Source organism: Commensalibacter communis (genome assembly GCF_947179015.1).
Lineage (GTDB): Bacteria > Pseudomonadota > Alphaproteobacteria > Acetobacterales > Acetobacteraceae > Commensalibacter > Commensalibacter communis.
Genome location: NZ_CAMXCM010000002.1, coordinates 115344 through 173014 on the forward strand (window position 1 = coordinate 115344; position 57671 = coordinate 173014).

Consider the following 57671-nt stretch of genomic DNA (forward strand, 5'->3'; position numbering starts at 1 on the left):
CAACTGATGCGCCCATCTGTTGGCAGTCGCCCTGAAAGCCGTGTGTTGGAAATCTCTCAAATTACCCAAGGATTGAAAGCCTTGGCCAAAGAATTTGAGATCCCTGTTATTGCTTTATCCCAGCTTTCTCGACAAGTGGAAAATAGAGAAGATAAACGCCCTCAACTGTCTGATCTTCGTGAATCTGGATCTATTGAGCAAGATGCGGATGCCGTGATGTTTGTGTATCGTGATGAATATTATTTACAGCAGCGTATGCCTAAGCCAATTGCCTTTGAAAGCGAAGACAAATACCAAATCGCTTTGGAAAAATGGCAGGCCGATATGAATAAAGTCCATAACAAAGCAGAATTAATCTTGGAAAAACAACGTCACGGTCCCACAGGTAAAGTTGATCTGTTCTTCGAAGGGGAATTCACACGCTTTAGCGATCTTGACGACGTGCATGATTTTTAGAAGGAATGTAAGGAAGTAAACTATGAATAAAGAAGAACTCGATTTATATATCTTACAATTTCAAGAGCTAAACCACTTATTAAAAAATGAATGGTTGGATATAAAAAAATTATTAGAAGAAAATAAGATCAATTTATCCACGACATCTTTTATTTCATTTGACGAAGATGAAGATGGAAAACAATATGGAATTCTTCTTACTAAAGAAAAAGAAATCGTCACTTTTGAAATAGATAAAGATAATCATATTTTAATTCAATTTATCACAGATCAACAAGAATTAGAGCAGCTACAATATAATGATCCTAGCGTTACAGCTGCTCTTATTCACTTTCAATAAATTACAATTATATTAATTGCTCTTATTTTAATAATGCCAATACTTCTTTACCTTTTTCTGATAGCTCCAATCTTTTCAAAGTATAGGAATTATACGAAAATATTTTTGGATTTTTTAAATAAGCCTCTAATAGCGCTTCAGAGATAGGTGTGGATATGTTTTTGCAGTCACCTTCATCACTTTACTCTTTCTTTGTGAACGATCCCTTCTAACAATTCCTGAAATGAATTCGCAATAAATGGTAGATCAACATTCTGAGATAAGTAAGTATTTGGTTGCTTCATATCCAAATACAAATCGTGCACTTCATGATCCCAGTAGTGAATCTTACCATTAGTATGCAGGCATAGCCAATCACTCTCATTCACTAACGCAATCGCCATAACATCTTCTGGAATTCGATCTTGATAGTCATAATTGACAGAATATATATCTTCTTGCTCGTCCTTACAGAACCCTAAAATGATATCAATCGATATGTCATCCTCACCAGCAATCAGATTTTCTTTTACAGGAAATGCAAATTCTTGATGACATTCGACGACATTATATTTCTTAAGAAAATTTTTGTAGGAGTTTTCAAGAAACATCCCAAAATCTTTTTCTAATTTTTGAATTTTCTTATCAACGATACGACAGACTTTATATTTAGACTGAAACATCTTTTAACTCTTTTATGATCTAGCCGTTATTTTGACAAAAATATACACTACTAATCAACCAATTTATACATTTAGAGAGAGATTAACTCATGAAAATTATGCATATCGATACAAGCGCAAAAATTGCTGAAAAATCTAATTCCCGCATGTTAGGTCAATTCTTTATTGAACAACTAAAAATACAAAATGTTGATCTTGATATAGACTATTTAGACCTTACTAAAGATGTGCAGCCTCATCTAACATCAGAATTTGTTGTGGCAACTTATAAACCCGAAAATGAACGCACGCCAGAGATGAAACAAGTTCTGGCTGAATCTGATGCAATGTGTCAACGTGTTCTCGATGCTGATGCTTTGGTCTGTGCCATGCCTATGTATAATTGGACTATTCCTGCTACTTTTAAAACATTTATTGATACAATTATCAGAACAGGCGTTACTTATGATCTCTTTCCTGATGGCACGACAAAGGGAAAATTAATTGACAAAAAAGTCTTATTTATTACCACCCGTGGGGCTGATTTACGTGCGGGTGCCTTTCAACATATGGATGCGATGACCCCTGTATTAAAAGCCTCTTTTGGATTTTTAGGTGTCGACCACCCACAATTTGTAGATGCTCAGCCCTTGCAATTTTCTGATCAGGAATCTCGTTTGCAAGCATTAGCAAGAGCAAAAGAAGAGTTGACAAGCGTTGCTAAACAGTGGGCATCAGAGTTGTGAATCAAAGATTATTAAAAAAGCGAATATATCTTATTTTACAGTTCTGAAATTAAATTCTATACTATAAAGATATCAAAACTCAATTTTATAGCAGATAAGAAGGAGTGATTATGGTCATAGAGAATTGTTCTGAGCCTCCTCGAAAAAAAAGTCGCGTAAAAAGTAAGAGTTTTGATTACTCGTTGGATTTTAAAAAAATTGATTTCAGAGAACGCCCTGAACTCTATCGAATAGGTAAAGGGGAACAGGGTGTTTTATCTGTCGAACCCTATAAATCAGAAATCCTGCCCTATTGGCGCTTTGCTACTGTTGAAAAAGCAACGGAAAGCAGCAATAAAATTTACGATTTGTTTGTAGAATACATTAATAATCAAGATTTTATTGGCGCTGATATGGCCAGAAAATTCCTGCAAATGGGTTATACACGCGCCCGACGTTATGCAAACCATAAAGGAGGAAAAAAATATGATGGTCCTGTACCAATTGATAAAAAAGGTCTAAGTGGTTCTCATGGTCGTCAAGAACTTCCAAGAGCTGCCGAAGACGAAGTTAAAGCAGAGGCTGCACGTATTTTCAAACAAAAATGGGATGATGCGCGGGCAAATTCAGACTATCTCGCTTTAAAAGAGATTTTTTTAAACCGTTTTACTGAACGTAATAATGAATAATATTTGCAGTATCAAAAAAATAACCAAAATATTATAATAATTATTTAGAAAATTAATGCTCTTCTACATCACCCTGCACTAATTGAACTGAATTCACTTTTCCAGCAGTTATATTAACAATGCGATAGAATATCCCATTACCCTGACCAGCGATATTCGTTAAATCAGAAGAATGGTCATAAGAAGAATAATCTTCTTTATTCTTTACCACAGGGATATTCATGACGAAAATCCACTTTCCCTCTGGTAAATTTGTCAGTTTAAAATCCCCACTTGCATCACAAGACACCGTAAAAGCGTATTCATTCATGCGAGGATCAAAATTTTTAACCTTTTTGATATCTCGCATTTTCACTTGCAACGCCTCTACAATATAGGGGTCATAAGGATAGTAGGTGATTTGTTGTCCCGCACAAGTTTTCATTGTCCCATCTGCTTCACGATATATTCCCATACCAGCAACCTTGGCAGTACCGACATTTTTAGCCCATTGAACCGTTGAGGGCTTGAACTGGCTTTTAAATTGATACTCTTTAGCAAAAGCTGAATGGCCAATACATACAGAAGCTAACAAAGCAATGAAAAAAGTGCGTTTCATAATCGTTTAATCCAAATTTTAATGACGGAAATGACGCATAGAGGTGAAAACCATCGCAATCCCAGCTTCATCTGCTGCGGCAATGACTTCATCATCACGCATAGACCCACCAGGTTGTATCACTGCCGTAGCGCCTGCTGCAATTGCAGCTTGTAATCCATCTGCAAATGGAAAGAATGCATCCGAAGCAACCACACTGCCTTTACTTAAAGGCTCAGATAATCCCGCTGCTTCGGCTGCTTCAGAACTTTTATGGGCAGCAATACGTGCAGAATCAACACGGCTCATTTGTCCAGCACCTACACCAACGGTTGCTTTGTCTTTGACATACACAATGGCGTTCGATTTTACATGTTTACCTACACGGAATGCAAAAATCATATCTTCCATTTCTTGGGCAGTCGGCTGTCTTTTCGTAACCACTTTAAAATCAGCAGGGCGTCCATTATCACGATTTTGCAGTAAAAAACCGCCTGCTAATGTTTTCACCATCACGCCTTGTGCCATTGAATCAGGCATTGATCCTGTTTCCAAAACACGAACATTTTTCTTTTTAGATAAAATCTCTAATGCGTCTGCATTGACCTTAGGTGCAATCACCACTTCACTAAAAATTGTCACAATTTTTGCTGCTAGCTCTGCATCCAAAGGTCGATTCATCGCAATGATTCCACCAAACGCAGAAACTGGGTCGCAACGTAACGCTAAGTCCCATGCTTCGGACAGTGTTTTAGCACTCGCAACCCCACAAGGGTTTGCATGTTTGACAATAACAATAGAAGGCTCGTCAAATTCTGCCACTGCTTCAAATGCAGCATCTGTGTCGTTTAAATTATTATAAGAAAGCTCTTTACCTTGTAATTGCTTGGCTGTTGCAACACCTGGGCGATTTTCATCACTGGTATAAAAAGCAGCTTGTTGATGAGGGTTTTCACCATAACGTAAAATTTCTTTACGTTGACCGCTAAAGACAACCCGTTCTGGGAATTGATCTTTAGCTTCTTTAGCAAACCAAGCAGAAATCGCTGCATCATAAGCACCTGTTCTGGCATAAGCAGCTTGCGCCCATGCTCTGCGTTGTGCAAATGTTGATCCGCCTGTTTGACGCAAAGTCTCAATAAAAGATCCATATTGAGCAGCATCGGTTAAAACTGCCACATGACTATGATTTTTGGAAGCTGCACGGATAAGGGCTGGGCCACCAATATCAATATTTTCAATCACATCTTCTTCACCCGCACCCGAGGCAACCGTTGCTTCAAACGGATATAAATTAACGCATAATAGATCAATTGGAAGAATTCCGTGTGCTTTCATTTGGTCTTGATGATCTTGTAAATCCCTGCGTCCCAATAAACCACCGTGAATTTGAGGCACTAATGTTTTGACACGTCCATCCAGAATTTCAGGAAAACCTGTAAAGTCAGAAACTTCTATCACTCTAATACCAGCATCACGAATGGCCTTGGCTGTGCCACCTGTTGATAGGATTTCTACTTTTTGCTCGGCCAGTGCCTTAGCCAACTCAAGTAAACCTGTTTTGTCAGAAACAGAAATTAACGCACGACGAACAGGAATAACTTTTTGATCCATTACTCAATTCCTAGAATATTTTATTAATTGTAAAAAACTTATATTGCTTGCTCTTGTGGACGAGCAACCCACCGCCAAGTTTGAATTCCTTGACGTGCTAACTCACGATGCATCACTAAAACAGGTAAGCCCTCTTGATTCTTTTTAGGATAAGCAAGGCGTTCTGCCAAATCCTCGACAATCGTTACAGAACGATGCCGCCCACCCGAACAACCCACAGCAATCGTGGCATATTTTTTTCCTTCTAAAACAAAACGAGGGAAAATTAAATTTAACATTTCATCAATCTGATTTACATATTTTTGATAATCAGGGTCTTTTTCTACATATTCCTGGACATCTTTATCTAAACCAGTTTTTTTGGATAACTCTGGAATATAATATGGATTATGCAAAAACCGAGCATCAAACACCATATCTGCTTCACGAGGCACACCACTAGGGAATGCAAAAGACATCAAGGTTAATGTTAAAAGTCCCTGATTTTTATCTTTGCCTAAACTATAACGAGTTTCAACCAATAACCTTAACTCAAATGGCGGCAAATCTGATGTATCGATTACTAAATCAGCAACTTTCCTTAAAGGTTCCATCAATATAATTTCGGCTTCAATTCCCTCTTTGACCGTTCCACCCGCTGCCATTGGATGTCGTCTGCGCGTGGCGGTATAACGGCGTAATAAAACATCTGTTTCAGAGGTGGCATAAATTAATTGAATATGCAAAGAGGGGTTTAATCGTAATCTGGTCAATAACTCTATAACGGTAGAAGCCTCAAACCCATTGGTTCTGGAGTCAAGACCTATAACAATAGGTCCTTCTACCTTACCCACAATATCACTAATAACCTGCACAGGGGCATTATCAACTAGCTCATACCCTAAATCTTCCAGCGCACGCAGGATGGTCGATTTTCCAGCACCAGATAAACCCGTCACAAAAACAACAGGTTGTTTTATAGTCTCTTTATTTAACAAATCATCTTGCATCACAGAAAGATCAATCTTTGTAATATACCTAACAAGCCTTAATATTAAGCAACATCACGCCTTGATACAATAGGGATAATGATTAAATTCATTATAATTATCAAGAAAATATTAGGTTGTTAATTATATCTACAAATAACTCTATCTTCGAAGAAGGAAAAAAACTTAACGTAATATAATAAGCTTTGTACCATATTAAAAGAGAAACGCTTATATAGTTATAATCGATACGATAATGAAACACTAATCCATTCATTTAAATTACTTCTGATTCAGTCATCAACTCATAAGATAAATATGATATTAAATTATCAATAAACAAATCTTACTTTGACAAAGAAATTCCTTCCCATTTCTGGGTAACCAATAGCCAATTGATAATTTTGATCCAATAAGTTTTTAGCACCAGCACTAATTTCAAGCTGCTCAGTCAATTTATACATCACACTGGTTGACAAATTAACATAATGTCCAGTTTTATAATATTGTAAACCATAACTATCGGTTGTCCAACGATTAGACGCAATATCTAAACTAGGCATAATTTGCAATTTTGGAATGGGTTTCCATAAAGCATAAATAAATGCTTTGTGTTTTGGCACGTCTGTTGGGCGGAAATTAGCATTATTAGGATCAGAGAGATCACGATGAATATAAGTATAGTTCCCTCCAATTAAGAGGTTCGATAAAACATCAATTTCTGTAGATAGCTCAAACCCTACATAATTTCCATGACTTACATTCCGATTTTGATTGACTGACACACCTTCATAAATCATAGGAACAGAAATAATTGCATCCTCTATATGCGAATAAAACACTGCCCCTGCAACTTTGACGTAATCCCAATTATGAGAAGCACCAATTTCATAGTTTTGTGCTCGTTCTGGCTTTAACCCTGGGTTTGAAACTGCCCCGCCAAAACGTGTGCTAAATCGTTCAAATAAAGAAGGAAAACGTGCACGATTTGAAACACTGACATAAGCATTGGTCTTAGGATTAATTGTCCATGCTAAGCGAGCTTGTTGATTAAATGCACCTTTATTTTTGGTTGGGTAAGAAATAATTTGATTTGTATCTGATGAAAATCCCTGTGCCTGATCTAGGACACGCCAATCATAACTTCCACCTACGGTTAATTGTAAATTGGAAAGAATATCAAAATTATTATCAACAGCAATACTATAGCTTTCTTCTATAGATTTTTGGTTGGGCTGATTATATCCACTTGGAAAATTTTGAGTATGTTCATTATGTTGATCTAAACGTCCATAAAAGGCAAAATTCATTGTATCTCTTTGACTGACATTCCATGCCAAACGAACATCACCACCATAAGCCTCATCATAATAATAACTATTAAAAGACTTTTTCATAGATTGAGTAGTTTGTGATATATTGTCAAAACTGCGCAATAAATTATCAAATGTATTGCGATAAATCCGAAATTTTAAAACAAGATCGTTCGTCAATTGTGTATTTGACATAAAGGACAAAGAATCAATATTCCATGTGGGCCAACTCCATACTCTTTGTATAGCTGGAACATCAACTGTACTTAATGGTGCGTTTTTCTCACCTTCTTGGCGTGTGTAACTTAGAACATATTCATCAGTATCATTAGGCGTAATTCCAATTTTTGTATTGATTCGCCAATCCAATGAATCTGATAGCAGCCGTTTCCCCTTATTTTGAGAAGGCGTTGGTTTAAATTTAGACGATAAATCTATATGGTCTATATTATTTTCATCAAAGCTAAATTGAGCATACCATTTTTCTTGTTTTGTTCCTATAAACCCAAAAACATTATATCCACCATAACCACCATCATGATCCAAATTTACATTACTTCGAACCTCAGCATCAATTGCTTTTTTAGGCTTGCGAGTTACCAAATTAATCATACCTCCCATTCCATCAGGACCATCAATAACCGAAGCATATCCTTTACTAATTTGAATCTCTGCAATATCTGGTGTTACAAAACGACCAAAATCTAATCTATTATCATATGGTAAGTAAACTCTGATCCCATCAAGAAGCAAAGGAACCTGTAATCGACTGAAACCACGCACATACAACATCCGCTCATTACGAGAATTCCCTGTGGTAGCAACATTCACGCCTGGCAAAATACTTGCTGCCTCGTCTAATGTATTTAAATTTAAATCATTTATAACTTTTGAAGAGACAACTGAACTTCCAACCAACATTTTGTTATGTTGCCCATAAACTGTAATTTCTTCAGAAGATAGAACCCTATTCGTAATCTCACTAGGCATTTTTTCTGATGCTGTTTGTTTGACGACGCTCTTGGTGGTTTCCAAAGGTGTGCCCTCATTAGAAGCATCAATCTCCTTTCCGTAAGCATTAGAAAAAGATTCCAATGCTAAGAAGCTTATACAAACCAAGGATAGATAAGTAATTTTTTGCATAATTTAAAACTAATAGGATATGAAAAATTTTTGGGTAAAATGAAATTAAATCAATATCTAAATGTGTCAATTAACTAAATGGACTAGTCATAAAGAACTATTTTCTATTTAGAAAAAACGAATATTATAACTGTTAAACAATAAAGGTTTTTGTTATGTATTCTTTTAATTCAAAATTACTCACTTTATGCTTTGTCATGGGATTAACAATTGTTCCTGTTCAATCCTACGCACATGAATCACATACAACGCACACGGATCCAACACATTGTGAAGCACCTCCTAAAGAAATGAGTTCTTGGAAAGAGCCTTCCAGCATTTCTGCTGCTAAAACAAGTGAAGAATTATCTCATTCTACCGTTACGATTAACCAAGCAGTACAAGCCTCTCTTTTCCCAACCCGCACTGTTAAATTTGTTGTTAATCCAGAAGAGCGCGGTGGCAGTGTCAGTTTTGCAGGTATGGTGCAATTCAATGTTCCAACTCAAGCAACCTATCGTATTATTACCGATAGCCGTCCATGGGTCGAAATGGTAAAAGATGGAAAAACCATTGAATCGTCTAAACACCAACATGGTTCAAAATGTTTAGGGATGGAAAAAGTTTTAGATTTCCCGCTATCTCCTGGTCAACACACCATAGAATTCACAGCAAATGGTAAAGATACCATCAAATTTATTATTGTTCCTGTTTCTAAATAGCGATTTATAGCAATGAAAATAACGGCAGTAATTTTAACTTTAGCAATTAGTATTCTCTCTGTATGTGTTTACACCGCAAACGCAGAAACAGATAAAATCGATCATTCTGTTATTGCTAATCAAGTAAAGTTAGGTCGTTATCTTTTTTATGATGCGGATTTATCCAAAGATGGCAGCATGTCTTGTGCGACTTGCCACAGGCAAAAACAGGCTTTTACAGACGGAAATCCAACGCATCCTGGCGTTAATAATGACCAAGGAATTTATAACGTTCCCACACTTGGCAATGTTGGACAACTAAAAACATTCACTTGGACAGATCAACATGTTTTCGCACTGGATAAACAAGCATTAATGCCTATTACAGGAACCACTCCCGTAGAAATGGGAATGCATCATGGGGAAAAGGAAATTGAAAAGCGTATTGCGTCCAATGCTTGCTATGTTCGCCTATTTAACTCTGCTTTTCCGGACGTCAAGGGAAATAAGATTACAATAGACACTATAACACAAGCCATCGCAAGCTTTCAACGCACCTTAATTACAGATCATAGTATATGGGACACGAAACAAGGCTATACCAAAGAAATGCAACAAGGTGAACAAATATTCTTTGGCAAGGGGCAATGCGCAACTTGTCACACACCCCCTTTATTTACTGATCAAAAATTTTATCAAATAAATAAAGGAACAACCAAAGCAATGCGTACGCCTACTTTACGAAACATAGAATTGACAGCTTCCTATTTCCATGATGGATCGATTGAGACACTTAAAGAGGCTATTTTAGCACATCATTCTGATACGATAAAATTACCTCATTTATCAGAGAAAGATATGTATGATTTGATACAATTTTTAAACTCATTAACTGATAAGCAATTTATTAATAATCCAAAATTCTCTTTACCAGCTGAGCCTTGTGAATAATAAGTGACTAAAAATTAAACTCTCCACTTTTTCCACCCTTTTTTTGAATTAAATGAATATTACTAATGACCATATTTTTTTCTATTGCTTTTAACATATCATAGACAGTTAATAAGCCTGCAGACACACCACTCAAAGCTTCCATTTCAACCCCTGTTTTACCAACAGTTTCGGTTGTCACAATAATTGAAAGGCAATGATTTTCTTCATCTTTAACAAAATCAACATGCACATGCGTCAACGCCAAAGGATGACATAAAGGAATTAAATTCGCTGTTATTTTTGTACCTTGGATGGCAGCAATTCTTGCAATTCCCAACACATCCCCTTTGCGACTGGCATTAAATTCCAACAACTGAAATGCCTCTGCGGACATAGTAATAGATCCAGTAGCAATTGCGGTACGTTTTGTTTCATCCTTATTGGCAATATCAACCATATGAGCTTGCCCTGAAGCATCAAAATGAGATAATTTGGTCATGTGTTTTTCCTATTATAAATTACTTTAACCATCATAAACATATGGAACAAAGGAAACCATGATTAAAATTCGTTATTTTGGATTTTTAAAAGAAATTCTTAACTTAGAAGAAGAAGAAATTAAATGGTCAAAAGGTAACTCTCAAGAGTTACTAACCTTTTTACGTACTCGCAGTTCATTTTGGGCAGAGAGTTTGTCAGAAGAAAACATTTTTAGGCTGGTCATTAATAAAAAAGTTATTTATGAAACAACCCCAATTTCTTCAGGGGATGAAATCGCTATTCTTCCACCTGTTACAGGAGGATAAAATGTTTTGGGTAAAAATTCAAGAAGCACCATTTGATGCAGAATTACCGAATTTAGATCAAAAGATTCAAGAAAATAATTGTGGTGCTTTGGTCAGTTTCAAGGGTATTGTTCGTGGATATGATGAAAAAGATCCATTAGATTACCTTTATCTTGAGCATTTCCCAGAGGTTACAGAACAAGAAATTGAACGTATCTTACAACGCGCACAAGGACATTGGGGTATCCGCAGCGCCATTGTTATTCATCGTGTTGGACGATTAAATATAGGGGAAAATATTGTTCTTGTAATGGTTTCTGCCTCACATCGTAAGGCAGCTTTTGAAGCCTCTCAATTCATTATGGATTATTTAAAAACAGAGGCTCCTTTCTGGAAAAAAGAATTTTTTCAAAATGGTAATTCTCGTTGGGTTGAAGCCAAACAATCAGATATAGAACAAAAAAAACGTTGGGCTCTCTCATGATAAAACAAAAACCCATCATAACTGGAGTGATTTTAGCTGGTGGAGAGGGGCGACGTATGGGAAGAAAAAATAAAGGACTTATTCCTTTAAATGACCGCCCTCTAATTCAACATGTTATTGAACGATTACATCCTCAATTAGATCATATTCTTATCAGTGCCAACGAAGATATTGCAACCTATCAAGAGTTGGGTTTTCCTGTTATTTCAGATCACGCAGATTTTAAAAATAAAGGACCTCTTGCTGGTATTCTTAGCACAACTGCTTTTATTCCAAAAAGCACGGATGCTGTTCTTATTGTTCCTTGTGATACCCCTTTCCTACCCATTCATCTAGTGTCATTGTTAGTAAATAACTTATATGCTCAAACAGAATATGAGATTGCTTATGCTGCAACAGCGTCCCAAATCCATCCTAGTATTTTCCTATATAAGCCAATAATTAACAATCAATTAGCAGCGCATCTCAATCAACAACAATATAGTTTAAAATCTTGGATTTTTAAACATAATGCCGTTAAAACTATTTTCGAAGATGAACATGCATTTACAAACATGAATGATATGGAAACACTTCATCAAAACCAATAGGAACCTATCATGCTCGATTATTATCAGGCACTCCATAATTTATTAACACAAAACACTCCTTCTTTAACAAAACAAACTATTCCTTTAACCGAAGCAGACCGTCTTATATTAGCTGCAAATTTAACAGTCCAATATGACACTCCTTTTTTTAGCAATAGCGCAATGGATGGTTATGCTCTTGGCGGTGATATTGACGTATGTCAAGAATGGAAAATCATCCATCGTATTGCCGCAGGCGATACCGCACAATCAATGACTTTAAAAACAGGAGAAGCAGCCCGAATATTTACTGGTGCGCCAATCCCCGAAGGGACAAGTGCAGTTATTCAGCAGGAAAATACTGAAGTTAATGACAATATTTTAACCGTTACATCAACACTTAAAAAAGGGCAAAATATTCGTTATCAAGCCGAAGAATTAAAAAAAGGGGATATATTTCTACCTACAGGTCAATATATTACACCTGCTGTCACCGCTTTATTAGCCAGCCAAGGATATGCTGAAGTCCCTGTCTTTAAACCATTAACAATTTATGTATTTTCAACAGGAAACGAGCTTATTAATCCAGGAGAAACATTAAAATCTGGTCAAATCTATGATGCTAATCGTTATTTACTTCTTTCATGGTTAAAACAAACCCCTCATCTTATTGTCGATGCAGGAACACTACCTGATAATAAAGAAGCAACTGAACAAGCGTTAAAAAATGCCAGTCAAAAAGCAGATATTATTATCACTTCTGGTGGGGTTTCTGTTGGTGAGGAAGATCATGTTCATGCAGCCATAACCGAATTAGGAAAACTAACCTTATGGAAACTTGCCATTAAACCTGGAAAACCGTTTGCATGGGGAGAGATTGATAAAGCAACAGTTTTTATGCTGCCTGGCAATCCAGTCAGCACCTTTGTAACGTTCCAACAGCTTGTTGTTCCTGCTCTTAAAAGATTATCAGGAATTGCATTAGAACATTGTATGCCAAAAGCAATCATGGCTAAAGCAACATTTTCCACTAAGAAAACACAAAACCGCAAAGAGTTCCTTAGAGTCCAGCTCCAACCCAGTGCTACTGGACTTTATGTCCAACTGCTTTCACATCAAGGCTCTGCAATGCTCTCTGCGTTTACACAAGCCGATGCCTTGGCAGAAATACCAGAAAATACTCTGATTCATGAAAATGATTATATCAAAGTCTATCCTCTTTCTTACAATTTCAACGCTTAAAAATATCTGAGAATCTATTATGAAAAAAATTAAAATTGGGCTTATTTCTATTAGTGACAGAGCCAGCAAAGGAATCTATGAAGATAAAGGTCTCCCTGCGCTGAAAGGTTGGTTGAACCTTGCTGTCTTAAATGACAAAGAATATATCGAACATTTAATTCCAGATGAGCAAGATCTGATTGAGAAAACACTCATTGAGTTAGTGGACAAAGAAAAATGCCCTCTAGTTTTAACAACAGGAGGCACAGGTCCTTATATTCGTGATGTTACGCCCGATGCTACCTTGGCTGTTGCAGATAAAGTTATGCCAGGATTTGGCGAGCAAATGCGTCAAGTAAGTTTATATTATGTACCAACAGCAATTTTATCCAGACAAGTCGGTGTTATTCGTAAAAAAAGCCTCATCTTAAACCTTCCAGGTCGTCCAAATGCAATCAAAGAAACCTTGGAAGGTGTTAAAGACGAAAATGGTAATGTCAAAATCCATGGTGTTTTTGCTTCTGTTCCAATGTGTATCGAAGTGATTGGTGGACCAAGAATTGAAACAAACGAAAAAATTGTTAAAGCATTCCTACCTAAAATATAATTAACCACCCGTCATTGACATAATACGATTAACTTTTTTTGGCTGCTCTAAGAAATCATGTGCTTTTGGTTTTAACTTAATTGCTTGCATAATAGCATTTTGTAACGCCTCATCGCTACATAGATTTCTTAGCAAAGGTTTCAATTCAAAACTATTATCTTGCCCTAAACACATCAATAAAGTGCCATCAACAGTTAACCGAACACGATTACAAGTCTCGCAAAAATGCTGAGATAATGGAGTAATCAAACCAAGATTAACAAACCCACTTTTAGTTTCCCAATATCTGGCTGGTCCATTTCCAATTTTCTTAGTTGTTGGTTGTAATTTGAAATTTTTTTCAAGCCTTTTTACTGTTTCTTGTAAATATACAGAAGCCGTACCCCGCCCACTTTCGCCCATAGGCATGACTTCTATCAAACATAAAATATATTGATGTTGAATACAGAACCTTAACATTTCTTCAATTTCATCAACGTTACGATCTGGCATAACAACCATATTAATGCGAACTTTTTGAAAACCAGCTCTCTTAGCCGCAGATAATCCCGCTAAAATATTTTCAAGGCAATTGCTTCCTGTTATTGCCTCCATATGTTTAGAATTTAAGGAATCAAGACTGATATTCAACCGATCTAAACCTGCTTCAAATAAAGCTTCAGCCTTGTCTTCTAATAAAGTTGCATTCGTTGTTATGGACAAATCCGTGACTTGATCTATTGCTTTCATATCACGAACCAATTCAACGATATTTTTTCTTAATAAAGGCTCACCACCTGTCAGGCGAAAATGATGTGTTCCTAATACTGAAAAATTATAAACAACTCTTAAAATCTCTTCAGTGGATATCCAATGATCAGAATCTTTAAAACCTTTAAAGCCTTTTGGAATACAATAATTACACCTTAAATTACAGCGGTCTGTAACAGATATTCTTAAGTAATCTATTGTTCTACCGAAATCATCTATAAGCATTCTACAGACCGTTCTTGAAATAATAATTATTTTGAAAATTATACTATCATTAAGATATATTATTGGAGCAAATATATACAAATTTTATATCTTTTTACTGTAACCTATATATTATTTTTTTAATTTTCCATTCTCTAAAATCAAAACATCTTCAGCAAAGAAATCAACATCTTCTTGGTCATGTGAAATTATTAATAACAAGCAATTTATTTGTTGTTGAATAGCTTTTACCTCGCTACGTAAACGTTTCCGCAGCTGATAATCCAACATTGAAAATGGCTCATCTAATAATAGGAGCTTAGGTTTTGTTATTAAGGCTCTTGCTAATGCGACTCTTTGTTGCTGTCCACCAGATAATTCATGAGGATATTGATGGGCAAGGTTCACCAATTCAAAACGCTCTAATAACAGAGATATTTCTAAATTATTATATTTTTTAGTTGGATTAAAGATCCCTTTTTTCAACGGAAATGATATATTTTGCTGTACGGTTAAATGAGGAAACAAACTATAAGATTGAAAAAAATAAGCTAGGTTTCTTTGCTGTGGTTTTAAATTAATTTTTTGTTTTTTATCAAAAAAAACACAACTACCAATCTTAATCAATCCAATATCAGGTTGCAATAATCCTGCAATCATCTTAATTAACGTTGTTTTTCCAGCCCCTGATGGACCAAATATTGCAACAGATTTGCATGATGAAGCATATTCAAGATGTAATTGAAAAGAACGTTGACCTGCCAATAATGTTTTTTGAACATTCCAAATAAAATTCATCTTTTGCCACTAATGAAAAATTTTATAACCAGTTAATTTTTTTGCAACAACTAAAACAGCAATACAAACAATCGATAAAATAATTACTGCTATACTTGCGGTATCATTATCACCCTCTTGAACCGCTTGATAAATAGCAATGGACAAGGTTTCTGTTTTACCAGGAATGCTGCCTGCAACCATTAACGTTGCACCAAACTCCCCCAATGCTCTGGCAAATGATAATAACAAACCAGCAAAAATACCACGCCAAGCTAGTGGTAAAATAATACGAAAAAATATAGAAAAATTAGAAATTCCTAAAACACTAGCAGCTTGTTCATAACAGACATTTACACTCTCAAAAGCTGTTCTGGTAGGTTTAAAAACCAAAGGAAACGTAACAATTGTTGCAGCAACTACTGCCGCTTGCCATGTAAAAATTAGATTAATATTAAAATACTTCTCTAAACATTGTCCAATCCAACCATGTCGCCCCAACAGAACCAACAAATAATATCCCAAAACAGTAGGAGGCAGTACCATGGGTAGCGTTAAAATCGTATCTAAAAATTCTTTGCCAATAAATTTTTTACGTGCGAATAGAAAACCAATTGGTACCGTAATTACAAGATTAATAATAACTGAGCACCCTGCAACTTTTAATGATAAAAACAGTGCATCCCACGAAAAATTCATCATATTGTTTTATTAAGGAGAAAGATTGGCAAAACCATATTTTTCTAAAATATTTTGCCCTGTAGAGGATAAAACGAAGTCAATAAATCTTTGAGCATTTTGATTTGGTTTTCTTTGCTTAACTAAAGCAATAGGATAACAAATTGAACGATTTAACGAAAATTCCAAGAGGATTTTTACCTTATCTTGTGCAATGGCTGCATCACTATGATATACAAATCCAACATTCACTTCATCACGCCCTACATAATCCAAAACTTGTCTTACATTTTGCCCAATAATCAATTTATTCTGAACTTTATCCCATACATGATTTTGTTCTAATAATTGCTGAGTATATCTACCTGCTGGAACTATTTGAGGTTGTCCCATTGCAATTTTTTGAATGGCTGGTTGTAATAAATCATCTACATTCTGCACATGCAAAACACTATGGATTGGGGCAATTAATACAAGGTTATTATAGGTAAAATCTTTTCTACTTTTCTTTATAATCAACCCTTTCTCGCTGGCTTGATCCATCGTTTTTTCATCTGCAGAAGCAAAAACATCAACTGGTGCCCCTTGGTTAAGTTGTTGAAGCAAACTACCAGAAGCACCAAAATTAAATAATATTTTATCCGTAGGATGTTCAGCTTCATAAGTTTTAGCAATCTCTTTAAAAGCATTGCTTAGACTTATTGCCGCTGAAACAACAATGTCATTCGCTTTAGCATAATATAATCCACCAAAAAGAAAAATCATTGCAATTACAATATTTTGAATTACCTTACGAACAAAATAATATTTTTTCATTACCACTCTTTTCTTTTATGAACGAGGTCTTACCAATTGCCATTTACGTGTAATATATGTCACCATTCCAAATCCACTGAAAATATGCACTAAACGCGTAAACGGGAAAATAGCAAATAAAGTCATCCCCATAAATAAATGAATTTTAAAAATAATAGAAGCATTCATTATGTAACTTGCAGCATCACCACGAACAGTCACTACATGTTGTGCCCATGTCATTAAGTTAACCATTTCGTGCCCATCTAAATGTTGCGCTGAGACAAAAATTGTTGATAAACCAAGACATAATGTCACCAATAACCATGAAAGCAAAAGTTTATCACGCCAGGTGCTATTTTGTGTTAAACGATCTACAGTAAAGCGTCTGTGGATTAAAATAACTAATCCAACGAAACACATACTGCCCATAATACCACCCGCAGTCATAGCCACCAATTGTTTTAAGGAATGGCTGACCCCAAGTGTATCCCACACAATCACTGGGGTTAATAACCCACCCAAATGACCAAAGAATAAACCCAAAATTCCAAGATGAAACAGAATGCTACCAACGCGCAACTGCCCACGATATAGTAATTGACTGGAATCACTTTTCCACGAATATTGTTCACGTTCAAATCGAACAAGGCAACCAACAATAAAAATTGTTAATACAATATACGGATAAATTCCAAAAATAAATTTATCTAGGTAATCCATGACTTCCCCCTTTATTTTGATCATAGGTCGGGCAAATTTTACAAGTGTTTGGTTGCAGCAAGGGTTCAATTCCCTCTATATTAGGTTCAAATTTTTCTAATGCCTCATCCATATCGCGAATAGGTGGCGTTACCAAAGGAACTGGCTTTGCCGTTGAATATTGTTCCAATAAAGAAAAAATACCCACATAAGCAGAATTTGTATCTTGTAATTTTTTACCAATATGACCAATCACATCAATCGCAGCAGTTAAAAGTTGAATTGCGTGCTTTTCTTCACAAACAGATAAATACTCAAGGAATAATGGTAAATAATCCGGAAGCTCATCAACTACAGAAAGCTCAAACCCATTATTTTGATACTCATTCATCAAATCAACCAAAGCCTGCCCACGAATGCGGTCTTCGCCATGAATATGTTCAAACATATGTAAAGAGTGATTCCGCCCTCGATCAAAAAGATTTACATATTCTTCTTGCAAAGTAAGCAACTCTTTCTCACTCAACTCTGTCAGCAAGGGAGATAGAAAAGTAGAGTCTATTTTTAACTTATTCAAACAATCTTTTAATTCAGGAACAGCATCTACCAACTCTTGTTCCGGATAACAAAGAAGCACTGAAAGGATTTTAAAAATTTGCATTAACTATTACTTTCCTTTTCTTTATTACGGTTTCGATCATTAATCATATCTGTAAAAACAATAGGTGACTGTTTTTTACCGAATAAGCTTTCTTTACTAGCACCATCAGAACAGCCATTGCCGAATGAAAAACCGCAAGATGCTTTATCTTGGAAAGCATCTTCAACCATTTCTTTATGAGATGAAGGAATAACGAAACGATCTTCATAATTAGCAATTGCCATTATTTGATACATTTCATTAATCTGTTCCTCAGAAACATGAAGATTTTCTATAGTTGATAAATCTGGTTGAGCATCGACGGATTTGCTGCGCATGTAACGACGCATTGCAATCATTGTTTCTAATGCTTCAACAATAGGCTCCTCTTTTCCTGCCGTTAATAAATTAGCAAGATAACGAACTGGAATACGTAATTCCTTGATTCCAGGAATAATACCTTTATCCCCAATCACGCCTTGTTCTACTGCAGATTGAATAGGGGACAGGGGAGGAATATACCAAACCATTGGTAATGTACGATATTCTGGATGTAATGGGAATGCAACTTTCCAATCCACTGCCATTTTATATACAGGTGATTTCTTAGCAGCATCCAACCAACTTTGTGGGATTCCTTGTTTTAATGCCTCAGCAATAACTTCTGGATCATTGGGATCCAAAAACAAATCTAATTGAGACTGATATAAATCTTTTGGATCTTCAGCAGAAGCAGCATCTTCAATTTTATCAGCATCATATAACAAAACACCGAGATACCGAATACGTCCAACACAAGTTTCAGAACAAACCGTTGGTTGCCCACCTTCAATTCGTGGATAACAAAAAATACATTTTTCAGATTTTCCAGACACCCAGTTATAATAAATCTTTTTATAAGGGCACCCAGAAACACACATCCGCCAACCACGACATTTATCTTGGTCAATCAAAACAATGCCATCATCTTCACGTTTATAAATAGATCCAGAAGGACAACTGGCAACACAAGCTGGATTTAAACAATGTTCACATAACCTTGGTAAATACATCATAAATGTATTCTCAAATGTAGACATCATTTCTTTTTGAATACCTTCAAATAAGGCATCTTTTGATCTTTTAGAGAACTCCCCCCCAAGATCATCTTCCCAATTAGGACCCCATTTAATTTTATCCATTTTTTTGCCAGTTAAGACAGAAACGGGACGCGCTGTCGGTGGTGTTTTCATATCAGGAGCATTTTGTAGATGTTCATAATCATACGTAAATGGCTCATAATAATCATCAATTTGAGGCAAGTCTGGATTGGCAAAAATATTTGCCATAATTTTTAACTTACCCCCTTGGCGAGGTTTTAACTTATTATTTTTTAAAACCCATCCACCATTATATTTGTCTTGATTTTCCCACTCTTTTGGATAACCAACACCAGGCTTTGTTTCAACATTGTTAAACCATGCATATTCAACACCATCACGGCTGGTCCAAACATTTTTACAAGTGACTGAACAAGTATGACACCCAATACATTTGTCCAGATTTAACACCATGCCAATTTGTGCTCTAATTTTCATAATCTTGACCTCTTATTACGCTTTGATATTTTGCTGAGCTAAATTGTCGGTTTCTTGTAACCAATCAACATTTTTCATTTTACGAATAACCACGAATTCATCACGATTAGAACCAACCGTTCCATAATAATTAAACCCATAAGAAAGCTGAGCATAACCACCGATCATATGCGTTGGTTTTAAAACAGTTCTTGTTACAGAGTTGTGAATACCACCGCGTTTTTTAGAAACTTCAGCACCTGGAACATTAATAATCCTTTCCTGAGCGTGATACATTAACGTCATGCCTTCTGGCACACGTTGGCTGACCACTGCTCTGGCTGTTAAAGTTCCATTCAGATTGAATGCCTCGATCCAATCATTATCAACAATGCCTGCCTTTTGGGCATCGATTTCGGAAATCCAAACATGGGGACCACCACGAGATAAAGTCAACATCCTAATATTGTCAGAATAAGTACTATGAATACCCCATTTTTGATGTGGTGTAATGAAATTAAGAACAATCTCAGTATTCCCATTATCATGTTTACCAAGCACTTGTTTTGTTGTTTTTAAATCTATTGCAGGCTTGTAAACGCACAAACTCTCACCAAAAGCACGCATCCATTGATGATCTTGATAAAATTGTTGGCGACCTGTAATTGTTCTCCAAGGAATCAGCTCATGGACATTGGTATAACCAGCATTATAACTGACGGTTTCACTTTCCAAACCAGACCAAGTAGGTGAGGAAATAATCTTACGAGGTTGCGCTTGAATATCTCTAAAACGAATTGTATCGTGCTCTCTGGGTAATGCTAAAGGTGTATGATCTAAACCCGTTATTTGAGATAGTGCATCCCATGCTTTAACCGCAATATGACCATTGGTTTCTGGTGCTAATGTCAAAATCATTTCCGCAGCATCAATTGCTGTTTCTAACTTAGGTTGACCTTTGGCAACACCATCTTGAACAACTTTATTCAATCCACGAAGTACATCCACTTCATGTTTAGTATCCCAGCTAATCCCTTTGCCACCATTCCCAATTTTTTCAAGTAATGGTCCAATCGACGTATATTGCTGATAAATTGCCCCATAATCTCTTTCGACCACAGTCATGGCAGGCATTGTTTTCCCTGGAACGGGATCACATTCTCCTTTTTTCCAATCTTTCACGTCAAAAGGTTGACCCAGTTCTTGAGGCGTATCATGCATCAATGGGGTTAAAACTAAATCTTTTTGTACACCCAAATAATCTTCTGCTAATTCAGAAAACTTTTTAGAAATACCCTTAAAGATCTCCCAATCACTTTTACTTTGCCACAAAGGTTGTACAGCCTCACTTAATGGATGAATAAAAGGATGCATGTCTGATGTATTTAAATCATCTTTTTCATACCATGTTGCTGTTGGTAAAATAACATCAGCATATAAACAAGTCGTTGACATACGGAAATCTAAAACAACCATCAAATCCAATTTCCCCTCAGCAGCAGGTCTTACCGTAATTTCTTGGGGTTTGATGCAGTCTTCTTCCTCACTTAACACAGCATTTTGTGTGCCCAGCAAATATTTTAGGAAATATTCATGCCCTTTGCCAGATGAACCCAAAATATTTGAACGCCATACAAACATATTTCTTGGGAAATTCTTTGGATTATCTGGATCATTACAAGACATATCCAATGAACCATCTTTTAACCCATCAACAGCATAAGCAACAGGATCTTTTGATGCAGCAATTGCTTGTTGTGTGACTTGCAAAGGATTAGTCGTTAATTGCGGTGCAGAAGGCAACCATCCCAAACGTTCAGCTTTGGCATTACAATCAATGAGTGATAAATTTTCAAACTGATTTAACGCTGTTGATGATGTAATTTCATGCAGATTTAATTTTTCATGGCGCCACTGACTGGTATGATTATAGAAAAATGAAGTTCCATTCATTTGACGTACTGGACGATACCAATCCAAACCAAAAGCAAGTGGTGTCCAACCTGTTTGTGGTCTTAACTTTTCTTGCCCTACATAATGGCACCAACCACCACCGCTTTGTCCAATACAACCACACATCATCAGTATATTAATAATACCACGATAAGTCATATCCATATGATACCAATGGTTCAAAGCAGCACCCACGATGACCATACTCTTACCTTGGGTTTGGTCTGCATTTTGTGCAAATTCACGAGCCACTTGAATCACAAGCTCTGGCTTTACCCCAGTATGTTTTTGTTGCCATGCAGGCGTATAAGGAACATTGTCAAAATAATCCTTTGCTCCGTCGCCTAATCCACGATCAATACTGTAATTTGCAGCCATTAAATCAAAGACGGTTGTTACCAGTGCTTCTGATCCATCAGCTAACTTAATTTTTTTAACTGGCACTTTGCGTGTAAACTGCTCATTTTCACCTTCACCAGCAAAATAGTCAAAAGCAACCTCAACAACTTGATCCTGTGTATTTAAAAGAGAAAGCTGTGCTTCGATAGATTGTCCTTGACTATCTTGCTCTTGTAAATTCCATTTGCCATTATCACCCCATCTAAATCCAATAGACCCTTTAGGCGCAACAATATTCCCGGTTTTACCATCAATAACGAGGGTCTTCCATTCTGGGTTTATTTGTTCATTAAGATTACCATCTAAATGACTGGCTCTTAGGAAATAATTTGGTAGATAATGTTCACCCTTATTATCCAACATAACCAACATCGGCATATCGGTATATTGACGGCAATAACGTGTGAAATAATCAGAAGGATTATCTAGATGAAATTCTTTAAAAATTACATGCCCCATTGCCATGGCAAGCGCAGCATCTGTTCCTTGTTTTGGTGCCAACCAAATATCACCAAATTTAACCATTTCACCATAATCAGAAGAAACAGCAACAGTCTTGGTTCCTTTATAACGCACTTCTGTATAAAAATGTGCATCAGGTGTTCTGGTCATAGGAACATTTGATCCCCAAACCATTAAATAGGTAGAATTATACCAATCCGCAGATTCTGGAACGTCTGTTTGCTCGCCCCAAACTTGGGGACTGGCAGGGGGTAAATCACAATACCAATCATAAAAAGATAAAGGCACGCCACCAATTAATGATAAATATCTTGAACCAGAAGCATAGCTTATCATTGACATCGCAGGAATTGGAGAGAACCCAACAACACGATCAGGTCCAAATTCTTTTACAGTAAAATTATTAGCAGCAGCGATAATTTCATTGACCTCGTCCCAATTTGAGCGAACAAAACCACCCAGACCACGCCGAGATTTATAAGTTTTCGCAATTTCCGGAGTTTGACTGATATATTCCCAAGCCGCAATTGGATCTTTACTCTTACGTACTTCACGCCATAATTTTGCCAATACCCCCCTTAACATCGGATATTTTACCCGTTGAGCAGAGTAAACATACCAACTATAAGATGCACCACGTGGGCAGCCTCTGGGTTCATGATTAGGCAAATCAGGGCGTGTACGTGGATAATTAACTTGCTGCGTTTCCCACGTGATTAATCCGCTTTTGACGTAAATTTGCCAGCTGCAAGATCCAGTGCAATTCACACCATGAGTAGATCTTACAATTTTATCATGCTGCCAACGTTGCCTATATGCGTTTTCCCATTTTCTATCTTCTTGAACAACAGCACCATGACCATTGGCAAAAGTACTCCTAGTTCTTTTAAAGAACGATAAACGATCTAATAAGTGACTCATGATTTTTTCTCAATCCTTAAAGATATAATACCGATTAACATGCGCTTTCTGCATTTTTACGAAGATAAAACCACCAATTCATCAACAAACAAGAGCTATAAAAGGCAATAAAACAACAAAAAGCGAGATTAAATGTGCCTGTATATGCAACTGCTGTTCCACAAAGTTTTGGGATAACAAACCCACCATAAGCACCAATAGCGCCCATAAACCCAAGCACCGCACCTGTTTCTTTGACAGCAGTTTTTGCAGATTCTTCGGCACTGATGCCTGTTGTAGCAGCTAATTTACGATGAAAGATTCCAAAAATAATGGGCGTTTGAGCAAAAACGGATCCGTTCCCAATACCAACAAAGACAAAAACCAGCATAAAACTAATAAAAAAAGCCATAAAATTTTCTGTTTGTCCGTGTTCTGGAATAAAATATAAAACGGCAAGTGTAAAAACAATAACCCCAGCATAAGCAATTTGAGTAACAATACTGGCTCTAATTTTATCTGAAATCATACCACCAACCACTCTAAAAATAGAACCGAGCAAGGGCCCTAAGAATGCGTATTTCAAAGGATCAATATCTGGAAAAGAATGTTTCAATAAAATAGGAAAAACAGAGGAATATCCAATAAATGAACCAAACATTCCTAAATATAACCAACATAGAATCCAGTTATCTTTGCGTTTAAAAATAGTAGATTGTTCAGAAAATGATGCTTTTGCAGAAGAAAGATCATTCATCCCAAACCAAATAAAAAATAAGATAATCAAAATAATAGGAACCCATACAAACCCAATATTTTGAAGCCAAATAGAGGTTTCCTGTCCATTTTGGACAATTACTTTAGGATCCCCACCTAATGCGCCAAAAATACCTATACCAATAATTAAAGGCGCAACAAATTGAACCACAGAAACACCAAGATTTCCTAAACCTGCATTAACACCTGTGGCATATCCTTTTTCAGATTTTGGAAAAAAATATCCTATATTTGCCATAGAGGAGCTAAAATTCCCGCCTCCAAGCCCACATAAAAGTGCAATGATTGTCATTGTGAAAAAGCTGGTTTGGGGATCTTGAACAGCTATTCCAAACCAAACTAGAGGAATTAACATTACTGCTGTTGAAAAAAATGTCCATTTTCTACCACCAAAAATAGGCACCATAAATGCATAAAATATTCTTAATGTTGCACCAGATAAAGCAGGTAAAGCTGTTAGTAACATCAACTGATTTTGATCATAATCAAAACCTAGTTTAGGCAAATAAATAACAACCACACTCCATAAAGACCAAACAACAAAAGCAAATAAAAGTGCTGGTACTGAAATCCATAGATTTCGTGTCGCTACTCTTTTTCCATGCTTTTGCCAGAATTCTTCATTTTCTGGCTCCCAATTTGTTAATAAATTAGACATTCATAGCTTCCTATTACAAATGAATTCTTTCTGTAATTTTCTCAACAAAATATTATATAAATTTTTAATACATAATAATTGGCTGTAAATTATCTATGATGCTAATATATTTAAAACGATTAACCAATTCATCTAAGGGGCAAAATGAACTATCTACTTGACTAGATAATATCTAGTTCTTTTGGACTAGTTCTAGTCTCTATCTATTGAAAAAACTCTTATTACCTCACCCTCTAAAGTCAGCAATATCCTGAATAATTCAATGACAAAAACATCAAGACGACACAGCCTCTCTGTTAAACTACTTGTTTCAGTTATCCTCTGGGTAACAAGTGCTATCTTCTTTACAGGATATGCCTTGGCGTTACTTTGGCAGTTAGAGAATGCAGGTAAAAATATTAATTATGCCGGCAGTTTGCGGATGAAAATGTATCATATGCTTCTTTTATCAAGTCAACCTGACCATCAAAAAGATCTACAATCCGAGCGGAATCAATTTGTCTTTATTTTAAATAATTTATTAAAATCGGACAAAAATAATTTTATTTTTCCAAACAACACGAAGATTGATACACAAATACAAATCATTCAACAATCTTATACAAGCAATATCTTACCAATTCTAAACCAATCGCCAACATTCAGTCATATAATATCAACAAAAGATCTTCTGACTATCAATCAGTTTGTAGGAAATATTAATTATCTTGTAAAAATTATTGAAAATCAAAATACACAAAATATTATTTGGCTTCGATTTATACAAACTGTACTAATTATAATGGTTATTTTTACCGCTTTTTCAGCCATTTACCTTTTATATAGATTTGTTATTAATCCTCTAACACACTTACAAACTGCTATTCAACAAATCAGTCTAGGCAATTTATCTCAACGTATTACAATTACAAACAAAGATGAATTTAATATTGTATCTGCTGGATTTAATAAAATGGCTGATAACTTACAAGATTTATATAATAATCTTGAACAAAAAGTATCTCAGAAAACTATTTCTTTAGAAGAAAAAAACCATGAACTTGCTATTTTATATGATATGACGACTTTCTTACATGAATCCTTGATGCAAGAAACACTTTTAGAAAGCTTTTTAGATAAAATTATTCAATTAGGTAATGCTGATGCTGGGTTCATTGGTCTTTTAAACAGCAATAAAGATTCTTTTGATTTTTTATATGGTCAAGGGTTACCAAAACAGTCAGATATTATTAAAAAATGTTATTTTTCTGCGCGTTGTTTTTTTGATGTCAATGTATTACCCAAAAACCCAAATCCTATTTATATTCACACCAAGCAACAAAATAAATTTCACCTTTCAATTCCAAACTGTATTCAAAAAACTTTTGAATATTTTGTAATTTTCCCTATTTGGCATAACAATAATGAAATAGGCATGATAGGTTTATATTTTACAAACCCTCAAAATGATTCTGCAACAGAAAAACGAAATCATTACCTTATAAAAACACTTATTAAACAATTAGCAATTTCTATTGAAAATCAACATCTTACCATCAAAGAAAAGCAACTTGCGGTTCTGGAGGAAAGAAATATGATTGCTCAAGGATTACATGATAGTATTGCACAATCCTTATCCTTCCTAAATTTACAAACACAAATATTAGAAAAAGCAATCGATCAACAAAACTATAGCCGTATCAAACAAAACCTTAACTTTATACAAAAAGGTATCCAAGAATGTTATGAAGATGTCAGAGAGCTTTTGTTGAATTTCAGAACGAAGATTAATAATACTGATGATTTTTCCAAAGTAATTCAAAATGTTTTAGACCGTTTTAAATCACAAACAAACATTCCCATTGAGGTTCATAGCCTTAAGCAACAATTCTTTTTAACACAGCAGCAACAACTGCAAGTTGTGTTTATATTACAAGAAGCATTATCCAATATTCGTAAACACTCATCTTGCAGCCTTGTGCAAATCTTTTTTAAAAATGATAAAGATTTCTTAATGAAAATTCAGGATAATGGTGTAGGTTTTGATACAAAAATTATACAAGAAAAAAAAATAAGCCATGTTGGTATATCTATTATGAAAGAAAGAGCTGAAAAAATTCCCGGAATCATTCATATTAACTCTGTATTACATCATGGCACGACTATTGAACTCATTATTCCCCAATAATAACTAGGAGTATTATGGAAAATTCTAAAATTAAAATCTTATTAATTGATGACCATGCTCTTTTTCGTTCTGGTCTAAGATTTTTGCTTGAAACTGAAAAAGATTTTGAAATTGTAGGCGAAGCTCAAGATGGTTTGCAAGGCGTTAAGCTTGCAAATACCTTACACCCCGACGTTGTCTTACTGGATCTTGATATGCCTGTTATGGCAGGCAAAGAAACGTTACAACAATTATTAAGTGCAGATCCAAAACTACATGTTTTAATTTTAACGGTTTCCGAAGACAATGAAAATTTGCTTGAATGCATGGAAATAGGGGCAAGTGGGTATTTACTAAAAAACATTGATATTGATTTTTTGCTTCAAAGTATTCGTAAAACACTTGATGGAGATAATATTCTATCACCTGAAATGACAACCAAACTAATCCGTCAACTTAAAAATCCCAAACAGCAGGATAATGAACCCTATAAATTGTACGAAAGCCTTACCTCAAGAGAGAAAGAAATCCTTGCTTGGCTAACTAAAGGTGGCAGTAATAAAGAAATCGCACGTTTTTTCAATTTATCAGAAAGCACTATCAAGCTGCATGTGCAAAATATTTTACGTAAATTAAATATTCATAGCCGTGTTCAAGCCGCTGTATTTGCACTAAAATATGGATTTAACAAAATATAAATCAATGACTGCATATTTTACAATGAGGGTTTCGATCAAAGTAAATTTGGTCAAACTGTGCATTTAACGCATTATAATGCAACAATTTCCCCATCAATACATCACCAACATTTAAAATAACTTTTAAAGCCTCAGAAACCTGCATAGAACCGATAATGCTGACTAAAGGCGCAAAAACCCCTGAGAAAGAACAGCTATCTTGCCCATTATCAGTACCATCAAATAAACAAGCATAACATGGAGAATTTGGGTTACGACTATCAAAAACACTTAACTGCCCTTCAAAACGAAGAGCTGACCCAAATATTAAAGGAACCTTACTAATAAAAGCCGCTTGATTAATATCTTGACGTGTTTGTAAATTATCACTGCAATCAATGACAAGATCATGATGTTTACATAATATGATTAAATCGTTCAGTGATAACCTCTGTGTCTTTATATTAACCTGTACCTCTTGATTTTGTTTATGTATAAAATTCTTTATTACTTCGACTTTAAATTGCCCTATATCTTCATATACATAATGTGTTTGCCGTTGCAAATTTGATAAATCGACTTTGTCATCATCAACACAGGTTAAATATCCAACACCAGCTGCTGCTAATAAAGGGGCCACAGCACATCCCAGCCCCCCACAACCAATCACCAATATTTTACTATTTAAAATAGCATCCTGCCCTCTTAAATCAATTTGAGGGAGCAATATATGCCGGCTATATCGTATTAATTGGGAGTCATCCATAGGACATCGTTATAATAAAGTAAAATTCAAATTATAACCTGATTTTAATCTATAATCTACTATCAAAACAGGCAGTAATGACTATCCAAAAGTATATCTTACTTTACCCAATAGAATTGAATTTTATACACTTCATACCAATAGGAATTGTTATCTAAAAGAATAAAATAAGTCTGAAAACTATTACAGTTAATAACGAAATGTTATATCATGAAGCATTCCAAAAGACTTATTTATAAAACAATTACAGTAATGACCGTATCATTTTGTTGCAGTTTTTTAGGGAACCCCGCAATAGCGATCAAACCCTCCACCAATTCTTTGTCTGATGACAAAATAATATTAAATAAACGTTGTCAAAACATTATTACCGCAGCAGGAAAATATGGGAAAAGCCGACACCCAGATTGGGGTGGTGCTTTTAACAAAGGAACTGCCGCTGGATTTGGTGCTGTTGGAAATTATTCATGGTATGCTTTTGGGGAAAATGCTCCATATGCACAAGCACGCTGGGCAGAGGATTGGAGTGGGTTATGTAATGATCCAAATAAAAACAAAGACTGGTTCAATCGATTAAAATATATCCCTTTAAATGATTCTGGTACTATTTGGCTCAGCTTAAACGGAAATGAACGTTTACGACACGTCTATGATTCTCAACCTTATCTAGGATACACAACAAAGAAGAATTCAAACAAACTCCTTTTACGCAGCTTATATGGGGCAGACCTGCATATTGGAAAACATGTACGTGCCTATGCAGAACTTATTAATGCCGTTGCGGGGGGAAGTAACACATTTGGATATCAAACTGGCTTTCAACGTAAAAGATTAGACCTTCAGCAAGGTTTTCTTGAGTTAAAAGCAAACTTACTGGGTGCTAAAATGGGTGTTATGGGTGGTAGACAATTTTTTGTCGATGCCCCCTTATCCATTACATCTCCTCGTGAAATTACAAACGTAAGGCAAAGCTGGGACGGCGTCAGAGGATACGCCATATGGGATCGTTTTCGTATTGATCTGTTTGATTTTTGGCAAACTGATTTAACAGACAGAAAAATTTTTGGATATGGTCCCAGTTGGAATGCTCGCTTTTACGGTGGGTATGCCAGCCTTGCCCTTCCAACGTTTCAAGCCTTTGGTAAAAAGAGCCAGCTCTATGTCGATAGTTTCTTTATGGGATATTTATATAGTGGAACGCCTGCATCAATCCCTACCCCTACTATAGGAGGTTGGCAAAAAGGATCAAGCCGCAGAGATAATATCGGAGGAAGAATAGGCGGAAATATAGCTGATCTTAATCTTGAAATTATTGGTATTTATCAAGGTGGTGAATTTAGACCTGAGAAAGGGGGAGATTCACGTCCTGTCAATGCCTTCGCATTTAATACTTTATTCTCCTATAGTTTTTCAAATATAAAGGGAAAACCTACTATTGGATTACAAAGCGATTACTATTCAGGCGGCAATTATAAAAAATCAAAAGGGGCAATCCATAATTTTGCTTCACCATATTTCCCAACTGCTAATTATCAAGACATGACTCTTTATATGAATCTATCTAACGTTATTAGTACTGGTCCATTAATTACTTATAATCCAACACCTAAATCTTTACTTAAACTTCATGCTCCTGTTATGTGGCGTGCAAGTACAAATGATACAATTTATGGTATTGGCATTAATTACCCTCTTAGAGATAATTTCTCTGGCGGATTTGTTGGTGCTTTACCTCAATTTACATTTGCTTATGCTATTGCACCTCATTTGGTTTTAACCAACGATTTTGCAGGATTTATTGGCTCTAAATCTATTAGAAATGCTGGCACAAAAAGTGGAGCTTTCATCATGGAAACATTAGATTTTAGGTTTTAGATTTAATAATATTTTGTTTAAACAATATTATATTTTGCTAATAATCAATGAAGCTAATGATGGAAATTTGAACAACATATCAATATACATATCTGTTCATAACAAAGTATAAATGTAACTCTGCCAAAGCTATCACTAGTTTTCTTTCATAATATTTCAAATAAAATAAAACGAAATAAATACTCAATGCTAGACTAATAATTATTGTTCACATCATATTTAACATCAAACATAACGCTTAATTCACTTTTCTAGCTTTCTTATAAAAAGATAAATTTTTACTTACTAATAATGACAATATATAAGTCACAAAACTTAATAAACTAATCCAAAAAGAAACGGGGTAATCAGTAATCCAAGCAATAATAATACCTCCCCATGTTTCTGCGAGTGCTAAAAATATGGATAAAAATATACCTTTCCAAACGGTCTTACTTAACTGACGTGCAACCGCAGCAGGTCCCACCATGAGAGAAAAGGTCAACAAAACCCCAGTAACTTGAACGCACGCAGCCGTCACGCATGCAACCAACCCCAAGAAAAAAATAGAAACACGTCGTAAAGATAATCCTTTTGCCTCTGCCAAATCTGGTTGCAAAGAGGCAAACAACAAGGGACGCATAAAAAACAACATCGCAATACAACAAACAATACTAAGAATAATCAGTCCATATAAAGTTTGCGTATCGACCGCAAAAACATTCCCAAAAAGCAATCCTGTCACTTGCGAGGCATAACGGGTATAAAAATGCAAAAATAATAAGCCAAGACCCATCGAGGTCGATAATACCAACCCAATGGCAATATCTCTATCTTTTAACTTTGGCCCTATTGCGCCTATTAATCCACCGGCACAAAGGCTGAAAATTAATAACCCAAGGAATGGAGAAACACCAATCAAGCTTGCCCCTGTTGCCCCTGCAAAACCAACATGCGACAACGCATGTCCTGCAAAGGTTTCTCTGCGGATCAGCAAAAAATATCCAATTAATCCACAAATAACTGCAACAATACCTGATGCAATAAATGCAGTTTGCATAAATTCAAGGGAAAACATCCTCGAATCAACTTTCAAATTAATAAATTAACAAGCCGTTGTAACAAAAAGATGCTGATCTGTTTTAACCACCTCAATCGGAAACCCATATAACTGAGTCAATACGTCTGAGGTCATCACTTGATTCACATCACCTAAAATTGCTTTTTGATTTCCAATACAGATAACCTGATCCATAACTTTCATCAAAGGATTTAAATCATGCGTCGAAAGTAAAATTGTTAATCCTCTTCGCTCTTGTAACTCTTTAAGCAAAGACAAAATAATTTTAACCCATTTAGGATCTAGATTACTAAAGGGCTCATCCATAATAATGAGCTGTGGATTACCAAGCAACGCTTGCGCCAATAGTAATCGCTGTCTTTGTCCCCCAGACATTTCAGACAAGGGAACACCAGCCAGCTCTTTGGCATGCACATGATCTAAAACTGCATCTATATGATATAAATCTTGCTTTGTTAAAAAAGGAAGTCCCCATTTATGGCCACGAATACTGGTGGCGATAAACTCTCTCCCCGCTAATTGAAAGGATTCCATATCACGATATTGGGGGATATACCCTATTTGTTTTCGAGCTTTATAAGGCGAATTTCCTAAAATCTTTATTTTATTTTCAGCACAAGGAATAATCCCCAAGAGTGCCTTCATAAACGTCGTTTTACCAGAACCATTCGGCCCAAAGATACCAATAAACTGATTTTCTTTGATCTCTAGATTAAGTCGAGATAAAATGATACGCGAGCCCAATCGAACATCAAGGTTTTGACATTCAATAACATTCATTGATGCTGACTTTTTAAAGCAGTCTCGACTCTATCCAGCACCTGGTTCATCCATTGCTGATAGCTTAAATGAGCTGGCATCGTTTCTGAAACACCAACCACTGCTACACCCGATTCTAAAGCAATTTTCTTTAATTGTTGCGTTGCTGGAGTAGAAACTTGTTCATTATAAAATAAGATTTGGATTTGATGCGTTTTTAAGTCTTGAACAAACTGGGCAATTTGCTTGGGTGTCGGTTCACCACCATTCATAACAACCCATTGATAAGGTTCTTCCAACATTTCAAACCCTAGTTTTTGAGCCATCAATCCAAATACAGGTTCCGTTGCAGCCACCTTCGTATGTGGGTATTGTTGACGTAGGATTTGAATACGCTGCTGAATTTTTTTTAAATCAGTATCAAGCAAAGTAAATTGTTTTTGAAAGAATAATTTCTCTTGTGGATCCAACTGAGCATAAACTTGCTGCAACCGTTGAGATAATATTTCTATTGCTTCAAAATCATACCACAAATGCGGATTGTCACCGTCTTTACGACCCAACAAAGACTGTACAGATAAAATATCTTGATGATTAAAATGATATTTTGTTAATAAACGATTCATCCAAGAATCATAGCCTAGTCCGTTAACAATAATTACCTCAGCTTCAGCAATATTTTTACCAATACTCGGCGTAAGCTCAAATAAATGTGGATCTTGGTCTGGATTTTTTAAAATAGAATCAACTTGCACATACTTCCCGCCTAGTTGTTGAGCAATATCACCATACATATTCTCTGCTGCAATAACGTGGATAATTTTCGTATCATTAATCGCATAAGCAACTTGATAATTACTATATAACAATATCGTAACAAAAGAAGAGAAAAGGATAAATCTGGAAAACAAGAAATATGTAACTTTCATTTTTGTGTTATAAATACCAAGCACCATACGTCATAAGTGCAAGCACCGCGATTAATATCCCGTGTAAAATTAAAAGCCATTTAATGGTAATCACAGGCACATAATATTCATCTTTTGGCTGTTCAAGTTCCCATTTCATCATGTCTCTCCTTAACGAACCTACTCTTTATATCTTAATAAAACCATTGTTTATATGCTGTTTACATATGTAAACAGCATGTGAATTCATTATCTTGCTTTTAAAGCAGCTTCTAGTTGTGGTAAAATTTCAAAAAGATCACCAATGATCCCATAATCTGAAACTTTAAAAATCGGAGCTTCTGGATCTTTATTGATCGCCACCACAATTTTGCTGTCTTTCATTCCAGCTAAATGTTGAATAGCACCAGAAAGAGCCACAGCAACATAGAGCTCTGGAGCAACAATTTTACCTGTTTGCCCAACTTGATAGTCATTGGGAACAAATCCAGCGTCAACAGCTGCTCTTGATGCACCAATTGCAGCATCTAATTGATCTGCAATTTTTTCAAGAAGCACAAAATTTTCACCGCTTTGCATACCACGTCCGCCAGAGATAACCACACGAGCTGATTCAAGCTCTGGTCTATCGGATTGTGATAATTTTAACTCTTTAAAAACAGATAGTTGTTTGTCTGAAGCAGGTAAGTTCTCAATTTTTTCAATTGTTGCATTACCACCTGTTTCTGCAACGGCTTCAAACGTAGTACCACGAACAGATAAAAGTTTCTTTGCATCTTTCGAAGTCACCGTTGCAAGAATGCTGCCTGCATAAATAGGACGCACAAAAGTAGAGGCATCAATCATTTCAACAACATCAGAAATTGGTTGAACATCCAACAGTCCAGCTAAACGAGGCAGAATATCTTTACCCTCTGCATTTGCAGGAGCAACGATAAATTCATAAGAACCAGCCAATGAAGCAATTAAATCAGCTACTGGCTCTGCTTGCATATGGGCATAAGCAGCATGTTCTGCAACAAGTAATTTTTGGATACCTTGTAACTGAGATGCTTTTTGAGATAACCCATCTAAATGATCCCCAACCAACAACGCATGAACTTCTGTGCCTAATTTCCCTGCAGCAGAAATTGCTGAACGGCTGATCTTGCGAATTTGATCGCCTTTTTCATAACTTAATAAAACTAAAACAGCCATTCTTAAATTACCTTTGCTTCATTTTGAAGTTTATCCATAAGCTCTTCAACAGAACCAACAATAACACCTTCACGAACAGATGAAGATTCTGCTACAGATTTAACTTGTAAACGAACAGCAGTATCCACCCCAAGATCAGCAAGCGCAACCGTTTCAATTGGTTTCTTTTTTGCTTTCATAATATTTGGCAATGAAGCAAAACGAGGTTCATTCAAGCGCAAATCTGTTGTAATAACAGCTGGTAAAGTAAGCTCTAGGATTTCTTGACCATCGTCTATTTCACGCGTAATTTGTGCTTTACCATCAGAAAGCTCTAATTTACTGACGAATGTTCCCTGCGCCCAGCCCAATTTTGCTGCCAAAATTTGACCCGTTGCATTCATATCATCGTCAGATGCTTGTTTACCCATTAAAACAACATCAGGTTGTTCTTTGGTAACAAAATGCTGTAAAATTTTCGCAACACTTAGAGATTCCAAAGCATCTTCTGAGGTTACTAAAATCCCTCTATCTGCACCCATTGCCATTGCAGTGCGCAATGTATCTTGGCATTTAGGTTCACCAATGGAAATTACCACTACCTCAGAAGCTATCTTTTGCTCTTTAAGACGAACAGCTTCCTCGACTGCGGTTTCATCAAAAGGGTTCATGGACATTTTCACGCCACCAACCTCGACACCAGAATTATCGGACTTTACCAACGGTTTAATATTAGAATCAACAACCCGTTTCACCGGAACTAATATTTTCATAACACCCTTTCGTTACGATATTATTAACTAAAATTAAAATCTTACATTCCACCTGGATAATTCGGACCACTGCCACCTTCTGGCGTTTCCCAATCTATATTTTGTGTGGGGTCCTTAATATCACAAGTTTTACAGTGAATACAATTCTGAGAATTAATTTGCAGCTTTGGCTCTGTTTCGGTATCAATTGCTTCATATACCCCTGCTGGGCAATATCTTGTTTCAGGAGATTTAAAGATATTCCAATTGACCGTTTTCCAAATAGAATTATTTTTTAACTTCAAATGAACGGGCTGATCGTCTCTATGATCGATATTGGATAAGAATACAGAGGACTCACGACTGAACGTTAATTCATTATCTGGTTTTGGATATTGAACTTTTTCAAATAAAGAAGCTGCTTCTAATTTTTCATTATCAGCCAAACGATGGTGAAATGTCCAAGGCACTTTTCCACGCACCATTGAATCGAACCCGGTATATAACGTTGCAATCTTGGCACCAAATTTCGCAAAAGCAGGACGAATATTACGTGCTTGATGCAGCTCTTGCCAAACCCAAGATTGACGCATACGGAACTGATAAGAAATTGGTTCTATTTCTTGTGTTGTTAATGCTTCCACAATTGCTTCAGCTGCAACCATACCTGATTTCATGGCTGTGTGTGTGCCTTTGATTTTAGGCATATTTAAAAAGCCCGCAGCGTCACCAATTAATAACCCACCAGGAAAAGAAAGTTTTGGAATAGATTGCAACCCACCTTCTGATAATGCGCGTGCAGAATAGCTAATCCTTCTTCCCCCTTCTAAATGATATTTAATTACAGGGTGTAATTTAGAACGCTGGGTTTCTTCAAATGGGGATAACCAAGGATTAGAATAGTCCAGACCAACGACAAATCCAAAAGACACTAAATTATCGCCAAAATGATACAACCAAGAACCACCATAAGTATGATTGTCTAATGGCCATCCAAAACTATGTTGTATATATCCAGGTTTATGTTTATGTGCAGGAATTTCCCATAACTCTTTAATCCCAAGACCATAGGTTTGTGGGTCAACCCCTTGTCTTAATTTAAATTGATCCATCAATTTTTTAGATAAAGATCCACGGCATCCTTCAGCAAATAGCGTATATTTGGCTCTTAATTCCATACCAGGTTCATGATTTGACCCTTGGCCACCATCTTTCTCTAATCCCATATCGCCAGTCACAACACCGACAACTTGACCATCTTCAATAATCAATTCACTGCCAGAAAAGCCAGGGAAAATCTCAACGCCTAATTCTTCTGCTTGAGTGGCTAACCAACGGCAGAAATTACCCAAACTAATGATATAGTTTCCATCATTATTCATCTGAGGCATCAATGATTTAATCATTGGTATAGCGGTATATTTTTGTTCATCAGGTAAATAGAACATACGTTCATGATTAACAGGCGTATCTAGTGGTGCGCCCCTTTGTTTCCAATCTGGAAATAGTTCATTTAATGCCGTTGGTTCTAATACCGCACCAGAAACAATATGAGCACCAATTTCAGACGCTTTCTCGATCAAGCAAATCTCAACAGAAGGTGCCAATTGTTTTAATCGAATAGCGGCAGATAACCCAGCAGGACCACCCCCTATAATTAAAACATCAAACTCCATTTGCTCACGTACGATGTCATTCATGCTTCTTTATCCTATTTTTCCGCCATACAACCCAATTTTAGAACTAAGTTATCGTTTTTAATACAAAATACAAAAAAGAGTAATAAAAATATTAAATTAATTATTATTCGTAATTAAATGCAAGCTCATGCTTAGCTCGCCAGTTTTGAGAGACATAATTCATAATTAAAGTACGACGAATACCATTCATTGGGCGTTTTTTATAGCCATGCCACGTATCTTTACCAGGAATAAATAGAAATGCTGAATTGAATTTTCCAGAGCTTCTTGCCAAAGAATCCCCTTGAGCATTCATAATATCAGTACCCCAGCTTTCAGCATCCTCTCCCAAAGATAAAGAAATTAGAAATGTCAGCTTCTTTGCGCCAATATCCGTATGATGCTCAAGCCAAAACCCTTCTTTATCCAAACACAGCTCTAATCTTAACCATGTATCAGAAAGATCAGCACCCGTCATTGTAGAAAAAAGATCCCGCGTCTCTTGCGCTTCAAATGCCTGAGCCAATGCAGCACATCTTGGATCTTCTTGTTGTTTTTGAGGATCTACAAAAACACGATTTTGATTGTGGTTTTCACGCCGCCCCTGAATATCACCCGAAATTGCCCGAGCATCTGGCATCCATTCAATTAATGAGTCGCATACAAAATCTGGTAAAACATTTTCTAACAACCAATGTTGATAAGGATACCCATATTCCGAAGCCTGATGGATAGATTGATGTAAAATTTGACAAACATCTTGATCTTGGACGCTCATATAGATACCCCGTTATATTGCTTGGGCATGACGTTGCGGCGCAACACGATAGTATGTATCAAATACAACCACTATGTTTCTCAAAAAACAACGCCCCTCTTCTGTGACTGTAATTTTATAATCTTCTACCCTAACTAAACCATCTTCTTCAAAAGTCTTTAGTTTAGCCAGAGCCTCATCAAAAAAACTGTTCGGTTTATTATACTGACGTGTTACAGAATTTAAATCAATATACAAATCACACATTAATCTTTCAATCACTGTCCAACGCAACAAATCTTCCTCATCACGCTCTACCCCACGAGCAATAGGCAATCCCTCTTGAGACATAGCCTTTTGATACATTGCAACCGAAGCATGATTTTGAACAATTCCTTGAGGAACAATTGACACAGAGGACGCGCCAACCCCAAGCAAGGCAGGGGCATTATCGATTGTATATCCTTGGAAATTACGATGCAACGTTCCTTTTTGAGCAGTTGTACTCATAGAATCGTGAGGCAAAGCGTAATGATCCAACCCAATAACCTGATATCCAGCCTCCTGTAATATTTCGTCTATCACTTGTCTTTGTTGAAAACGTTCCATGCTATCTGGTAAAACATCACCTTCAAGCAACGTTTGACGTTTAAATTTCCAAGGAACATGGGCATATCCAAAAACTGCTAAACGATCTGGTTTTAGCTCTACGACAGAGTGAATCGTTTCGCGTAAACTTTCAACTGTTTGGTTAGGAAGCCCATAAATTAAATCAACATTCACAGATTGAATATGATTCTGACGTACTACATCGATACAATGTGCTGTTAACTCTTTACTTTGGATACGCCCACATGCCTTTTGTACCTTTGGATCTAAATCCTGTACGCCAAAACTTACTCTGGTAAATCCTAAAGGATGTAGCATAGAAAAATATTCAACGGAAACATGTCGAGGATCAAGCTCTATTGAAATATCAGCATCTTCTTGAATGTCGAACAAAGAGTAAATCGTTTGCATTACTCTTTTCATTGCATTCATAGGTAGTGTTGTTGGGGTTCCGCCACCAAAGTGAATAAAACTAACTGAACGACGCGTTTGAAGAAACCCAGCCAATCTTTTCAGCTCTTCACACAACAAATCCCCATAAGCACTACGTATCGATTCTTGATTAACAACTTGTGTATTACAGGCACAAAATTTGCATAACTCATCACAAAAGGGTACGTGTAAATACAACGAAACAGGCTCCCCTGTTGGAAGAGCCTGCAACCATTCTTTATAATGACTAAAACCCACATTATCTGTAAATTGTACAGCTGTGGGATAGCTTGTGTAACGCGGTAAGTTTCCTTCATACCGCGCAAGACGGTCAAAGGAAACAACCTGTTTCATTCCGAACTCCGCAATTAGTTAAAAGCGATATCCAATACCTGCACTAACCACTGTTGGATTTAAAGAAGTACGGGCATCAATTCTGTTAGGACTATCATTAATATGAACGCGTTGATTTAACAAGATTTGTTTTGCGTCCATGTTAAAGAACCAATTTCCAACCACTTGATAATCAAACCCAACATTGAACGCTGGACCAACAGTCGTTTCCAACCCAATTTTTTGTGCAATGCCGCCACCTGGCTTAACATTATGCCAAAAAGCAACCGTTAAACCAACACCAACATATGGATTAAATGCTTTGTGTGGGCGAAAATGCCATTGTGCCGTAATTGTAGGAGGAATAACCCATGCTTTACCAACATGAACATTTCCAGCAGCAGTGCCCTTAGCCCAAATGCTATGACGTGTGCTTGATGCAATCAATTCAAAAGCTAAGTTATCAGTAACAAAGTAATTCGCACTTAATTCCGCCATTACACCATTGGATGCTGTAATACGTCCACCCACTGAAGTACGGCTACTTGTATTATTTGGAATAGTTGCTAATGCACCAAGACGAACAATGAAATCACCTTTGCCAAGACCAATTTTAGTGACACCAGGACATGTTTGAAAAACACCACAATGTGGCTTTGGTGCTTTTGGTGTCTTATACATCGGAACGTCACGATATTGAACTTTCCCACTCCAACCAGAAGCCCAAATTTCCTCTCTGACCATTGGAACAGAAGCAGCATTTTGTGCTTGATTAACAGCTGGACCTAGATTGGTATTTGAATAATTTTGTGCATAACCTGCAACAGGAGCAAACACAGCGGCGATAATAGCAAGACGACTTAATGACTTTTTCATGATGTGAAAAACCTTACTGAATCTTAGCAAACAATAACTATATATTGGTAATAAAATCTACTAGCGTGGTAATCAATCAAAAAATACCCTTAAGCCCCTCAACAACAAGACATGTGATAAAAAAACAACTTGATTTTGTATCGATAGTAAATCAAATATCGAACACATCCATTGGTACACCTGATAAAATACTGAAAAATCACTTTTTTAAGGTATTTTTGATACATGTATTTAATTAAAAAAATTCATTAACGAATCGAAAAACATGTATCTTTTATGCATCATTTTGACCTCTAAAAATGATGCATATTTATCACATAACCCTTGGCAACGATATCACAAAACGAGCACCAATCACCTTTCGTTGCTCATCATGTATATTTTGCGCTTGTATCGTCCCTCTTAAAGCAACAATAATTTGTCGACAAATTGATAACCCTAAACCTGAATGTTGACCGAAATTTTCTCCTTCGGGGCGTTCTGTATAAAAACGCTCAAATATACTATTGAGTTTATTTTCAGGAACTCCGGGACCCTGATCGCTGACACTCAATTCAACTTCATCTTTTAACGCTTTGACAGATAAAGTAATTTGACCATTCGGCGGAGAAAACGATATCGCATTTCCAATTAGGTTGCGTAAAACTTGCACCAAACGATCCTCTACAGCCAATACTTTAAAATTGTGCTGATGGTCTTCTTGATCTACTTCTACAACAATATGGGGGTCACCCACCTTATGAGTGGCCTCATAGAGTTCTGATAACAACTTGAAAATTGGCATCACCTCAACAGCCTCAGGGGTCACACGCGACATTTCTGTTTCAATACGACTGGAGCTTGCAATATCGGTAATCAAACGATCAAGCCGATTCACGTCATCTCGAACGACAGCAAATAAACGTTTTCTATGCTCCATATCAGCAATTCTTGGCAATAATTCTATCGCAGAACGAATCGAAGATAATGGGTTTTTCAGCTCATGACTGACATCGGCTGCGAAACGTTCAATCGCGCCCATTCTGGTCCATAATGCTTTGGCGCTGTCTTGTAATGCCCTAGCCAAATCACCAATTTCATCTTTGCGACTTAATAACCCCTCGGGAACCATTCCTGTTTTACCCACTGAGTCACGCATTTTATGAGTCGCTATTGCCAATGCTAACAACGGTCTGGCAATTGTTAGTGATAAATACCAAGACAATAAAACCGTAATAATCAAAGCAAGTAAGAACAGGATTAAAATTGACGAACGTACTGCAAATAGTGCCCTATCTACATTCGTAGCTTCTCTGGTTAATTGAATAATTCCAACGGTTTTCCCTTGATGAACAATAGGTTCAGAAATTGTAATCAATAAACGATGATCAACTGTCCGACGGATATAAGGTGGCATTTCTTGACTATTTGGGTCATTGGTAAACTGTAAATATTTCTTTACAGCATTTGGAATTGCCTCTGGATCCGCATTTACAGTTAGATTTTTAATTTTACGCTCGCCAGAGTATGGCATCAGATTTAAAAGATGTGTATAAACCTTCTCTAAAACCGTATCATAGCGCGTATTGATAATTTTTTCATTTTCCGTGTTTATCTTTGAAAAATCGCTCTTTCCTTTGGATGAGTGTATCAAAACAGATGATGCATTCTCTTTTGTATTTTTAACTTGTTTTTCTTTACTTAATGCATCGCGACTATCAACCACTAATTGACCGTCTGGACCATAAACTCTGGCTCTGACACTCGGACTTGGTTCAGTCAAACTCAATAACAACGGACGAGCCAGATCAACAGATAAAAAATGTATATCCATCGGTTTTTTGGCAAACATGACCCCAAAAGCATCTTCTGAAACAAGTTGATCTTTTATTTTACGTGTAGCACTTTGTCCTAATGCGCCAGCATAAATTTTTGCCTGCTCTCGTAAAGCAGTGACTTCTGTTTCCAGCAAGCTATTTTGAAATTGATTGAGGTATAATAACGTTGCAACCAAAACGACAAGTGGCAACGCATTGACAAGTAAAATACGCCTCATCAATGGTGATGAGAATCTTGCTTTGTAATTTATTTTATCTGTTGATACTGTTTTACCATTTTGAAAGTAGGAAAAAAGAGCCATTAATCTTCCTTATATCGATACCCTATTCCATATAATGTTTCAATTTTATTGAACTCAGGATCGACTTGACGAAATTTTTTACGAATACGTTTAATATGACTATCTATGGTTCGATCATCAACATAGATATTTTCACCATAAGCCGCATCAATCAATTGGTCTCTAGACTTTACCAAGCCAGGACGCATTGCAAGTGCTTTGGTTAACAAGAACTCTGTTACTGTTAATTGGATATCTTCGTTATTCCAACGACATTGATGACGCAAATCATCCAATGTCAAAGATCCACGCACAACCACACCACTGGCTACAGCACCACCTTCGACCTCCGTTTTATTAACGTCGTTACGTCTTAATAAGGCTCTAATGCGTTCAAGTAACAAACGTTGTGAAAATGGTTTGGTAATGTAATCATCTGCACCCAAACGTAGACCCATTAATTGATCGATTTCTTCATCTTTAGAAGAAAGCATAATAACTGGCATCTGTGAACGGCTACGAAGTCTTTGTAAAAGTTCAATCCCATCCATACGAGGCATTTTAATATCTAAAACAGCTAAATCCACTGGACGTGACAATAATCCTTGTAACGCACTTTCACCGTCCGTATATGTTTGCACAGCAAAACCATCTGCCTCTAACATCATAAAAACAGAGGTTAAAATATTGCGATCATCATCAACCAATGCAATCACATATTTTCCAGCTTCCATATCGATTACTCCATCTTCGAAAAAATTAAGGTTATATATAAAAATAAATCATGGCAAAAACCCGTGCGTTTAGTCTTAATTATCACATTAATTAAAAACAAAACCATTTAACTTATCTAACTTAATCGAAAACTTACTTGAATTCCTTGTTATCTTTTATAAATTTTATTAAAATAATAACAAGATAGTTTTAGTTTATAAATTATCTTCAAGCTTGTTATGAAAAATAAGAGCTTGTTCTGATCGTGAATTTTAACAACAAAGTACATGAAATATTATGACACAACAAGAACATAAACCAAATGACGCAGAGGCCAATATTGGCTCTGAACAAGAAGAGGTGTCCTCTGGACATGAAACCATATTTAATCAAACTCAAGAGGCTGCAGAAGATGCAGCTAGTGAGCCAAATTCTGTTGAGAAGCTAAAGGCTGAACTTCAAGAAGCCAAAGATAATTGGCTACGCTCTGAAGCTGAAAACCAAAATTTACGTAATCGTCATAAAAAAGAACTTGATGATACCCGTTTATACAGCGTACAAAAATTTGCACGTGACGTTGTAGAAGCTGCAGAAAATTTACGCCGTGGTCTGGATAGCCTTCCCGCTAAAACAGAAGGTGAAGACCCTATCTTAACCAAAATGCGTGAAGGTTTTGAAAGTACAGAGCGTTCTTTTTTACAAATCTTAGATAAAAATGGCATTAAATACGAAGATCCAACCGGCGCTCCATTTGATGCAAATAAACATCAAGCCATGGCAGAGCAACCCTCTGATGAACATCCTTCTGGAACTGTTATTCAAAGCTGGACACCAACCTGGACTTTAAATAATCGCCTATTGAAACCAGCGATGGTCATTGTTGCCAAGGCTGGCGAGAAAAAAGAATAAAAACTGTTATTAATTTTTTATTAAGTTGCTGACTTAATGAATTTTTTGTGTATAATATAGTGTTAGATAAAATTCCTTGAAACAAACCTCAAGGATACATATTTATATCTTGTATCACTCCTATGGCTTAGCCAAGATTGGGAGATCATAAGAGTGATAAACTTTTTAAAATAGAGGACTTTTACAAGACGCTTCGGGTCTTATTGAAAGTTGCTAAAAGGAGCTTATTTATGAGTAAAGTTATTGGTATCGACTTAGGTACAACAAACTCTTGTATTTCTATCCGTGAAGGGAATGAAACAAAAGTTATCGAAAACAGCGAAGGTGCACGTACAACCCCTTCTATGGTTGCTTTCACTGAAGGCGACGAAATGTTGGTGGGTCAATCTGCTAAAAGACAAGCAGTTACTAACCCAAGCAACACTTTATATGCTGTAAAAAGATTAATTGGTCGTCGTTTTGATGATAAAATGGTTGCACGCGATAAAGGTTTGGTTCCCTACGAAATTGTTAAAGGTGATAATGGCGACGCATGGGTTGAAGCTCGCGGTAAAAAATATGCACCTTCTCAAGTTTCTGCATTCATCCTTGGTAAAATGAAAGAAACAGCAGAATCTTACCTTGGTGAAAAAGTAACACAAGCTGTGATTACGGTTCCTGCTTACTTTAACGATGCACAACGTCAAGCAACCAAAGATGCAGGTAAAATTGCAGGACTAGAAGTCCTTCGTATTATTAACGAACCCACAGCTGCTGCTTTGGCTTATGGTTTGGAAAAGAAAAACAGTGGCACCATTGCTGTGTATGACTTGGGTGGTGGTACTTTTGATATTTCTGTTTTGGAAATCTCTGATGGTGTGATTGAAGTTAAATCGACCAACGGTGATACATTCCTTGGTGGTGAAGATTTCGATTCTCGTATCATCGAATTTCTCGCTGATGAATTCAAAAAAGAACAAGGTATTGATCTCCGTGGGGATAAACTTGCTTTACAACGCTTAAAAGAAGCTGCTGAAAAAGCAAAAATCGAACTTTCTTCTTCTAAAGAAACCGAAATCAACTTGCCTTTTATCACTGCTGATGCTTCTGGACCAAAACATTTGGTTCTTAAATTAAGCCGTGCAAAACTAGAGAGTCTTGTTGAAGATCTTATCAAAAGAACTCTTGAACCTTGTAAAGCTGCATTAAAAGATGCTGCTCTTTCTGCTGGTGGTATTGATGAAGTGATTTTGGTCGGTGGTATGACCCGTATGCCTAAGGTCATCGAAACCGTTAAAGAATTCTTTGGTAAAGAGCCTGCTCGTAATGTGAACCCTGATGAGGTGGTTGCTATCGGTGCAGCAATTCAGGGTGCGGTATTAAAAGGTGATGTTAAAGACGTTCTATTGTTAGACGTTACCCCATTATCTTTGGGTATTGAAACGCTGGGTGGTGTATTTACCCGTTTAATCGACAGAAATACAACCATTCCGACCAAGAAAAGCCAAACCTTCTCTACTGCTGAAGATAATCAAAACGCTGTTACCATTCGCGTCTGCCAAGGTGAACGTGAAATGGCTGCAGACAATAAATTGTTAGGTAACTTTGACCTAACAGGCATCGCACCTGCACCTCGTGGCGTTCCTCAGATTGAAGTTACTTTTGATATTGACGCTAACGGTATCGTATCTGTATCTGCAAAAGATAAAGCAACAGGCAAAGAACAACAAATCAAAATCCAAGCATCTGGTGGTCTATCTGATGCGGATATTGAAAACATGGTTAAAGATGCAGAAGCAAATGCTGATGCAGATAAAGCCAAAAAAGAAATGGTTGAAACAAGAAACCAAGCTGATTCATTGGTCGCTCAAGTAGAGAAAAATCTGCAAGAGCATGGCGACAAGCTTGACGATGCAACAAAAACAGAAATCGAAACTGCAGTTGCTGATGTTAAAGCTAAAAAAGAAAGCAGTGACGTCGCTGAACTTAAAGCAGCAACAGAAAAACTGTCTCAATTATTGATGAAAATTGGTGAAACCATTTACAAAGCAACCGGTGGTGCTGATGCAGCAGCTGGTGCTCAAGATTCTTCTGAAAAACCTGCAGAAGATGTTGTTGATGCCGATTTTGAAGATGTTAACCAAAATGATAAGAAATCTACCTGATCTTTTCGCAGGTATCTAAATAAATAAGGTATATTCACTTTAGTATGCCTTAGATTACTTTGAGGCCCGCGCTTCTCTTCGAAGGCGGGCTGATTTATTATACACCAAAAAAAGTAATATTGAGAAAATCAATGTCTAAACGAGATTATTATGAAGTGCTGAAAATCAGCCGCACCGCGACTCAGGTGGAAATAAAGCAAGCCTATCGCAAAAAGGCGATGAAATATCATCCCGATCGCAACCAAGGCGATCCAGAGGCAGAAGCAAAATTCAAAGAAGTTAATGAAGCTTATGATGTTCTGAAAGACGAACAGAAAAAAGCTGCATATGACCAATATGGTCATGACGCTTTCCAAAATGGCGGCCCAGGCGCCGGAGGATTTGGAGCTGGCGGGTTTGGTGATATTTTCGATATGTTTGGCGATATGATGGGAATGCGCCGTGGTGGTCAAGGACAAAGACGCACTGGAGCCGACATCCAAATTCAAATAGAAATTGAGCTCACTGAAGCCTTTTCTGGCGTAAAAAAGACCGTTAAATTCCAAAGTAAAAAATCTTGTACAAGTTGTAATGGTTCTGGCTCTGAAGACAAAGCAAAAGGTAGCCAAACTTGTCCTACTTGTCATGGATCAGGAAAAATTCGCTCTCAAAATGGCTTCTTCCTTGTCGAACGTCCATGTCATACTTGCCATGGGTCAGGTCAGGTCATAAGCAATCCATGTAAAAAATGTCAAGGTACTGGCTTAGAAAGCCAAGAAAAAGAACTTGAAATCGATATTCCTGCAGGAATTGAAGATGGAACCCGAATCCGTATCGCTGGTGAAGGTGAAGCAGGCAGTAATGGAACGCCTCCTGGCGATTTATATGTTCATGTCAGCGTCTTGCCTCATGATATTTTCCAACGTGACGGCGGCACAATCTTTTGTCGTATTCCAGTAAGAATGACCCAAGCCGCTTTGGGTGCAGAAATCGAAGTTCCAATTATCGATGGTGGCAGAACCAAAGTTAAAATCCCAACAGGAACGCAATCAGGCAAGCAATTCCGTCTGCGTGGCAAAGGATTTTCTGTATTAAGATCCTCTTCACGTGGGGATATGTATATTGAGGTCAAAGTTGAAACGCCTCAAAATCTTACCAAACGTCAAAAAGAACTTCTTGAAGAATTCGAAAAAGAATCTCAAGATGGACACGAACAAGGCAGTCCTGAAACCTCAGGATTCTTTAGTAAAGTAAGAGATTTCTTTGAAGGAAAATCTTGATTCTATTTCTTAATATGAAAGTTTAAAAATGACATCATCTCCTTTACGAATTGGTATTGCTGGTATCACTGGGCGCGTTGGGCGTTTATTGGTCGAAGAAGTTCAACAGCAAGAAAACGCAGTTTTATCAGGTGGAACAGCTTTATCAAAAGATATTAACAATTTGTCAGATACCGTTCCAGTCTTTGATAATATCGATGCGCTGATCCAAGTGAGTGATGTCATTATTGATTTTACCAATGCTGCTATTACTGGAACCCACGCCAAAGCTTTTAAAAATAGTCACGTTGCTTGGGTTTTAGGAACGACAGGAATCAGTGAAGAAACTCAACGATTAATTCAAGAAGCAGCCAGCACAGTTCCCGTCATCCAAGCTGCAAATTTTTCACCTGGGGTCACATTAATGTTGCGCCTTGCAGGTGAATTGGCAAAGGCATTACCTGCCACTCACTACGATGCTGAAATTATCGAAACACATCATCGCCAAAAAGTAGATGCGCCTTCCGGCACAGCCTTGGCAATTGGAGAGTCCATTGCAAAAGCAAGAAATGTACAATTAAAAGATGTAAAAGAATCTGGTCGAGACGGTGTTACAGGGGCTCGTAAAGAGGGTGCAATTGGATTTGCTGCACTTCGTGGTGGGCAAATTGTAGGTGAACATAGTGCTATTTTCTTATCAGATGTAGAAGAAATCAGTTTGACTCATAAAGCATTTGATCGTCGAATTTTTGCCAAAGGTGCCGTTCGCTCTGCGTTATGGAGTGCAGGAAAACCCGCAGGTTTGTACGGCATGACTCATGTCCTTGGGCTTGATCCTGTGCAATAGATAAAGTTTTTTTTACTTTTACTCTTGACGTAGACGTTACAAAAGGGTCTGTTATGAAATTCGTTTTTTACATTTAAATTAGATGGGATAGCAGAAAAATTATGCGAAACAATAGCGATTTTCTGTTCGCTTCTGAATCAGTATCTGAAGGACATCCAGACAAAGTTGCTGATCGTATCAGCGATGCCGTGTTGGACACATATCTTGCAGCAGATCCAGAAGCTCGCGTAGCTTGTGAAACTCTTGTCACCACAAACCAAATTATTTTGGCTGGTGAAGTTCGTGGCCCAGAAAGCATTACCAAAGAATTGCTTATTGAAAAGGCTCGTGAAACCGTTAAAGAAATCGGTTACGATCAAGAGGGCTTTTCATGGAAAAATGCCAGTGCTTTGAACCTCCTTCATGCTCAGTCTGCTCATATTGCAATGGGTGTGGATAGTGGTGAAGGCAAAGATGAAGGTGCTGGTGACCAAGGCATCATGTTTGGGTATGCTACCACAGAAACAGACAGTTTAATGCCTGCACCGATTTACTATGCGCATAAGATTTTACAAAATCTGAATGATCTTCGTAAATCCAGTGATCCAAAAGGCAAAGGCTTTCTTCCTGACGCAAAAAGCCAAGTCACTTTGAAATATGTCAATGGTAAACCTGTTGGGGCAACCTCTATTGTGTTGTCTACTCAACATGAAGAAGCCATGAAACAAAGTGATATTCGTAATACACTACATGAGCTCATCACAAATACGCTTCCAGAAGGTTGGATGTGTCCTGAAAATGAATTCTATGTTAACCCAACAGGCTTATTCATTATTGGTGGCCCAGATGGGGATTGTGGATTAACAGGACGCAAAATCATTGTTGATACTTATGGTGGGGCTGCACCGCATGGTGGTGGAGCATTCTCTGGTAAAGATCCAACGAAAGTAGATCGTTCAGCAGCTTATGCTTGTCGTTATTTAGCTAAGAATATCGTGGCCGCAGGTCTTGCAGATAGCTGTACTTTACAGATTTCTTATGCTATTGGTGTTTCTCATCCTTTATCTGTTTATGTTGATTTACATAATAGTGGTAAAGATATTAATGAAGAAAAATTGGAAAAAGTTCTCCGTGAAGTGATGGATTTGTCCCCCAAAGGAATCCGTAAACATTTACGTTTAAACCGTCCAATTTATAGAGAAACTGCAGCTTATGGTCATTTTGGTCGCACGCCTGACCTCAAGAAAGACAACTTTACTTGGGAACAAACTGACCTAGTTGATACTTTACGTAATGCGTTTAATCGTTAATTTGTAAAGACTGTTTGTTATGAATACTACAAAGAAAAGCTCCTCTGAGAAGGAGCTTCTCTTCTCATTGGAAAATGAAAAGCCCGCAACTGAACGTTTATATGGTCGCCGTCGTGGTCATCCCCTGCGCGATCGTCAACAACGTTTATATGATGATTATCTTCCTAGAATTAAATTTCCACAAACTGCTTTAAAAGAGCCTGCCTCTGCTTTTGGTCAAACACCAAAAGAGGTTTGGATGGAGGTTGGTTTTGGTGGCGGAGAGCATAGTATTGCTCGACATCAAGCCAATCCTGAGGTGGGTTATATTGCCTGTGAAGTTTTTGAAAATGGGGTTTGTTCACTTTTATCAAATCTATTAGATGAAACCGACGATGAAAAATCAGCACCTATTCCAGATATGCTACGACTTTGGAATGAAGATGCGCGTATTTTAATTCGTGAATTTCCAGATCAATCGATTGATAAACTTTTTTTAATGTTTCCTGATCCTTGGCCAAAAGCACGTCATGCGAAGCGTCGTTTTGTCCATCCTAATCGTATTCCATTATTACATCGGATTTTGCGTACTGGGGCGCATTGGCACGTTGCCAGTGATGATCCTACTTATCAAGAATGGGTATTAGAGGTCATGGGAAATCAGTATTATTTTGAGAAAATCTTGGAAACGACTGAACGTCCATCAGATTGGCCATCTACGCGATATGAACAAAAAGCATATCAAGCAGGCAGACAGCCTATTTTTTGGATCTTTAAAAGGGTCTAATTATTGATACTATGATCTAACTCAGCAGCTTCACGCTCAGCTTCTTTTTGAGCGTGTTCAATAAGTTTCTTTTCATTTTTATGAATAAACCAAATAAAAGATAGCAAAATTACACCACCAATAACGCCTAAGACAATACCAATTGTTCCTTCGAGTTGTAAAATTTGTTTACCAAGGAAATAAGTTACGTAGCTATATCCACCAGCCCATGCAATACCGCCTAAGGCATTATAAAACATAAAACCTTTCCAAGGCATTTTGTTCGCACCTGCTAATAAAGCAGTAAAAAGACGCAGCAGCACCATAAAGCGTCCGATAAAGACAACTTTACCCCCATGATGTCTAAACAAATATTGACCTAACAATAATCGTTCTGGTGTTAGCTTAATTTTGGGACCGTATTTTTTAAGAACATGATATCCAATTTTATGTCCTATTAAATAACCAAAATTATCCCCCATAATTGCACCAACAATTGCCGATAATGCGATTAAATGAATATTTAATCCACTATTGGGAGAGGCTGCATATATAGAAGCGGCAATCAGCATTGTTTCAGCAGGGAGCAAAAGCCCCATACTTTCCAACATAATCACCAGACCAACGACCAAATATCCGTAATAACTATAATCACGGATAAAATCCATAAATTGTTCTACCAGTGTTCTATACCCATCATGTGTTATAGAGTTATACAAATAATTTTCTTTACCTTATTATTTATCTTTATGAAACTAAAAACTACAAAGATAGCAGACACAAAAAGATTGTATTAAAAATCTCTGGCCCCATCAAACCATTCCATAGCAAGATCCTCTGAAATATCAAAATGACATTCCTTGACCAGTTGTTGAACGGCAAACCATGTATCTTCTCGTTCGGTGGTTTCAATATTAGATAATATATTTATTATCTTAATAAGTTTTAAAACTGCTTCTTTGACTTGCTTTTCGGCTTTCGCGTTTGATACTTCTTTCACAGCAAGTTTATAGGCTTTGGATGCTTTCTTTTCATTTTTATCTGACCAGCTAGCAAAAAAATTATTCCCCTCTCCCATAAACCATAATTTACTTTTTAGTTTACTGACTGAGAAAAAATTATTTTCTGTATCAGGTAACTTCTCTTCTTTAATTAATTGTTTCAGCTCAGCCCTAAGAAGCTTCCCTTGCTTTTCTTCCACAACATACGCGATGAACCTTCTTAATTTAGTCCAAGATGTTAAAGAAGGCATTCCTGAGAGATCAGGCATATAACGTAACCCAAGAGATTCAATCTGTGTTAATTCTTTTAACGCATGAAGATTACTTACATTGCCATTTAAATTTAATGACTTTAAATTGATAAAAGGCAATAAATATTCACAATTAAAAATTATATTTGCCCCACTGCTAATATCTATTGATTTGATTGCTTCAGGATTTACAATATGAATCGTCTCGATATTCCCAGACAGAGATAAAGAACGAATTTGATGCGCATTGCGCAACTCTATTTTATTACCTGCTGAATCTATCGATAAATTAGAAATCTGTGCATTGGCAAGATCTATCACAACATCATCATATGGACACCAGTTAAACTCTTCTATCTTTCTTTTCTTTGACCATTCTACAAAGCCAATGTCATTTCCAGCATAGTAAAAAAACCTTGGAAAATTACCATAGGGATATTCTTCAGGCTGATCTTCTGCCGCTGGGGTAAATAAATCATTAAAAGCATCCCAGTTTACCAGAACATCTTCTTCTAATAAAATATCATAGTTTCCTTTTGATATTCCTTTGATGCCAATTGAGCAGCTTCCTTGACCAGACACAGGTCTAAACTGAACCATTTTACCTGACGTCAATTTCAGATTAAACTCTCTAAAAGATGACATCTTATAAAACTCCCAGATAAACGCTTACAAATTGTTTTTATGATATAGTATAATTCCGATGGTAACAGATAATTTGTAAAGGTTATATTGATGACGGATTTAAAAACACCACAATTATGCGGCAGCTGGGTATCTTCCTTTACACCCCAAATCGTTAATGGAAAAAATGTTATTTTTTCCGAACTAACAACAGACCATGATGATATTTATTGGTTAGAACGACGTCCAGAAGAGCAAGGCAGAACCGTTTTAGTTAAACAAAATCCAACAACAACCAATATAAGAGATATGATACCTCACCCCTTTTCTGTGGGAACGCATGTCCATGAATATGGAGGTGGAGCCTATCACGTCCATCACCAACAAATTGTCTTTAGTGATAAAAAAACAGGGTCTGTCTGGTTTATCGATAAAGAACAAGAACCTCTTCTCATCTTCCAAGATAATAATTATCGTTTTGCTGATTTTCGAATAACGGGTCAATTTGTCATCTGTGTTGCTGAACATCATACGCAAAATAATGTAGAAAATTATATTGTTGCTTTATCCTTATCCAACCCACAACAATTAACCATTTTAGTCAAAGGATCTGATTTTTACAGTTTCCCTCGTTTATCCCCAGATCAAAATCAGTTAGCATGGATTGAATGGGATCATCCCAATATGCCTTGGGAAGCAACGCGTTTATGTATCGCAGAAATTAATCAAACGCTTTCTTTAAATCATACCAAGATCATCGCAGGAACAGAAACCCAAGAATCATTAATTCAGCCTGAGTGGACATCAGATCATACCCTTGTTGTCTGTAGTGATCGCAGTGGTTATTGGAATCTCTATCAAGTAAGCATCAATGATTCAAAAATTTGTACTATTGCCCCAATGGATGCCGAGATCGGATTGCCCGCATGGGTGTTTGGGCAACAGAGTTGGTATCCAATTCAACAAAACGAATTTATTGCTCAGGCAATAACAAATGGGAATGCAGAAACAATTTTAATTCGCGATGGGCAACCATCAAAAATTGATCTTAACCATCCAGAAGCATGCCCTGTGCCTTTAAAAGAAAAAAATAGTTTTGCATGGATTAATCATTCATCCTATCATCCTGCTCAAATCATGATGCAAGATGCTAATGGGAAACACCATGTTTTACGGTCTTCTAGCACTGTTCAGCTAAGCCCAGAAGATATTTCCCACGGACAATTGATGACTTTCCCAACGCAAGATCATCAAGAGGCACATGCGTTCTTTTATCCACCGACCAACAAAAACTTTTGTCCGAATAAAGACGAATTACCCCCTTTATTAGTTCTGGCTCACGGTGGGCCAACAGGGCAAACAACCAATGGTTTCTCCCCACGTATTCAATTTTGGACAAGCCGAGGATTTGCTGTTGTTGATGTAAATTATCGAGGCTCTACGGGTTTTGGAAAAAACTATCGTGAAGCCTTACAAAAACAATGGGGTATTCTTGATGTTCAAGATTGCATTGATGCGTGCCAATATCTTATTCATCAAGGTAAAGTTGACCCTAAACGGATCGTCATTCGGGGCAGCAGTGCGGGTGGATTTACAGTTCTCACAGCTTTGATCCAATCCCCATTATTTGCAGCAGGATCGTGCTTGTATGGCGTGGGAGATTTAACGGCTTTAGCAGAGGAAACACATAAATTCGAAGCACGTTATTTAGATGGGTTAATCGGTGAGTATCCCAAAGAAAAACATATTTATCATGATCGCTCCCCTTTAACCCACATTCACAAGATTCAATCTCCTTTGATCGTCTTTCAAGGATTAAAAGATCAAGTTGTCCCACCGTCTCAAGCAGAAGCAATTATTCAAGCATTAAAAGAAAATCACATTCCCTATGCCTATTATTCTTTTCCAGAAGAAGGACATGGTTTTAGACAAGAAGCAACATTAACCAAAATATTGGAAATGGAGCTATCTTTTTTTGGAAAAATTCTAGGGTTTATCCCCGCGAACCAAAGTGAAGAAGTCATTATCCATCATTAATTTTTTAACCAATCAAAAGAGTAATATGAAAAACAATCATTGGAATTATCGTGTTATGAAAAGTTCTGTTAATGGATTGGGTATCTATGAGGTCTATTACAATGAAGATGGAAGCATACAAGGTTTCAGTCATAATATTGTTTCACCCAGAGGTGACTCTTTAAAAGAATTAAATGACGATCTATTACTCTATGTAAAAGCTTTAGAAAAACCTATTTTAGATTACGATCAACTAACAAAGCAATTTCAATGATTACTGTATGTGGTTGACTTTTTGGAACTGAAAAAGTGATTAACAATTCAATCTCATATTCGCCATAAATATAATGAATTATTTGGCAAATAAACTTTGAGAACCATAATCCAAATGCTTACGAAAAAGATTTAAACTATGCAACGTCGTGACTTTTTAAAACTAACATCTCTCTTTGGTATGGCAGGAACAGGGATATTCCCTTATCAAGCTGCTCTAGCAACACAGGAAAGAACAGCATTACCAATCCCACCACTTTTATATCCAGATACTCAAGGAAATATCAATCTAACTTTGCAAGAAGGAAATACTCATTTTATTCATGGCAAACAAACCAAAACTTGGGGAATGAATCAAGCCTTTTTTGGCCCTGCTCTGGTGTTAGATGTTGGTAAAAAAACCTCAATAGCCATTCATAATCAACTTCCCGACCCTACGACGTTACATTGGCATGGATTAATTATCCCTGGTGCGTCTGATGGTGGCCCACAAGATCTGATCCCACCTAAAACAAGCCAAACCGTTGAACTTACGCTTCAACAACCTGCATCTACTTGCTGGGTTCACCCTCATACCCATGGACAGACAGGAAAACAAGTTACGATGGGATTGGCTGGATTGGTGCTTATTCAAGATGAGCAAAGTAAAAATCTACCCATCCCTAAGCAATGGGGAAAAGACGATATTCCTGTTATTTTACAAGATCGACAGTTTAATGCTTTGGGGCAATTTGAATATAAACTAGACATTATGAGTGCTGCGCTTGGATGGTTTGGTAATCATATGCTGACTAATGGTGCAAGCTATCCTTGTCAAATTGTTCCACGAGGGTGGGTCAGATTACGTTTTCTGAATGGATGTAATGCACGCACCCTGAACCTTGCGACTAGTGACGGCAGACCTTTTTATGTGATTGCCAGTGATGGTGGTTTCTTACAAGAGCCTATTAAGGTAACTGAGCTACCCATTTGGATGGGTGAACGATTTGAAGTCATGGTCAATACTTCTGATGGGAAACCATTTGATATTATTACACAGCCCGTTTCACAAATGGGAATGAATCTGCCCCCGTTTAATAAAAACGTCTCTGTTTTAACCCTTCGACCATCATCAGAAACAAATCAAGCATCACTTCCAGATCATTTGGTCGATGTACCCGCTCTGCCTAAACTTTCTGATCTCTATCAACGCAAGCTACATCTTTCGATGAATCCTCAATTAGATCAAATGGGAATGCAAGCATTTCAAGATCAATACCCTCAACACTCAATGTCAAACATGAGTATGCATCATGGGCATGATATGAAAATGGATCATATGGCTCATCATTCTGATCATACCTTTAATTTCCACAATGGGAATATGATTAATGGTAAAGCCTATGACATGAATCGTCCACTATTTAATGTAAAGCAAGGACAATACGAAAAATGGATTATTTCTGGCAAAGGCGACATGATGGTACATCCATTTCATATTCATGGGACACAATTCCGTATCTTATCAGAAAATAATGCGCCCCCTGCCCCTCATAGAGCTGGATGGAAGGATATTGTGCATGTCGAGGGAAAAATCAGCGAAGTCTTAGTTCGTTTTGATCATTTAGCCAGTCAAAAAAGAGCTTATATGGCACACTGCCATTTATTAGAACATGAAGACACAGGAATGATGTGCGGTTTTACCGTCAGTACTTAATTTTAATACTATAAATAAAATAGGCGAGCAGCACTAAAATGATGTTTGACAATCAAAATCGATCCAAGCAATTACTTTTATTGAGACACATGATCTCTACGAAATAATGCCCATTCCTCGATTTGTTCCCCACTCGGTAATGCACAAATCGCATACTCCCCTTGTGGGGTGGAAACAGACCTCAATTTTCCGTTTAATTTTATACAATATACTGAAGCAGGATTAGGCATACCTATTATTTGATCTTTTGTTTTTTCTTCTGGATGTTGACATGCTGTTAACATAAATAAACCTACTCCTAGATAAATCCAAAATCGAAGTTTCATCATATCTGTATACCTAATTTAATATTTGCTATTTGAATATTATAAAAAAATATAAAGTCATTTTATAAATGCTAAAAAATAGATCTGACTTCTATATTATTATGAGATATTTCCCCTAGCATAAAATAGTGCATATTTATTACTACATCCATTCTACAAATAATGATTTAACCTCTTACAATACAATCACCAAATCAATTTTTTGGCTCTTTTTACTGCTGCTAAATTATATTGTAGAATGTATTCTCTACTATAATTTACTGTTACTCTGGTTTACGTTTCCTATTTTCATGACGACCATGAAATAAATAATGAGTCACAGGATCCATGTTAGAAGCTCTTACGTCTGAGTATGTGTTCAAATAAAAATCTCTATCGAAATCTTTTAATATTTCCCATTCTGGAATAGTGATTTTTTGTCCTATTCCTTCGAACTCAGATAAAAATTCTTGTCGCTGTTGTTCATTAAACCAAGGAAAACGATATAAAGGCTCATTACCCAATTCATTTAGTAAATGCTCATTTTTTTTTGCCTCTTCCAAACTCCCACTAGACGGAAGATAATTCATCTCTAATCCACTATTCATAATAGCGTAAAGCATCGTTTGATCTTCACGGATAATTCCCCCAAACCCTGCTTTAACAAATCGATTAGTATATTCTGTATGTTCGTGACCATAACGACCAAAACGATTATCCATATATCCTACAAATTGCAACGCCTCTCTACTTATTGCTAAAGCAGCGCCTTGCACTAGGCCACATAATCCAGGATTATGTGCTGTACATCGACCAAATACAATCGGTGCATTTACGAAATCAGAAATATAATTCACATGACCATGAAGCAATGCGCCTTGACGCCATTCAACATCCCACCCATACATACAAGGCAAGATATCATCATCAAGCAATAAAAAGGCATCACAAGATGTATAATTTGCAAGATAATATATTCCTCTGTTTTTATTCCAAGCAACGCCTTTATTTTCAGAAGAGATATACGAGACTTCTTCTTTTTCCAAAAGCTCAATCGTATTATCTGATGATCCATCATCACAAACGATCAATTCATAATTTCCTAAACAAAACTTACGAATAAGACCAATTTGTTTTAATAAATGCTCAGCTCTATTATATGTTGTTATTGCAATTCCAAGTTTCATTTTTAATGCTTCAAAATTATTATTGTTGAAATTAAATTTATCTTACCCCTAAAACAAAAATAGTCTCATTATTTTTAAAGTAAAAATTAACTTATTATTAATAATTAATTAATAAAATTAAGTAAAAATTATTTTTATTCATCTTTTATTTTCAGAAATGATTACCATTATTAATTCAGACTAAGGTATAAATAAATTCCGCTCTCTAATTACCATAATTTTTTAAATTAGGATAATATCATGAAAAAATCATTAATGCTTTTAGCAACATGCGCTTTCTCTATTTCCACAATAGCAGCTGCTCACGCAGCAGACAAGCAACAACCATCACAAATAAAACAAGTTAAGCCTGTTGGGCAATTAACGTGTAAAGACTTCTTGATGCTCGATGAAAGTTTTAGACCAACTGCAGTTGCTTTTGCCGAAGGTGTAACCAAAAAAGATAAAATTGTTGATCCGACATTAGATGTACAAGGAATTGCACAAGTTGTTCCTGTTTTAGTTCAAGAGTGCGAAAAAACACCACAAGACAA

Annotated in this window: 56 protein-coding genes (2 of these 56 cut by a window edge); 24 read left to right on the forward strand and 32 right to left on the reverse strand. The window is 36.6% G+C overall.

Going from position 1 to position 57671, the window contains the following annotated elements; translation table 11 throughout:
• On the forward strand, positions 1-456 hold the final stretch of the coding sequence (locus PQG54_RS05305; RefSeq protein WP_271789817.1) for a replicative DNA helicase. Its footprint begins 1050 nt before the window's first position; 456 of the gene's 1506 nt are visible here — the last part of the coding sequence; its start codon lies beyond the left edge, outside the window; the stop codon is at positions 454-456.
• A gap of 22 nt (positions 457-478) precedes the next feature.
• The gene (locus PQG54_RS05310; protein WP_271789816.1) at positions 479-796 is read left to right on the forward strand and encodes a hypothetical protein; all 318 of its coding nucleotides are present in this window, start codon (positions 479-481) and stop codon (positions 794-796) included.
• Between the two features lie 176 nt (positions 797-972).
• Here PQG54_RS05310 and PQG54_RS05315 read toward each other — a convergent pair whose 3' ends face one another.
• Positions 973-1458, reverse strand: coding sequence for an SMI1/KNR4 family protein (locus tag PQG54_RS05315; RefSeq protein WP_271789815.1), 486 nt, complete (start codon positions 1456-1458; stop codon positions 973-975).
• An 89-nt stretch (positions 1459-1547) separates the two neighbouring features.
• On the opposite strand from PQG54_RS05315, the gene PQG54_RS05320 reads away from it, so the two are divergent.
• Together PQG54_RS05320 and PQG54_RS05325 are read left to right on the forward strand one after the other, a co-directional pair.
• Positions 1548-2183 carry an FMN-dependent NADH-azoreductase gene (locus tag PQG54_RS05320; RefSeq protein WP_271789814.1) on the forward strand — a complete coding sequence of 212 codons (636 nt, stop codon included), beginning with the start codon at positions 1548-1550 and terminating at the stop codon, positions 2181-2183.
• Positions 2184-2293: 110 nt separating this feature from the next.
• The gene (locus PQG54_RS05325; RefSeq protein WP_271789813.1) at positions 2294-2851 is read left to right on the forward strand and encodes a DUF4385 domain-containing protein; all 558 of its coding nucleotides are present in this window, start codon (positions 2294-2296) and stop codon (positions 2849-2851) included.
• A 52-nt stretch (positions 2852-2903) separates the two neighbouring features.
• Here the strand turns inward: PQG54_RS05325 and PQG54_RS05330 are convergent, their stop codons facing one another.
• The 4 genes from PQG54_RS05330 to PQG54_RS05345 form a co-directional block, all read right to left on the reverse strand.
• On the reverse strand, positions 2904-3449 hold the full coding sequence (locus PQG54_RS05330) for a hypothetical protein (RefSeq protein ID WP_271789812.1): 546 nt from the start codon (positions 3447-3449) through the stop codon (positions 2904-2906).
• 18 nt (positions 3450-3467) lie between these two features.
• Complete coding sequence (gene purH, locus PQG54_RS05335) at positions 3468-5042, reverse strand: bifunctional phosphoribosylaminoimidazolecarboxamide formyltransferase/IMP cyclohydrolase (protein WP_271789811.1); 1575 nt, start codon at positions 5040-5042, stop codon at positions 3468-3470.
• A 38-nt stretch (positions 5043-5080) separates the two neighbouring features.
• Entirely contained in the window at positions 5081-6031 is a 951-nt protein-coding gene (gene rapZ / locus PQG54_RS05340) for an RNase adapter RapZ (protein ID WP_271789925.1), read from the reverse strand.
• Positions 6032-6342: 311 nt separating this feature from the next.
• Positions 6343-8466 (reverse strand): TonB-dependent receptor plug domain-containing protein, encoded by a 2124-nt coding sequence (locus PQG54_RS05345; RefSeq protein WP_271789810.1) that lies wholly within the window; start codon positions 8464-8466, stop codon positions 6343-6345.
• A gap of 155 nt (positions 8467-8621) precedes the next feature.
• Here PQG54_RS05345 and PQG54_RS05350 point away from each other — a divergent pair, with 155 nt between their 5' ends.
• Together PQG54_RS05350 and PQG54_RS05355 are read left to right on the forward strand one after the other, a co-directional pair.
• A complete protein-coding gene (locus tag PQG54_RS05350; RefSeq protein WP_271789809.1) occupies positions 8622-9167 on the forward strand; it encodes a hypothetical protein in 546 nt (181 codons plus the stop codon).
• Between the two features lie 12 nt (positions 9168-9179).
• Complete coding sequence (locus tag PQG54_RS05355; protein ID WP_271789808.1) at positions 9180-10097, forward strand: cytochrome-c peroxidase; 918 nt, start codon at positions 9180-9182, stop codon at positions 10095-10097.
• A gap of 7 nt (positions 10098-10104) precedes the next feature.
• Here PQG54_RS05355 and moaC read toward each other — a convergent pair whose 3' ends face one another.
• Complete coding sequence (gene moaC, locus PQG54_RS05360; protein ID WP_271789807.1) at positions 10105-10578, reverse strand: cyclic pyranopterin monophosphate synthase MoaC; 474 nt, start codon at positions 10576-10578, stop codon at positions 10105-10107.
• A 58-nt stretch (positions 10579-10636) separates the two neighbouring features.
• Between moaC and PQG54_RS05365 the strand changes: the two genes are divergently transcribed.
• Genes PQG54_RS05365 through mog form a run of 5 tightly spaced genes read left to right on the forward strand, consistent with a single transcriptional unit; the run spans position 10637 to position 13745 of the window.
• Positions 10637-10885 (forward strand): MoaD/ThiS family protein, encoded by a 249-nt coding sequence (locus PQG54_RS05365; protein ID WP_271789806.1) that lies wholly within the window; start codon positions 10637-10639, stop codon positions 10883-10885.
• A 1-nt stretch (position 10886) separates the two neighbouring features.
• On the forward strand, positions 10887-11348 hold the full coding sequence (locus tag PQG54_RS05370) for a molybdenum cofactor biosynthesis protein MoaE (protein WP_271789805.1): 462 nt from the start codon (positions 10887-10889) through the stop codon (positions 11346-11348).
• Complete coding sequence (gene mobA / locus PQG54_RS05375) at positions 11345-11938, forward strand: molybdenum cofactor guanylyltransferase MobA (protein WP_271789804.1); 594 nt, start codon at positions 11345-11347, stop codon at positions 11936-11938. The genes PQG54_RS05370 and mobA overlap by 4 nt, the downstream gene beginning before the upstream one ends.
• Positions 11939-11947: 9 nt before the next feature.
• On the forward strand, positions 11948-13159 hold the full coding sequence (locus PQG54_RS05380; protein ID WP_271789803.1) for a molybdopterin molybdotransferase MoeA: 1212 nt from the start codon (positions 11948-11950) through the stop codon (positions 13157-13159).
• Between the two features lie 19 nt (positions 13160-13178).
• Positions 13179-13745, forward strand: a complete 567-nt coding sequence (gene mog / locus PQG54_RS05385) for a molybdopterin adenylyltransferase (RefSeq protein ID WP_271789802.1) — start codon at positions 13179-13181, stop codon at positions 13743-13745.
• On the opposite strand, the gene moaA is transcribed toward mog, so the two are convergent.
• From moaA to PQG54_RS05430, 9 genes are all read right to left on the reverse strand, one after another.
• Positions 13746-14720: a GTP 3',8-cyclase MoaA gene (gene moaA, locus PQG54_RS05390; RefSeq protein WP_271789801.1), complete on the reverse strand. Its 975-nt coding sequence runs from the start codon at positions 14718-14720 to the stop codon at positions 13746-13748.
• Between the two features lie 111 nt (positions 14721-14831).
• Positions 14832-15497: an ABC transporter ATP-binding protein gene (locus tag PQG54_RS05395; RefSeq protein WP_271789800.1), complete on the reverse strand. Its 666-nt coding sequence runs from the start codon at positions 15495-15497 to the stop codon at positions 14832-14834.
• Between the two features lie 9 nt (positions 15498-15506).
• Positions 15507-16178, reverse strand: a complete 672-nt coding sequence (gene modB, locus PQG54_RS05400; protein ID WP_271789799.1) for a molybdate ABC transporter permease subunit — start codon at positions 16176-16178, stop codon at positions 15507-15509.
• A 9-nt stretch (positions 16179-16187) separates the two neighbouring features.
• Positions 16188-16970, reverse strand: a complete 783-nt coding sequence (modA, locus tag PQG54_RS05405; RefSeq protein ID WP_271789798.1) for a molybdate ABC transporter substrate-binding protein — start codon at positions 16968-16970, stop codon at positions 16188-16190.
• A gap of 15 nt (positions 16971-16985) precedes the next feature.
• Positions 16986-17672 carry a respiratory nitrate reductase subunit gamma gene (gene narI, locus PQG54_RS05410; RefSeq protein WP_271789797.1) on the reverse strand — a complete coding sequence of 229 codons (687 nt, stop codon included), beginning with the start codon at positions 17670-17672 and terminating at the stop codon, positions 16986-16988.
• Positions 17656-18312: a nitrate reductase molybdenum cofactor assembly chaperone gene (narJ, locus tag PQG54_RS05415; protein ID WP_271789796.1), complete on the reverse strand. Its 657-nt coding sequence runs from the start codon at positions 18310-18312 to the stop codon at positions 17656-17658. Before narJ ends, narI begins: the two co-directional genes overlap by 17 nt.
• Positions 18312-19868 carry a nitrate reductase subunit beta gene (gene narH / locus PQG54_RS05420; RefSeq protein ID WP_271789795.1) on the reverse strand — a complete coding sequence of 519 codons (1557 nt, stop codon included), beginning with the start codon at positions 19866-19868 and terminating at the stop codon, positions 18312-18314. Before narH ends, narJ begins: the two co-directional genes overlap by 1 nt.
• A gap of 15 nt (positions 19869-19883) precedes the next feature.
• Entirely contained in the window at positions 19884-23582 is a 3699-nt protein-coding gene (locus PQG54_RS05425) for a nitrate reductase subunit alpha (RefSeq protein WP_271789794.1), read from the reverse strand.
• Between the two features lie 34 nt (positions 23583-23616).
• Positions 23617-24996 carry a NarK family nitrate/nitrite MFS transporter gene (locus PQG54_RS05430; protein ID WP_271789793.1) on the reverse strand — a complete coding sequence of 460 codons (1380 nt, stop codon included), beginning with the start codon at positions 24994-24996 and terminating at the stop codon, positions 23617-23619.
• A gap of 262 nt (positions 24997-25258) precedes the next feature.
• On the opposite strand from PQG54_RS05430, the gene PQG54_RS05435 reads away from it, so the two are divergent.
• Both PQG54_RS05435 and PQG54_RS05440 read left to right on the forward strand, forming a co-directional pair.
• Positions 25259-27163 carry a histidine kinase gene (locus tag PQG54_RS05435; RefSeq protein ID WP_271789792.1) on the forward strand — a complete coding sequence of 635 codons (1905 nt, stop codon included), beginning with the start codon at positions 25259-25261 and terminating at the stop codon, positions 27161-27163.
• A gap of 14 nt (positions 27164-27177) precedes the next feature.
• On the forward strand, positions 27178-27840 hold the full coding sequence (locus PQG54_RS05440) for a response regulator (RefSeq protein ID WP_271789791.1): 663 nt from the start codon (positions 27178-27180) through the stop codon (positions 27838-27840).
• 1 nt (position 27841) lies between these two features.
• Here the strand turns inward: PQG54_RS05440 and PQG54_RS05445 are convergent, their stop codons facing one another.
• The gene (locus PQG54_RS05445; RefSeq protein WP_271789790.1) at positions 27842-28585 is read right to left on the reverse strand and encodes a HesA/MoeB/ThiF family protein; all 744 of its coding nucleotides are present in this window, start codon (positions 28583-28585) and stop codon (positions 27842-27844) included.
• Between the two features lie 210 nt (positions 28586-28795).
• On the opposite strand from PQG54_RS05445, the gene PQG54_RS05450 reads away from it, so the two are divergent.
• On the forward strand, positions 28796-30460 hold the full coding sequence (locus tag PQG54_RS05450; RefSeq protein ID WP_271789789.1) for an alginate export family protein: 1665 nt from the start codon (positions 28796-28798) through the stop codon (positions 30458-30460).
• Between the two features lie 238 nt (positions 30461-30698).
• Here PQG54_RS05450 and PQG54_RS05455 read toward each other — a convergent pair whose 3' ends face one another.
• The 12 genes from PQG54_RS05455 to PQG54_RS05510 all read right to left on the reverse strand — a co-directional run bounded on the left by PQG54_RS05455 (position 30699) and on the right by PQG54_RS05510 (position 42633).
• Positions 30699-31517 carry a metal ABC transporter permease gene (locus tag PQG54_RS05455; protein WP_271789788.1) on the reverse strand — a complete coding sequence of 273 codons (819 nt, stop codon included), beginning with the start codon at positions 31515-31517 and terminating at the stop codon, positions 30699-30701.
• 27 nt (positions 31518-31544) lie between these two features.
• Complete coding sequence (locus PQG54_RS05460) at positions 31545-32300, reverse strand: metal ABC transporter ATP-binding protein (protein WP_271789787.1); 756 nt, start codon at positions 32298-32300, stop codon at positions 31545-31547.
• Entirely contained in the window at positions 32297-33190 is an 894-nt protein-coding gene (locus tag PQG54_RS05465) for a metal ABC transporter solute-binding protein, Zn/Mn family (protein ID WP_271789786.1), read from the reverse strand. The genes PQG54_RS05460 and PQG54_RS05465 overlap by 4 nt, the downstream gene beginning before the upstream one ends.
• Positions 33191-33215: 25 nt before the next feature.
• The gene (locus PQG54_RS05470; protein WP_271789785.1) at positions 33216-33350 is read right to left on the reverse strand and encodes a hypothetical protein; all 135 of its coding nucleotides are present in this window, start codon (positions 33348-33350) and stop codon (positions 33216-33218) included.
• 86 nt (positions 33351-33436) lie between these two features.
• Positions 33437-34384 carry an electron transfer flavoprotein subunit alpha/FixB family protein gene (locus PQG54_RS05475; RefSeq protein ID WP_271789784.1) on the reverse strand — a complete coding sequence of 316 codons (948 nt, stop codon included), beginning with the start codon at positions 34382-34384 and terminating at the stop codon, positions 33437-33439.
• Positions 34385-34386: 2 nt separating this feature from the next.
• The gene (locus tag PQG54_RS05480; RefSeq protein ID WP_271789783.1) at positions 34387-35136 is read right to left on the reverse strand and encodes an electron transfer flavoprotein subunit beta/FixA family protein; all 750 of its coding nucleotides are present in this window, start codon (positions 35134-35136) and stop codon (positions 34387-34389) included.
• Positions 35137-35177: 41 nt separating this feature from the next.
• Complete coding sequence (locus PQG54_RS05485) at positions 35178-36815, reverse strand: electron transfer flavoprotein-ubiquinone oxidoreductase (RefSeq protein WP_271789782.1); 1638 nt, start codon at positions 36813-36815, stop codon at positions 35178-35180.
• Positions 36816-36918: 103 nt separating this feature from the next.
• Complete coding sequence (locus PQG54_RS05490; RefSeq protein ID WP_271789781.1) at positions 36919-37572, reverse strand: 2OG-Fe(II) oxygenase; 654 nt, start codon at positions 37570-37572, stop codon at positions 36919-36921.
• Positions 37573-37584: 12 nt separating this feature from the next.
• Positions 37585-38946, reverse strand: a complete 1362-nt coding sequence (gene hemN, locus PQG54_RS05495; RefSeq protein WP_271789780.1) for an oxygen-independent coproporphyrinogen III oxidase — start codon at positions 38944-38946, stop codon at positions 37585-37587.
• A gap of 18 nt (positions 38947-38964) precedes the next feature.
• Entirely contained in the window at positions 38965-39801 is an 837-nt protein-coding gene (locus PQG54_RS05500) for an OmpW/AlkL family protein (RefSeq protein WP_271789779.1), read from the reverse strand.
• A 313-nt stretch (positions 39802-40114) separates the two neighbouring features.
• Positions 40115-41920, reverse strand: a complete 1806-nt coding sequence (locus PQG54_RS05505; RefSeq protein ID WP_271789778.1) for a stimulus-sensing domain-containing protein — start codon at positions 41918-41920, stop codon at positions 40115-40117.
• A complete protein-coding gene (locus PQG54_RS05510; protein WP_271789777.1) occupies positions 41920-42633 on the reverse strand; it encodes a response regulator transcription factor in 714 nt (237 codons plus the stop codon). Before PQG54_RS05510 ends, PQG54_RS05505 begins: the two co-directional genes overlap by 1 nt.
• 277 nt (positions 42634-42910) lie before the next feature.
• Between PQG54_RS05510 and grpE the strand changes: the two genes are divergently transcribed.
• From grpE to trmB, 6 genes are all read left to right on the forward strand, one after another.
• Positions 42911-43522 carry a nucleotide exchange factor GrpE gene (grpE, locus tag PQG54_RS05515; RefSeq protein WP_271789776.1) on the forward strand — a complete coding sequence of 204 codons (612 nt, stop codon included), beginning with the start codon at positions 42911-42913 and terminating at the stop codon, positions 43520-43522.
• A gap of 230 nt (positions 43523-43752) precedes the next feature.
• Positions 43753-45666, forward strand: a complete 1914-nt coding sequence (gene dnaK, locus PQG54_RS05520) for a molecular chaperone DnaK (protein WP_271789775.1) — start codon at positions 43753-43755, stop codon at positions 45664-45666.
• Between the two features lie 131 nt (positions 45667-45797).
• A complete protein-coding gene (gene dnaJ, locus PQG54_RS05525; protein WP_271789774.1) occupies positions 45798-46925 on the forward strand; it encodes a molecular chaperone DnaJ in 1128 nt (375 codons plus the stop codon).
• Positions 46926-46953: 28 nt separating this feature from the next.
• Positions 46954-47751: a 4-hydroxy-tetrahydrodipicolinate reductase gene (dapB, locus tag PQG54_RS05530; RefSeq protein WP_271789773.1), complete on the forward strand. Its 798-nt coding sequence runs from the start codon at positions 46954-46956 to the stop codon at positions 47749-47751.
• Positions 47752-47852: 101 nt separating this feature from the next.
• Positions 47853-49040: a methionine adenosyltransferase gene (metK, locus tag PQG54_RS05535; RefSeq protein WP_271789772.1), complete on the forward strand. Its 1188-nt coding sequence runs from the start codon at positions 47853-47855 to the stop codon at positions 49038-49040.
• A 19-nt stretch (positions 49041-49059) separates the two neighbouring features.
• Positions 49060-49806: a tRNA (guanine(46)-N(7))-methyltransferase TrmB gene (gene trmB, locus PQG54_RS05540; RefSeq protein ID WP_271789771.1), complete on the forward strand. Its 747-nt coding sequence runs from the start codon at positions 49060-49062 to the stop codon at positions 49804-49806.
• On the opposite strand, the gene PQG54_RS05545 is transcribed toward trmB, so the two are convergent.
• Positions 49803-50453, reverse strand: a complete 651-nt coding sequence (locus PQG54_RS05545; protein ID WP_271789770.1) for a DedA family protein — start codon at positions 50451-50453, stop codon at positions 49803-49805. The two genes, trmB and PQG54_RS05545, sit on opposite strands and share 4 nt — an antisense overlap.
• Positions 50454-50578: 125 nt before the next feature.
• On the reverse strand, positions 50579-51682 hold the full coding sequence (locus tag PQG54_RS05550; RefSeq protein ID WP_271789769.1) for a leucine-rich repeat domain-containing protein: 1104 nt from the start codon (positions 51680-51682) through the stop codon (positions 50579-50581).
• 90 nt (positions 51683-51772) lie between these two features.
• On the opposite strand from PQG54_RS05550, the gene PQG54_RS05555 reads away from it, so the two are divergent.
• The 3 genes from PQG54_RS05555 to cueO all read left to right on the forward strand — a co-directional run bounded on the left by PQG54_RS05555 (position 51773) and on the right by cueO (position 55646).
• Entirely contained in the window at positions 51773-53698 is a 1926-nt protein-coding gene (locus tag PQG54_RS05555; RefSeq protein ID WP_271789768.1) for an alpha/beta hydrolase family protein, read from the forward strand.
• Between the two features lie 55 nt (positions 53699-53753).
• Entirely contained in the window at positions 53754-53951 is a 198-nt protein-coding gene (locus PQG54_RS05560) for a hypothetical protein (RefSeq protein WP_271789767.1), read from the forward strand.
• A 138-nt stretch (positions 53952-54089) separates the two neighbouring features.
• The gene (cueO, locus tag PQG54_RS05565) at positions 54090-55646 is read left to right on the forward strand and encodes a multicopper oxidase CueO (RefSeq protein ID WP_271789766.1); all 1557 of its coding nucleotides are present in this window, start codon (positions 54090-54092) and stop codon (positions 55644-55646) included.
• 77 nt (positions 55647-55723) lie between these two features.
• On the opposite strand, the gene PQG54_RS05570 is transcribed toward cueO, so the two are convergent.
• Positions 55724-55975 carry a putative hemolysin gene (locus tag PQG54_RS05570; protein WP_271789765.1) on the reverse strand — a complete coding sequence of 84 codons (252 nt, stop codon included), beginning with the start codon at positions 55973-55975 and terminating at the stop codon, positions 55724-55726.
• Between the two features lie 260 nt (positions 55976-56235).
• The gene (locus PQG54_RS05575; RefSeq protein ID WP_271789764.1) at positions 56236-57138 is read right to left on the reverse strand and encodes a glycosyltransferase family 2 protein; all 903 of its coding nucleotides are present in this window, start codon (positions 57136-57138) and stop codon (positions 56236-56238) included.
• Positions 57139-57378: 240 nt separating this feature from the next.
• Here PQG54_RS05575 and hdeA point away from each other — a divergent pair, with 240 nt between their 5' ends.
• A protein-coding gene (hdeA, locus tag PQG54_RS05580) for an acid-activated periplasmic chaperone HdeA (protein WP_271789763.1) crosses the window boundary here: on the forward strand, positions 57379-57671 show its 5' portion. Its footprint extends 43 nt past the window's final position; 293 of the gene's 336 nt are visible here — the first part of the coding sequence; the start codon lies at positions 57379-57381; its stop codon lies beyond the right edge, outside the window.

What these genes read in the sequence shown, in the direction of transcription:
- PQG54_RS05370 (WP_271789805.1), top strand. Translation starts at nt 10,887, where the DNA reads ATGTTTTGGGTAAAAATTCAAGAAGCACCATTTGATGCAGAATTACCG.
- PQG54_RS05470 (WP_271789785.1), bottom strand. Translation starts at nt 33,350, where the DNA reads ATGATGAAATGGGAACTTGAACAGCCAAAAGATGAATATTATGTGCCT.
- rapZ (WP_271789925.1), bottom strand. Translation starts at nt 6,031, where the DNA reads ATGCAAGATGATTTGTTAAATAAAGAGACTATAAAACAACCTGTTGTT.
- dapB (WP_271789773.1), top strand. Translation starts at nt 46,954, where the DNA reads ATGACATCATCTCCTTTACGAATTGGTATTGCTGGTATCACTGGGCGC.
- PQG54_RS05490 (WP_271789781.1), bottom strand. Translation starts at nt 37,572, where the DNA reads ATGAGCGTCCAAGATCAAGATGTTTGTCAAATTTTACATCAATCTATC.
- PQG54_RS05435 (WP_271789792.1), top strand. Translation starts at nt 25,259, where the DNA reads ATGACAAAAACATCAAGACGACACAGCCTCTCTGTTAAACTACTTGTT.
- metK (WP_271789772.1), top strand. Translation starts at nt 47,853, where the DNA reads ATGCGAAACAATAGCGATTTTCTGTTCGCTTCTGAATCAGTATCTGAA.
- PQG54_RS05380 (WP_271789803.1), top strand. Translation starts at nt 11,948, where the DNA reads ATGCTCGATTATTATCAGGCACTCCATAATTTATTAACACAAAACACT.
- PQG54_RS05450 (WP_271789789.1), top strand. Translation starts at nt 28,796, where the DNA reads ATGAAGCATTCCAAAAGACTTATTTATAAAACAATTACAGTAATGACC.
- PQG54_RS05505 (WP_271789778.1), bottom strand. Translation starts at nt 41,920, where the DNA reads ATGGCTCTTTTTTCCTACTTTCAAAATGGTAAAACAGTATCAACAGAT.
- PQG54_RS05395 (WP_271789800.1), bottom strand. Translation starts at nt 15,497, where the DNA reads ATGAATTTTATTTGGAATGTTCAAAAAACATTATTGGCAGGTCAACGT.
- PQG54_RS05440 (WP_271789791.1), top strand. Translation starts at nt 27,178, where the DNA reads ATGGAAAATTCTAAAATTAAAATCTTATTAATTGATGACCATGCTCTT.
- PQG54_RS05345 (WP_271789810.1), bottom strand. Translation starts at nt 8,466, where the DNA reads ATGCAAAAAATTACTTATCTATCCTTGGTTTGTATAAGCTTCTTAGCA.
- PQG54_RS05555 (WP_271789768.1), top strand. Translation starts at nt 51,773, where the DNA reads ATGACGGATTTAAAAACACCACAATTATGCGGCAGCTGGGTATCTTCC.
- PQG54_RS05445 (WP_271789790.1), bottom strand. Translation starts at nt 28,585, where the DNA reads ATGGATGACTCCCAATTAATACGATATAGCCGGCATATATTGCTCCCT.
- PQG54_RS05510 (WP_271789777.1), bottom strand. Translation starts at nt 42,633, where the DNA reads ATGGAAGCTGGAAAATATGTGATTGCATTGGTTGATGATGATCGCAAT.
- PQG54_RS05425 (WP_271789794.1), bottom strand. Translation starts at nt 23,582, where the DNA reads ATGAGTCACTTATTAGATCGTTTATCGTTCTTTAAAAGAACTAGGAGT.
- moaC (WP_271789807.1), bottom strand. Translation starts at nt 10,578, where the DNA reads ATGACCAAATTATCTCATTTTGATGCTTCAGGGCAAGCTCATATGGTT.
- trmB (WP_271789771.1), top strand. Translation starts at nt 49,060, where the DNA reads ATGAATACTACAAAGAAAAGCTCCTCTGAGAAGGAGCTTCTCTTCTCA.
- cueO (WP_271789766.1), top strand. Translation starts at nt 54,090, where the DNA reads ATGCAACGTCGTGACTTTTTAAAACTAACATCTCTCTTTGGTATGGCA.
- purH (WP_271789811.1), bottom strand. Translation starts at nt 5,042, where the DNA reads ATGGATCAAAAAGTTATTCCTGTTCGTCGTGCGTTAATTTCTGTTTCT.
- PQG54_RS05320 (WP_271789814.1), top strand. Translation starts at nt 1,548, where the DNA reads ATGAAAATTATGCATATCGATACAAGCGCAAAAATTGCTGAAAAATCT.
- PQG54_RS05550 (WP_271789769.1), bottom strand. Translation starts at nt 51,682, where the DNA reads ATGTCATCTTTTAGAGAGTTTAATCTGAAATTGACGTCAGGTAAAATG.
- narH (WP_271789795.1), bottom strand. Translation starts at nt 19,868, where the DNA reads ATGAAAATTAGAGCACAAATTGGCATGGTGTTAAATCTGGACAAATGT.
- PQG54_RS05365 (WP_271789806.1), top strand. Translation starts at nt 10,637, where the DNA reads ATGATTAAAATTCGTTATTTTGGATTTTTAAAAGAAATTCTTAACTTA.
- PQG54_RS05430 (WP_271789793.1), bottom strand. Translation starts at nt 24,996, where the DNA reads ATGTCTAATTTATTAACAAATTGGGAGCCAGAAAATGAAGAATTCTGG.
- PQG54_RS05570 (WP_271789765.1), bottom strand. Translation starts at nt 55,975, where the DNA reads ATGATGAAACTTCGATTTTGGATTTATCTAGGAGTAGGTTTATTTATG.
- PQG54_RS05325 (WP_271789813.1), top strand. Translation starts at nt 2,294, where the DNA reads ATGGTCATAGAGAATTGTTCTGAGCCTCCTCGAAAAAAAAGTCGCGTA.
- grpE (WP_271789776.1), top strand. Translation starts at nt 42,911, where the DNA reads ATGACACAACAAGAACATAAACCAAATGACGCAGAGGCCAATATTGGC.
- PQG54_RS05330 (WP_271789812.1), bottom strand. Translation starts at nt 3,449, where the DNA reads ATGAAACGCACTTTTTTCATTGCTTTGTTAGCTTCTGTATGTATTGGC.
- modB (WP_271789799.1), bottom strand. Translation starts at nt 16,178, where the DNA reads ATGATGAATTTTTCGTGGGATGCACTGTTTTTATCATTAAAAGTTGCA.
- hemN (WP_271789780.1), bottom strand. Translation starts at nt 38,946, where the DNA reads ATGAAACAGGTTGTTTCCTTTGACCGTCTTGCGCGGTATGAAGGAAAC.
- PQG54_RS05500 (WP_271789779.1), bottom strand. Translation starts at nt 39,801, where the DNA reads ATGAAAAAGTCATTAAGTCGTCTTGCTATTATCGCCGCTGTGTTTGCT.
- mog (WP_271789802.1), top strand. Translation starts at nt 13,179, where the DNA reads ATGAAAAAAATTAAAATTGGGCTTATTTCTATTAGTGACAGAGCCAGC.
- narI (WP_271789797.1), bottom strand. Translation starts at nt 17,672, where the DNA reads ATGGATTACCTAGATAAATTTATTTTTGGAATTTATCCGTATATTGTA.
- PQG54_RS05350 (WP_271789809.1), top strand. Translation starts at nt 8,622, where the DNA reads ATGTATTCTTTTAATTCAAAATTACTCACTTTATGCTTTGTCATGGGA.
- PQG54_RS05310 (WP_271789816.1), top strand. Translation starts at nt 479, where the DNA reads ATGAATAAAGAAGAACTCGATTTATATATCTTACAATTTCAAGAGCTA.
- PQG54_RS05475 (WP_271789784.1), bottom strand. Translation starts at nt 34,384, where the DNA reads ATGGCTGTTTTAGTTTTATTAAGTTATGAAAAAGGCGATCAAATTCGC.
- narJ (WP_271789796.1), bottom strand. Translation starts at nt 18,312, where the DNA reads ATGCAAATTTTTAAAATCCTTTCAGTGCTTCTTTGTTATCCGGAACAA.
- PQG54_RS05560 (WP_271789767.1), top strand. Translation starts at nt 53,754, where the DNA reads ATGAAAAGTTCTGTTAATGGATTGGGTATCTATGAGGTCTATTACAAT.
- mobA (WP_271789804.1), top strand. Translation starts at nt 11,345, where the DNA reads ATGATAAAACAAAAACCCATCATAACTGGAGTGATTTTAGCTGGTGGA.
- PQG54_RS05485 (WP_271789782.1), bottom strand. Translation starts at nt 36,815, where the DNA reads ATGAATGACATCGTACGTGAGCAAATGGAGTTTGATGTTTTAATTATA.
- dnaJ (WP_271789774.1), top strand. Translation starts at nt 45,798, where the DNA reads ATGTCTAAACGAGATTATTATGAAGTGCTGAAAATCAGCCGCACCGCG.
- PQG54_RS05480 (WP_271789783.1), bottom strand. Translation starts at nt 35,136, where the DNA reads ATGAAAATATTAGTTCCGGTGAAACGGGTTGTTGATTCTAATATTAAA.
- modA (WP_271789798.1), bottom strand. Translation starts at nt 16,970, where the DNA reads ATGAAAAAATATTATTTTGTTCGTAAGGTAATTCAAAATATTGTAATT.
- dnaK (WP_271789775.1), top strand. Translation starts at nt 43,753, where the DNA reads ATGAGTAAAGTTATTGGTATCGACTTAGGTACAACAAACTCTTGTATT.
- PQG54_RS05455 (WP_271789788.1), bottom strand. Translation starts at nt 31,517, where the DNA reads ATGTTTTCCCTTGAATTTATGCAAACTGCATTTATTGCATCAGGTATT.
- PQG54_RS05315 (WP_271789815.1), bottom strand. Translation starts at nt 1,458, where the DNA reads ATGTTTCAGTCTAAATATAAAGTCTGTCGTATCGTTGATAAGAAAATT.
- moaA (WP_271789801.1), bottom strand. Translation starts at nt 14,720, where the DNA reads ATGCTTATAGATGATTTCGGTAGAACAATAGATTACTTAAGAATATCT.
- PQG54_RS05355 (WP_271789808.1), top strand. Translation starts at nt 9,180, where the DNA reads ATGAAAATAACGGCAGTAATTTTAACTTTAGCAATTAGTATTCTCTCT.
- PQG54_RS05545 (WP_271789770.1), bottom strand. Translation starts at nt 50,453, where the DNA reads ATGGATTTTATCCGTGATTATAGTTATTACGGATATTTGGTCGTTGGT.
- PQG54_RS05575 (WP_271789764.1), bottom strand. Translation starts at nt 57,138, where the DNA reads ATGAAACTTGGAATTGCAATAACAACATATAATAGAGCTGAGCATTTA.
- PQG54_RS05460 (WP_271789787.1), bottom strand. Translation starts at nt 32,300, where the DNA reads ATGAATGTTATTGAATGTCAAAACCTTGATGTTCGATTGGGCTCGCGT.